The organism is Pseudomonas sp. P867, assembly GCF_019891455.1.
In the GTDB taxonomy this organism is placed as follows: domain Bacteria; phylum Pseudomonadota; class Gammaproteobacteria; order Pseudomonadales; family Pseudomonadaceae; genus Aquipseudomonas; species Aquipseudomonas synxantha_A.
Genome location: NZ_JAFLXB010000002.1, coordinates 509,743 through 566,096, shown reverse-complemented (window position 1 = coordinate 566,096; position 56,354 = coordinate 509,743). Strand labels below are relative to the sequence as shown.

The following is a 56,354-nucleotide window of genomic DNA, read 5'->3' as shown; positions in this document are numbered from 1 at the left end:
TTCACCGCCATCTTCTTCAGTTTACAACAATGTCATCTGTCTGCCCGGTGGGCAGAATGCGGTGCAATCCAGGTTGAATCCTTCGCGTCGGTTCAGCCCCAAACGCTTGATCGCCTTGCTGAAGCGTTGAGCCAGCAAATCGGCAAAGGGCCCTTCACCCCGCATGCGCACACCGAAGCGGCTGTCATACACCTCACCCCCGCGTACCTGACGCACCAGGCTCATCACATGAGCCGCACGCTGCGGGTAGTGTGCCGCCAGCCACTCCTCGAACAGCGGCGCCACTTCCAACGGCAGGCGCAGCATCATGTACGCCGCGCTTTGCGCACCGGCCGCATGAGCCTCGGTCAGCAGGTTTTCCAGCTCACTGTCGTTGATCATCGGAATCATCGGCGAGCACAACACACCCACCGCAATACCCGCGTCGCGCATCACCCGAATGGCCCGCAACCGCGCCTTCGGCGCCGCCGTGCGTGGCTCCAGGATGCGCTTGAGCTCGTCATCCAGGCTGGTCAGGCTGATCATCACCGCCACCAGGCGCTGACGGGCCAACTCGGTGAGCAGGTCCAGATCACGCAGGATCAGCGAGCCCTTGGTGATGATCGTCACCGGGTGACGGTAGCGTAGCAGCACTTCAAGGATTTGCCGCGTGATCCTGTATTCGCGTTCGATAGGCTGGTACGGATCGGTGTTAGAGCCCAGGTTGATCGGCGCGCACACATAGCCAGGCTTGGACAGCTGCTGCTCCAGCACATCGGCCGCATTGCTCTTGGCAATCAGCCGGGTCTCGAAGTCGAGCCCCGGGGACATGTCCCAATAGGCATGGCTGGGCCGTGCATAACAATAGATGCACCCATGCTCACAGCCGCGGTAAGGGTTGATCGAGCGATCGAACGGCAAGTCCGGCGAGTTGTTGCGGGTGATGATGGTCTTGGCCGTTTCGATACGCACTTCGGTGCCTTGAGTGGGCGGCACCTCCTGGTACCAGCCATCGTCCTCGGCCACGCTGACCGTAGGTGCAAACCGGTTGTGCAGGTTGGTGGCCGTGCCCCGACCCCGGGGCGGCAGCGCAGTAGTCATGAAAACGCCTCGATACTGTTTTTATATACAGTATCGAGGCGCGGGGTTGCTGACCAGTGCCGTTGGGCGGCTAGAGTGGGATCAGTGCTTTTGCGTCACCTGCCCCAGATCATCGCCCGACGTGGTGCGCATATCGCTTTTGCGCAGACCTGCCACATCGCTGGCGTTTACCGGCGCACCTTGGTTGCCCCAGCTGCCACGGATAAAACTGACCACATCGGCCACTTCCTGGTCCGACAGCCGCCAGGCGAATGCCGGCATGGTGAAGGTGGACGGCGCGGTATGCGTCGCCGGCAAGGTACCGCCGTTCAACACAATGTTGATCAACGACGTGGCGTCCGCCGTCTGCACTACAGGGTTACCCGCCAGCGCCGGGAACACCCGCGTATAGCCATGGCCATCGGTGCGGTGGCAGGCCGCGCAGTTGTCGATATACACCGAGGCGCCCGGCTTGCTGTCATCACCTTTCCAAAGCGCCTCGGCCACCTGCTTGTCGTACTGGTGCGGCTGATCCTTAGGGTCCACCGCCGGCAGGCTCTTGAGGTAACGGGCGATAGCGGTCAAGTCATCTTCTGACATGTACTGCATGCTGTGGACGACAACATCGCTCATACCACCGAACACCGCACTGCGGTCACTGCGACCGGTCTTGAGAAACTGCACCAGTTGCTCTTCGCTCCAGCTGCCGAGGCCGTCCTTGTGGTCGCCACGCAGGCTTTTCGCAATCCAGCCCTCCAACGGCGCGCTGCCGGACAGGAAGTCGTTGCCGTCAGTGGCGCTCAGGGCTTTTTCCTGCATGGTCAGGGCACGCGGCGTATGGCAGGCGCCGCAGTGTCCCAGGCCTTCCACCAAGTACGCGCCACGGCTGATCACCGGATCCGCTGCGGCTGGTGACGGTTGCGTCTCGACCGCCGGCGCAAACATCCAGCGCCACGCGGCCAGCGGCCAACGCATACTCAAAGGCCAGGGGATATCGCTGTCCTTGTTCTCTTGGGCGACCGGCTCGACGCCCTTCATGAAATACGCATACAGCGCTTGCATATCGCTATCGCTGACACGCGCGTAGGACGGATAGGGCATCGCCGGGTAAAGCGTACTGCCGTTCTTGGCGACGCCATGGCGCACGGCCTTGTCGAAGTCTTCGAAGCTGTAGTCGCCCAGGCCGGTCTTGTCCGGGGTGATGTTGGTGGAATAGATCACGCCGATGGGCGTTTCCATCGGCAGGCCACCGGCGAAGGGTTTGCCGCCTTTGGCGGTGTGGCAAGCCACGCAGTCGCCGGCACGTGCCAGGTATTCACCCTGTTTGATCAAGTCAGATTCCGCAGCGCTCACCGAGCAGCTGCTGAAGAGCGCCAGGGAGGCGATAACGAGTGCTTTCATGGTCATCGCTCCTTATGCCTGAACCAGTGGGCCGGGGTTTTTCAGGTACTGCTCGCGGATTGCTCGAGCTGACCAATAGGTCAAAGCTGCCACCAGGCCGGTAGGGTTATAGCCCAAGCCCTGTGGGAAAGCAGACGCGCCCGGGACGAACACGTTGTGCACATCCCAACACTGCAGGTAGCGGTTCAACGCACTGGTTTTCGGGTCGGTGCCCATGATGGCGCCGCCGTTGAGGTGGGTGGTCTGGTAAGAGGCGGTATTGAAGTGATCACCGACTTTTTTACCCAACACGGCGATGGCCTTGGGGTTCATCGCCTGTGCGACCTTGCCCATTTTCTCGACCATGAAGCGGTTCATCTTGATGTCGTTTTCCTGCCAGTCGAACGTCATGCGCAGCAGCGGCAGGCCGTAGGCATCGCGGTAAACCGGATCCAGATCCAGATAGTTACTCCGGTAGGATTGATGGGCACCGTGGGCATCCATCGACACCTGGTGGGTGTAGTAATCGGCGGTGGCACGCTTCCAGGCGCTGCCCCAGGCCGGCGTGCCCGGCGGGTTGGAAGTACCGGCAATCGGCCGGCTGCCCGCCTGGTTGACCCACATCGGCGAGCCCCCCACGAAGCCGTGGGGGCCGTGGTCGAAGTTGTCGGCGTTGAAGTCGTCGATGGCCACGCCATTGCCGCCCGCGCCAATGAAGTTGTTGGTGTGGGTGTCCTTATCAAAGAACGCCTTGATGGTGCCCATGTTCTGGTAAGCGAAGTTGCGGCCTACCACGCCCTCATTGGTAATCGGGTCGTAGGGTTTGCCGATGCCCGACAGCAACATCAGGCGCACGTTATGGAACTGGAACGCGCCCAGAATCACCAGGTCTGCCGGCTGTTCGCATTCGCGGCCCTGGGCATCGATATAGGTCACGCCAGTGGCTTTTTTCTTGGTGCTGTCGAGGTTGACCTTGAGTACGTGGGAATTGGGCCGCAACTCGAAGTTGGGCACCTGGCGCAGGGCCGGCAGGATGTTCACGTTCGGCGACGCCTTGGAATACATGTAGCACACGTAGCCACTGCAAAAGCCGCAGAAATTGCACGGTCCCATCTGCGCGCCGTAGGGGTTGGTGTATGGCCCCGACGTATTGGCCGACGGCAGGTTGTAAGGCTTGTAACCCACCTCCGTAGCTGCTTTCTGAAACAGTTGTGCGGAGACCGTATTCTTCTGCGCCTCCAACGGGAACGGGTTGGAACGATCCGGCGCGTAAGGGTTGCCCCCACGGCCTTCGCCTACCAACTGACCTTTGACCGTCCAGGCCTGCCCGGAGGTACCGAAGACTTTTTCCGCATAGTCGAAAAACGGCTCCAGCTCTTCATAGCTGACGCCGAAATCCTGGATGGTCATGTCCTTGGGAATGAAGTTCTTCCCGTAACGTTCCTCGTAATGGCTGCGCATACGCAACTCGATCGGATCGACACGAAAATGCACGCCCGACCAGTGCAGCCCCGCGCCGCCCACGCCATTACCCGGCAGGAACGCACCGAGTTGACGGTTGGGCAAGGCCACATCATTCACACTATGGCGAATGGTTACTGTCTCTTTGGAAATGTCCTGGAACAGCTTCTTACGCACGCTGTAGGTCAATTCGTCGATGACTTGGGGATAGTTGCCGTCCGGATAAGTGTCCTGCATCGGGCCGCGCTCCAGCGCTACCACGTTGAGGCCTGCTTCCGTCAGCTCCTTGGCCATGATCGCGCCGGTCCAGCCAAAGCCTACAATCACCGCATCCACTTTCTTCATGATGGTCGCCACGTTTATGCCCTCTCGCCGCGAATGGAAACAGCCGGGAAGGGGTATTGCTCGTTGCGTTCCACCCAATCCATGAAGTCGGCGCGGGCGCCGGGGAAGCCGATCATGGTCCAGCCGACCATGCCTTTATTGCCGCCATGGATCGGGTCGCAGAAGAAACCTTCCTTGGTGTTTTGCAGCAACAGGTTAAAGAACATCTTTGGCGGCACGGCGTCGAAGTGCGCGGCAACTTCGCTGCCGCCGGCCTCCAGACGGCGTAGCATATCGTCTCGGGTAGCGCTGTCTTGCGCAGCAAAAGCCTTGCCGTTGAACGCTTTCGACCAAGCGTCCGTTGCGGCGATACCCAGGCGATAGATTTCCTTGGGTACCAATTTGCTCTGCCAGCCCATTTCCGGCGGCGCATCGGCGTTGAAGGGACCTTGCATGAACCACAGGGCGCCGCTGGCGTAAGGGGTGTTCATCTGGCGGTCGATATATTCCGGCGCGCCAGCTTCCAGTGCGCCAGGGCCTTGGGCATCAGCCGGAATCAAGCGCTCGACGGCGGCGTTGATGAACGCCCATTCCTCGGCCGTAAAATAGCTCGGCTCATAGGCTTTATCGCTCGTCGCAGGTTTGGCCGGCGCCGCTTGGGCAGGCTCCGGCGTGGCCATCAGCATCGAACCACCCAGGCCGGTGCTGGCAACCGTGACCACCGGGATCAAGGTCAAGGATTTGCGTAGAAAGTCACGCCGGGGGTTGTCTTGATCTTGATCAGACATGGATACACCTCATCATGTGGTCACGGGTTTATCCGCCGCTTCTGGGAGCAGCGTGAAGGCTTGCCAAGCAATGGGATCCAAAAACATAGAACACATTGGCAAACAATAGTTACAAATGATAGCAGGCTAAGAATTGAGAAGAGTCGATTCAGCGAGAAAAACACCGGATCAGATCGGATGAATCACAATTCTTTGACGAAGACCTCACGCGACATTGACCGCCCCTAAGCGAATCTACGGCCCATCAGCCACTTCCTTATTCGGTCACACTGTCCATGTTCAACACACGATTACTGCCTATCCTCGGCTTGGCGGTCATGGCCCTGTTCAACACGCTTCAAGCCCAGGCCGATGACGCGATCTCGATCCGCTCGCCGGAATGGGCCCAACCAGTGGGTGACCAGTACAACCTGCATCAAATGACGCCCACGCTCTATCGCAGCGCATTGCCAGACGGTGATGCACTGCCCATTTTGGAAGAACTCAAGATCGCTACCGTCATCAACTTTTTGCCGGAATCTGATGCGCAGTGGCTTAAATCATCTGATATCAAACAGGTGCAGTTGAGCTATCGCACCAACCATGTCGACGATTCCGACGTGTTGGCGGCGATCAGAGCGATTCAGACAGCAGAAGCAGATGGCCCGGTGTTGATGCACTGCAAGCACGGCGCCGACCGGACTGGCCTGATGGCAGCGATGTATCGGGTGGTGGTTCAGGGATGGAGCAAGGAGGACGCGCTGAACGAGATGACCTTGGGCGGCTTCGGCAGCAGCAATGGCTTCAAGGACGGGGTTCGCTACATGATGAAAGCCGATGTCGACAAGTTGCGTACAGCTTTGGCGAATGGCGATTGCAGCACCAGCGCGTTCGCGTTGTGCTCAATGAAAGACTGGATCACCACAACGGGCCAGGAAGAGAAAAAATTGTAGGCGTGAGCTTACTTGCGAATAACTGAATGACACCGCGTTTACTTAGGGAAACCGCGTTATCGTTAACGTTTTTCGCGAGCAAGCTCGCTCCTACAGTGAGTCCGGTTTAGTCTTTTTTGAGCTTGGGATTGGGGAAGAACTGCACCGCCTGCACTTTTGGATCCGCCGGCGCTTTCAATGCCGATGTATTGACCCGCGTGCCCAACTCCTTGGGCACCGAAAGCCCCTGATCATTCAACGTATCGGTATACCCGCAGGCCACGCATTCGCGGTGCGGCACGCTGTCTTCGGTCCACATTTTCAACTTGTCCGGCTCACTGCACGCCGGGCAGACCGCCCCGGCGATAAATTGCTTTTTGGTAATCACAGGCGCTTCACTCATGCTGCCGCGTCCTCACTCAGGCCGCTGTGGCGCAAGAGTGCGTCAATCGACGGCGCCCGTCCGCGGAAGTCGACGAACAGCACCATCGGCGCCTGGGAACCGCCACGCGCCAGGATCGCTTCGCGAAACGCACGCCCGGTCTGGGCATTGAGCACACCGTCTTCTTCGAACTTGGAGAAGGCATCGGCCGAAAGCACTTCGGCCCATTTGTAGCTGTAGTAACCCGCCGCATAACCACCGGCGAAGATGTGCGCGAAGCTGTTGGGGAAGCGGTTGTAGGCCGGCGGACGCATCACCGAGACTTCATCACGTACACCTTCAAGCACCTGCGCCACGCTGCGGCCATCGCCATGAGTGGCGTGCAGCTCAAAGTCGAACAACGAGAACTCCAGCTGACGCACCATCATCAGGCCGGACTGGAAATTCTTCGCCGCGAGCATTTTTTCCAGCAGATCCTGGGGCAGGGGCTCGCCGGTTTCATAGTGGCCGGAGATCAGCGCCAGGCCCTCGGGCTCCCAGCACCAGTTCTCCATGAATTGGCTCGGCAATTCCACCGCATCCCACGCCACGCCGTTGATCCCGGATACACCGGCGTGCTCGACGCGAGTCAGCAGGTGATGCAGGCCGTGGCCGAATTCGTGGAACAGGGTGGTGACTTCATCGTGGGTCAGCAGCGCAGGCTTGCCGCTGTCGGCTGGCGTGAAGTTGCACACCAGGTTGGCGACCGGGCTTTGCAGCACGCCGTCGACCGTGCGACGACGATCGCGGGCACCGTCCATCCAGGCACCGCCACGCTTGTTGGCGCGGGCATACAGGTCGAAGAAGAAGCGCCCGACGTGCTCGCCATTTTCTTTGATTTCAAACAGGCGAACGTCCGGGTGCCAGGTGTCGAAGCCCTTCTGTTCGGCAATCTCGATGCCGTACAGGCGTTGCACAATGGCAAACAGGCCGCCCAGCACCTTGTCGATCGGGAAGTAAGCACGCAGGGCTTCCTGGGACACGCTGTAGCGCTGCTCACGCAATTTTTCGCCATAGAAACCGCTGTCCCAGCTTTGCAGGTCGGCGCAGCCTTGTTCGGCGGCGTAAGCCTTGAGCTGTTGCAGATCCTGTGTGGCGAACGGCTTGCTGCGTTTGGCCAGGTCCCGCAGGAAGCTCAGCACCTGGTCGCTGGAGTCGGCCATCTTGGTCGCCAGGCTCAGCTCGGCGAAGGACGCGTAACCCAACAATTGGGCCAGTTCCTGACGCAGGTCGAGAATCTGTTCCATCACCGGGCCGTTATCGTTCTGACCGGCATTCGGGCCCTGGTCCGACGCACGGGTGCAGTAGGCCGCGTAGACCTCTTCACGCAGGGCGCGGTCCTGGGCATAGGTCATCACGGCGTAATAGCTGGGGAATTCCAGGGTGATCAGCCAGCCGTCGAGGCCCTTGGCCTGGGCGGCGGCAGCCATTTGCGCCTTGGCCGAGTCGGTCAGGCCGGCGAGGGTGGCTTCATCGGTGACGTGCTTGGTCCAGGCCTGGGTAGCGTCCAGCAACTGGTTGGAGAATTTGCTGCCCAGCTCGGAAAGCTTGCTTTGCACTTCGGCGTAGCGCTTTTGCTGCTCCGGCGGCAGGTCGATACCCGACAGGCGGAAATCGCGCAGGGAGTGTTCCAGAATGGTTTTTTGCGCCACGTCGAAACCGGCGGCCTCGGGGCTGTTGGCCAAGGCGTCGAAAGCCTGGAACAGTTCACGGTTCTGGCCCATCTCGGTGGAGTAGGCACTCAAGGCGGGCAGGCAAGCCTCGTAGGCTTCACGCAACTCGGCGCTGTTGCACACTGCATTGAGGTGGCTGACCGGGCTCCAGGCAGCGCCAAGGCGGTCGTTCAGTTCATCCATGGCCAGGACCAGACCGGCCCATGTCGGATTTTTGCCCTGGCTTTGCAGGATGTCTGCGATAGCCACACGGTTGTCGGCGAGGATCTGTTCGATGGCCGGCTGGACGTGCTCGGCACGGATCGCCGAGAACGGCGGCAGGTCGTAGGACTGCAAAAGAGGGTTGTTCGCGCTCACGGTTGGCACCTTGGCTGAAGAAACATGTAAGAACAAAGATGGGGCCATCTTAATTACAATCAACACCCACCGCAGCTATCAGCAGAAGAGAGAGAGGCTATCGTGACCCTTCGCACCTATCAGAACCACACGCCAACCCTGGGCGCCGGGGCTTTTGTCGATATTTCGGCGGTGGTGATCGGCGATGTCGAAATCGGCCCCGACAGCTCGGTTTGGCCGCTGACCGTGATTCGCGGCGACATGCACCGCATCCGCATCGGCGCACGCACCAGTGTGCAGGACGGCTGCGTGTTGCACATTACCCATGCAGGGCCGTTCAATCCTGATGGTTTCCCGCTGCTGATCGGCGACGACGTGACCATCGCCCACAAGGTCATGCTGCATGGTTGCACGGTGGGCAACCGCGTCTTGATTGGCATGAGCAGCATCGTGATGGACGGCGCAGTGGTCGAGGACGACGTGATCATCGGCGCCGGCAGCCTGGTGCCACCCGGCAAGAAACTCGACAGTGGTTTTTTGTATGTGGGCAGCCCGGTTAAACAGGTCCGCGCGCTGACTGACAAGGAGCGCGCCTTTTTCACCTACAGCGCTGCGAACTACGTGAAGCTCAAGGACCTGCACCTGGCAGAAGGATTCGATCAATGACCCTCAACCACCCAACGGTCCTCTTCGACCTGGACGGCACGCTCACCGATCCGCGTGAGGGCATCACCCGTTCGATCCAGTACGCCCTTGGCAAATTGGGCATCGACGAACCTGACCTGACCAAGCTTGAACACTTCATCGGCCCGCCTCTGCTGCAAGCGTTCATGCAGTTCTACGGTTTCGACGAGGCCAAGGCCTGGGAAGCGGTGAATTTCTACCGCGAGCGCTTCAAGGTCACCGGGCTGTATGAAAACCGCGTGTTCGACGGCGTGATGCCATTGCTGGAGGAACTCAACAGCCAAGGGCGCCAACTGTACGTGGCCACCTCCAAGCCATGGGAATTTGCCCGCGAGATTGCGCGGCATTTCGACTTTGCCAAGCACTTCAAGGTGATTTACGGCAGCGAACTGGACGGCACGCGTACCAACAAGGTCGAGTTGATCGCCCACTTGATCCGTGAGGAAGGGCTGGACCCGGCCACAACCTTGATGATCGGTGATCGCAAGCATGACCTGATCGGCGCACGCAGCAATGGGTTGGATTCGGCGGCGGTAGGGTATGGGTTCGGCAGTTTTGAAGAGTTGAGTGCCGAAGCGCCGACCTGGCACTTCGAGACGTTGGCACAGATGCACCAGGCATTTTTGCAGCGCTCTTGAAACCGCTTTCGCGAGCAAGCCCGCTCCCACACTTGAATGTGTTCACATATCAAAATGTGGGAGGGGGCTTGCCCCCGATGAGGCCCTAACGGCCAACCCCTTCCAACTGCCTCAACGCTGCTTTACGCTGCGCCACCGTCAACCCGCCCAACCTCTCCACCGCCTTATAAAACCTCACCCAATCCCCACCCTCCTGCGCAAACAACGCCGCAAACGCCGGCACCCACCGGTCATACAGCCCGAATGGCAACAGTCGCGCATTGTTCATCGGCTGGTTGATCCAAGCGTCATAGGGCTTTTCGCCACCCCATTGGCTATCACGCATCTGCCGGTATTCAGTGCGCAAGCGCTCGAACTGCGCGGCCTTGGCCTGCCGCATCACCTGCGCCGCCAACGGCTGCGCATACAACGCCTCCAGGCGTTTGCGGGTATCGAGAATCAGCCGGATGAATTGATCACGTTGCTTCAACGCCGCATCGCTGACAGGCGCCAGGCCCCGTGCCGCCCGCCACTGACGGGTGCCTTCCTGCTCGACGAACGTGGCGAATGACTCGTTGAACTCGGTGTCATCCTTCACGTAGAAACGCTGGTGGGCCAGTTCGTGGAAGATCAGAGTCGCGAGGCGCTCATCACCCCAACTCATCATCGAACTCATGATCGGGTCGTTGAACCACCCCAGGGTGGAATAGGCTTCGACGCCACCGATCGACACGTCCATGCCTTGTTGCCGCAACAGCGCCGCCTCGCCACGCGCCGCGCCTTGGTTGTAGTAGCCGCGATAGGCAACGCAACCGGCGATGGGAAAGCAGTGGTTTTCAGGAGCCAGAGAAAATTCCTGCGTGGCGAAGACATTCCAGACCACATAGGGCCGGCCGATATCGGCGTATAACCGGTAGCTTTGATTATCAGGCAGATGCAAGTGCTCACTGGCAAAGGTGCGAGCTTTTTGCGATTGCACGAGATGCTCGCGCAATAGTTGAGGGCGAGTCTGGTCGGCGATAACTTCGGCAACCGGCTCCCGGGCCCGCAATAACTGCCACTGACCGCTCGCCAACTGACTGTAATAACTGACGCTGGAACAACCGCTGAGTAGCACAACCATCAACCCTGGAAGAAAACACCTGATCATGCACCGACTGCTCCTGGGTGATTTATTCGCCAGACTATCGCGCTTGAACGGGATTTTTCCATGGCGCGGCATGTTTATACTCAAGGCTCTTCTCGCGTTGAGTACCTGCCATGCGTCAGTTTCCATTGCCCGTTGCCGCCCTCCTGCTCAGCGCTTGCACTTCGGCCCCCATCCCGCCTGTCGACCCGCAACAGGCCTGGGTGGATTTCACCACGCCGACGCCGGGCTCCAAATTGGTCATGGCTCAGCGCCTGGACGGGAAAAACCTCAACGACGGGCGCTTCTTCCAAATGCCTCCCGGCCCTCACGAGCTGATGGTGCGCTTTGACTTTGAAGTGCCCGCCGGCGGCGGTTTGGGGGGCCTTAGCCAGATGATGTATCGCACCTGTTTCATGACCCTGCAGTACGACCATTTCCAGGCCGGCCAACGCTATGTGCTCGAAGGTCGCTCGCTCGCGTTCACGCCCAACATCCGGCTGTATGACTCAGCGCGCCAGTTGCTGGCCGAAGAACGCAGCGTCAACTGCATCTGAGTCAGTCATTGTTTTTCTGATAGATGATGCGCTTGGTACCGTTTTCGCACGAACCGACGATCATGGCGCTGTCATGGTTCTCGGCTTCTTCGGCAGTGATGATTTCCAGGGTGTAGGACGGAATCGCCTTGGCCTGGATCTTCACTTCGATTTCTTTCCTGAGCTCTTCACAATCTTTTGGCGCGGCCACGGCCGAAGTGGCCAATACACCGCAGATGATTGCCAAGGCAAAACGTTTCATGTGTGTAGCTCCCTGAATGCGCTGCGCACGAGTGTGCGCCTAGGCTGCATGGGCTATTCGACCACATTTTACAAACACGAGTTCTGATTTAACGCACAACTGAAAATGTGGGAGCGGGCTTGCTCGCGAATACGGAGTGTCAGTCCCCGAGATATCGGCTGATCCACCGCATTCGCGAGCAAGCCCGCTCCCACACAAGAGTACTGCTGTGTCAGTTGACCAGCGTGGCATCCAAGGTGATGGTTGCATTCAGCACTTTGGACACCGGGCACCCTTCCTTGGCCTTTTTGCTCAGTTCATCGAACTGCGCCTGGCTCGCGCCCGGGATCTTGGCTTTAAGGATCAGGTGCACGGCAGTGATCGCGAATCCGCCCTCGACCTGGTCCAGGGTCACTTCGGCCTGGGTATCAATGCTGTCAGCCTTGAGCCCGGCATCGCCGAGAATCATGGAAAACGCCATGGAGAAACAGCCGGCGTGAGCTGCGCCGATAAGCTCTTCAGGGTTGGTGCCCTTGCCGCCTTCGAAACGGGCCTTGAAGCCGTAGGGCGCTTCGCGCAGCACGCCGGTTTCAGTGGATATGGAACCCAGGCCTGTCTTCAGATCACCTTCCCAATGCGCGGATGCCTTTTTAACGATACTCATAGCTTTCTCCTCGAACGGTGGTTTTGCGTCAGTAAGGGTTCTGAGGATAGACCCGTGGGCAAAGTTCACCTTGTCGGAGAAACCTAGCAATACAGTAGGAAATTTCGGAGCCACCTATTGAATCTCGGGTATATGCCCTCATTGCATAGAGTATGCACATGCAGCGGCAGGTTTTAGCTCGTTTAAAAAAGCCTGTACGCCCTATTGGAGAAGCAGGCTGATGAAATCGCTGTCCGACGTAAAGTTTTCGACCCTCGACCTGGTGCCCGTGCGTGCCAATGGCAGCCCGGCGCAATCGCTGCGCAATTCCCTGGACTTGGCCCAACACGTGGAAAAGTTCGGCTACAACCGCTTCTGGGTGGCTGAGCACCACAATATGGACGGCATCGCCAGTTCTGCCACTTCAGTATTGCTCGGCTATCTGGCTGGCGGCACCTCGACCATTCGTGTCGGTTCTGGCGGCGTCATGCTGCCTAACCACGCGCCCTTGGTGATTGCCGAACAGTTCGGAACTCTGGAAAGCCTCTACCCCGGCCGTATCGACCTGGGCCTGGGCCGCGCGCCCGGTTCTGACCAGATGACCGCTCGCGCCCTGCGCCGTGAACGTTCCGGCAGTGCCGATGACTTCCCCGAAGACGTAGCCGAACTCATGGCCTACCTGGGCCCGCGCACGCCCGACCAACGGGTGATCGCCGTACCGGGCACGGGCACCAATGTGCCAGTGTGGCTGTTGGGTTCGAGCCTGTTCAGCGCGCAATTGGCCGGTGAGCGTGGCTTGCCCTACGCCTTCGCCTCCCACTTCGCACCGCGCCTGATGCATGAGGCGATTCGTGTGTACCGCAATCACTTCAAGCCTTCGGCGGTACTGGACAAGCCCTACGTGATGCTCGGCATTCCACTGGTGGCAGCCGATACCGACGAACAGGCCGATTACCTGGCCACCTCGGTGTACCAACGCATCCTCGCGCTGATGCGCGGCCAGAGCCTGGTGCAGCGCCCACCGGTAAAAACCATGGACGGCTTGTGGCTGCCCCATGAAAAAGACGCGGTGGGTAGCTTCCTTGGCCTGGCCATGGTGGGTAGCCCGGCGAAGATTCGCGCCAAGCTGGAGGTGTTGATCGAGCAGACCGGCGCCGATGAGCTGATTTTTACCAGTGACCTTTATGAGCACGCCGACCGGATTCATTCCTACGAGCTGCTGGCACAGGTGATGAAGGACTGAAATCCAAGCGAAAAAAACCGACGCACTTGCGTCGGTTTTTATGTCTGGAGCACGGAATCAACCGCGCTTGTAGACAATTTCCTTGGTGTCGCCGCCGCACGTCCCTACGACGTCACCACCCGCTGCGGCACCTTTATCTACGATTTCCAAAGAGTAATGCGGTACGCCCTTGGCATCGATTTTCGCTGCGATCTCGCTTTTCAGCTCCTCACAGTCCTTGGCTGCCATCGCCGTACCCGCAATGCTCAACAAACCCACCGCCAACAGAAACTTCTTCATCCGTTACTTTCCTTGCGCTGATCAAAAAGAGCGTGCCAACGCTCATCGCATCGGCACGCATTCGTTGTAGCGCAGGTTATGGCAATCGGCCAGCGGGCAAAGTTCAACTGAGCGGATTAACTACTCGCAATTCGGAACCCCACTTTCAGCGTGACCTGGAAGTGCGCGGCCTTGCCATCCTTGATGTGACCACGGGTTTCAGTCACCTCGAACCACTCCAGGTGCTTGATGCTTTTGTTGGCTTCAGCCAGAGCATTGTTGATTGCGTCTTCGATGCTGGTGGTGGAAGAGCCCACCAGTTCGACTTTCTTGTAGGTGTGATGATCACTCATGGCGTTTCTCCTATAGGTCGTCAATCAAGACTAGCAGCGAATGTGCTTACTGCTTCTGGCGACCGCTGGGAGGTGAAAGTTCAGAATTACTGCACTTTCTGAAACCGGCGCAGTCGGTATCTACACACGCCACTCAATCACTTCAGGAGATGTCCACATGGCCAACACTTCTTTACGCAAAGCGTCGCTGGAAAGCATGGAAGCCGAGATTTCGAGCCTGCTCAAATCTTTGGAGAGCCTCAAGGACGACGCGTCCGATGAGTCGCGCAAAACGCTGAAGGCCCTGAAAAGCAATGCCGAGAACGCCCTCAAGCACTCTCGCCACCTGATCAGCGACGCCTATGAAGAAAGCAAAGTCAAAATTCGTGAAACCAGTGCTGCCACCCGTGACTACGCACAAGAGCACCCATGGACGACCGCCGGCGTTGCCGTAGGTGCACTGGGCTTGCTGGCAGCCTACCTGCTGTGCAAGCGCGGTGACTGATTGACCGGTTACACCGGTTGACGCAACAGCTCAGCCTTGAGCCATTGCGCCAACTGCCCGGCGCGCCCGTCTGCGGCGCGCTTGGGTAGCCACAACGCCAGGTGCGCCGGGGTTTCGCTGAAGCCCCACGGCGCCACCAGGCGACCCGCTCGCAGGTCCTCTGCCACCAGTGGTTCTGGCGCAATCGCCACTCCCAATCCTGCTACTGCCGCTTCCAGCAAATAATACAAGTGCTCAAACCCCTGGCCGAGTTTCAACGCGCCGGGCTCGATGCCGTGTTGCCGCGCCCAGCTGGGCCAGGCTTGGGGTCGTGAGGTGGTGTGCAACAACGCTTCGCTTAGCAATGCCGTTGCTGGAGCCTGACGCAACTGTTCAAAACCTGCGAAACGAGGGCTCAACACCGGGCCGATTCGCTCGCTGGCCAGCTCATACACTTGCATATCGGCCGGCCACGGCGGCTCGGCGAATACCAGTAAGGCGTCCAGGCCAGGCCGCCGGGGGTCCAGATCGCCTTCGCCCGCCGACAGGTGCAGGCGCAAATCGGGCAAGTCGGCATTCAAGCGCCCCAGCCGGGGGATAAACCAGCGCGCCAGCAAGCTACCCGAACAGCCGAGCACAAAGGGTGCGTCGGCGCTGCTTTGGGTAAGTTCGGCGCACGCGTCCCGCAACCGCTCGAAAGCCTCCACGCTGGCATCCCGAAGCCGAACGCCTGCATCTGTGAGTTTAAGGCCACGTCCATCCTTGACGAACAGGCTCACACCCAAATGTTCTTCCAGGACTTTCAACTGCCGGCTGACCGCACCGTGGGTCACGTGCAGTTGCTCAGCGGCTTGGCTGACGCTACTGAAGCGGGCGGTGGCTTCAAAAGCACGCAAGGCATTGAGGGGTGGAAGGTCGCGGCTCATCTGTGAGTTTTCCTGACAGGTTACGGCGATCTTATCGGTTTTCAGGCCAAAGCGTCAGGGGTAGAGTGGCCGTCATTGCCTCTCAACACACATTCATTCCTGGAGCGCCCCATGACCCAGTCCCAGACCGATCTACGCAACGGCCCTGACGCCAACGGCCTGTTTGGTGCGTTCGGCGGCCGCTACGTGGCTGAAACGCTGATGCCGTTGATCCTCGACCTGGCCCGTGAATACGAAGCGGCCAAAGTGGATCCAGCGTTCAATGAAGAATTGGCCTACTTCCAGCGCGATTACGTCGGACGCCCAAGCCCGCTGTACTTCGCCGAACGCCTGACGGAGTTCTGTGGCGGCGCCAAGATCTATCTCAAGCGCGAAGAGCTGAACCACACCGGCGCGCACAAGATCAACAACTGCATCGGCCAGATCCTGCTGGCACGGCGCATGGGCAAGAAACGCATCATCGCCGAGACCGGTGCCGGTATGCACGGCGTAGCCACCGCTACGGTTGCCGCACGCTTCGGCCTGCAATGCGTGATCTACATGGGCACCACCGATATCGAGCGCCAGCAGGCCAACGTGTTTCGCATGAAGCTGCTGGGTGCCGAAGTGATCCCGGTGGTCGCCGGCACCGGCACCCTCAAAGACGCCATGAACGAAGCCCTGCGTGACTGGGTGACCAACGTCGACAGCACCTTCTACCTGATCGGCACCGTGGCCGGCCCGCATCCTTACCCGGCCATGGTGCGCGACTTTCAGGCCGTGATCGGCAAGGAAACCCGCACCCAACTGCAAGCCCAGGAAGGCCGCCTGCCGGACAGCCTGGTGGCGTGCATCGGCGGTGGCTCCAACGCCATGGGCTTATTCCACCCGTTCCTGGATGACACCAGCGTCGAAATCATCGGCGTCGAAGCAGCGGGCCATGGCATCGAAACCGGCAAGCACGCCGCCAGCCTCAACGGCGGCGTACCCGGCGTGCTGCACGGCAACCGCACCTTCCTGCTGCAGGACGACGACGGCCAGATCATCGACGCCCATTCGATTTCCGCCGGCCTCGACTACCCCGGCATCGGCCCTGAGCACGCCTGGTTGCATGACATCGGCCGCGTCCAGTACACCTCGGTAACTGATGACGAAGCCCTGGATGCATTCCACAAATGCTGCCGCCTGGAAGGGATAATTCCTGCGCTGGAAAGCGCCCACGCCCTGGCTGAAGTGTTCAAGCGCGCACCCACCCTGCCCAAGGATCATCTGATGGTGGTCAATCTCTCGGGCCGTGGCGACAAAGATATGCAGACCGTGATGCATCACATGGAACAGTCCAAGCAGGAGAAACACTAAATGAGCCGCCTGCAAACCCGCTTTGCGCAACTCAAGGAACAAAACCGCGCCGCCCTGGTGACCTTCGTCACCGCTGGCGACCCGGGTTATGACGCCTCGCTGGCGATCCTCAAGGGCTTGCCGGCCGCCGGCGCCGACGTGATCGAGCTGGGCATGCCCTTCACCGATCCGATGGCAGACGGCCCGGCGATTCAACTGGCTAATATCCGTGCGCTGGACGCCAAGCAAAACCTGGCGAAAACCCTGCAAATGGTCCGCGAGTTCCGCACCGACGACAGCGACACCCCCCTGGTGTTGATGGGCTACTTCAACCCCATTCACAAATACGGTGTGCCGCAGTTTATCGCCGATGCGAAGGCAGCCGGCGTCGACGGCCTGATCGTGGTCGACATGCCACCTGAGCACAACGGCGAGTTGTGCGACCCGGCTCAGGCCGCGGGCATCGACTTCATCCGCCTGACCACGCCGACCACCGATGACGTGCGCCTGCCGACGGTGCTCAACGGCAGTTCCGGGTTTGTGTATTACGTGTCGGTAGCAGGCGTGACCGGTGCCGGCGCCGCCACGCTGGAACACGTCGAAGAAGCGGTCACGCGTCTGCGTCGCCACACCGACCTGCCGATCAGCATCGGTTTCGGTATTCGTACACCGGAACAAGCTGCGGCCATTGCGCGCCTGGCCGACGGTGTGGTGGTGGGTTCGGCACTGATCGATCACATCGCCAATGCCGGCAGCGACCAGCAAGCGATCGATGGCGTGCTGAGTCATTGCGCGGCGCTGTCGGCAGGTGTGCGCAACGCACGCAAGTAAGCACCTGCGTTTTGATACTTTGCGCTACGCTGAGGGGTGACACCACGTCACCCCAACGCACTTCCATGCCTATTGCCGTCTAACCACCCTCGCAAGCCCCCCCGCATTTCTTGCTTCCCGGTCGTTAAGTTAGTTGCATCAGAAGTCATCCCTGGCTCTCAGGAGTACATCATGGCCTTTGATCTCATTACCTCTTCAGACTCCCGTCACTCAACCTTGCAAAAGGGCTTCAACCTGCGCTGGCCGTTGGGCAATGTGCAGGGTCAGTCTTCGCAAAATGGCGCCAACCTGATCTACCTCTGCCGCAACCCACAAGACATCATTGACGCCGCCGCGCAGGCATTGGCCCTTCCCGAGGGGCGCATCACCGTACGCAGTGGTGGTCATTGCTACGAAGGCTTTGTCGCCAACAAGATGCCCGACAGTCCACTTGAGGTACTGTCGATTCTGGATATCAGTGCGTTGAACCAGGTGGTCTACGACGCCAGCGGGCAAATCGGCTCCGAGCTGGACCCCAGCGCTGCTGAACGCTATAGCTTTCGCCTGGAAGCCGGCGGACAAAACTGGGATGCCTATGTCGCGTTATACAAGCTTGCCAACAAAACCCTGCCCGGTGGCTCGTGTTATTCAGTGGGCCTTGGCGGACATATTTGCGGAGGCGGCTATGGGCTGCTGTCGCGCAAATATGGACTGGTATGTGACTGGCTCAGCGGTGTGGATATCCTGGTGCCCGACAGCCTTGGCAAAGGCCTCGAACCGCGCCACGTTTCTCGCGACAGCACCAATCAGGACGAACTGGACCTGTTCGCCGCGTGTTGCGGTGCCGGTGGCGGACAGTTCGGCATCATCACCAGCTATTACTTCAAAGACCTGCCACCGGCACCGAAAGAGGTACTGTGGCTGGTGTTGGAATGGGACTGGTCCGTACTGACCAAACCTGCACTCGATAACCTGCTGGTGGCCTATCAATCATGGTTCGCCAGCAATCAAAGCAACACGGACACTTGGGGCCTGGCGACCAAGCTGGAGATGCGCCACCAGCACACAGGCAATGTGACCCTGGGTATTCACTATGTGGACAAGGATGGCGAACTGAACGAACGGGCGCCCTTCGATGACTTCGTCGACAAGATGCTCACAGCCATTGGCCTGCCCGCTACAGAGTCCCTGGTCCCATTTCACGTCATCCATCTGCCGCGCAGCACTACCAACGGGCGCACCATCGACTCAGTGTCATCCGCCCGAGCAGCCTCTCAACGCTTGGACTGGCTGGTGTGCCAACAGACATTGAACGGTTCGGGGGACAACCAGCGTGGGCGCTATAAATCGGCCTACCAGAAGGGCCCTTTCAGCCCTCAAGTGCTGGACGCCATCTGGACCACATTGACCTGGCCAGACCCTGATAACCACCTGACACAAAGCCTCATTCAGATTCAGTCTTTCGGTGGCCAGATCAATGCCGCCAGCGAGCCAGTGCGCAGGGAGTCGTCAGCCGCTCAGCGCTCGTCATACCTCAAGTGGCAACCGCAATGTTACTGGCGCGGCGATAGCGCCGCCTCGGATCAAGCCCATGCCGACTGGATCCGAGGGTTGTACTTCAACGCGTTCGCCGATGATCAGGGCGTACCGGTCAACGACGAGTTTGAAGGTTGTTACATCAATTACCCCGACCTCGATATGACCTACATCGGTGGCAATCCGGCCAATGGCAAAAACCCACAGTGGTACAAGATCTTCTTTCCCGACCTGATCATCGAAAGCCGCCTGCGGCGTACCAAAAAGCGCTGGGACCCACACAACATTTTCCATAACGAAATGTCGGTGCCGTAATCGCGAAAGAAGGGCGACTCCAAGGTCGCCCTTTTTTACAGCTCGATCCGCTCGACTTTACCTACAAGCAATATGTAGGAAAATGCTCCCAGCAACGCCAGCACCGCGATGTAAGTAATCGCCGGCGCAAACGACGAACCACTGGCCAGAAAGCCAATCACGATGGGCGTAGCGATTGCCGACAGGTTACCGATGAAGTTGAACACGCCTCCGGTCAGCCCCAGCAACCGCGCAGGCGCCAAGGTCGAAACCAGCGACCAGGTGATCGACGCCAGGCCATTGCCGAAAAATGCCACCGCCAGAAACGCGATGACCCACGCCGTGGAGTCCACGTAGTTGGCACCGATGATCGCCGTGGAAATCAGCAGACCACTGATGATCGGCAACTTGCGGGCAAAGCCTACCGAGGCACCACGACGGATCAACCAATCGGAAAACACCCCCGAACACAGCACGCCCACAAAAGCGGCCAGGAACGGCAACGACGCCAACAAACCTGACTGGATAAAGTCCATGCCGCGATATTTCACCAGGTACGTCGGGAACCAGGTCAGGAAGAACCATAGCGTAGAGTTCAGGCAGAACTGCCCCAGGTAGATGCCCCAGAGTTTGCGCTTGCTCAGCACGATACCGAGGTCGACCCAACTGAAGGGTGCCTTGGCCGTTTGCGCCTGCATGTCCACCAGCCCACCACCGTCACGGATCAACTGGATTTCAGCCTCATTGGCGCCTTTGAAATCTTTGGGCTCGCGATACACCGCGTACCAGATCGCGGCCCACAGGATGCCGACGCCACCGGTAACGACAAACACCATGTGCCAGCCGTACTGGTGTTGCAGCCAAGCCAGTACCGGCGTGAGGAACGCCAGGCCGACAAATTGCCCGGAGGTGTAGACGCCGATAGCCGTGGCGCGCTCGCGCTCGGGAAACCAGGTGGTGACCACACGGCTGTTGATGGGATAGGCCGGCGCCTCCAACGCGCCAACGGCCATGCGCAACACGAACAACGCGATAAAGCTGGCGGCGAAACCGAGCATCACGGTGGCAATCGACCACAGCAGCAGGGCGGCTGTGTAGAGAATGCGCGGCGGCACCCGGTCTACCAGCCAGCCGCCGGGGATTTGCATGGCCGCGTAAGTCCAGCCGAAAGCGGAAAAAATAAGCCCGACCTGCACCGGGTCGATACCCAGCTCGCTGGTCAGCGCAGGCGCGGCAATCGACAGGTTGCTGCGGTCCAGGTAGTTGATCACCACGGTGATGAACAGCAGCACCATGATGAAGAAGCGCTTTCGGCTAGGCGTGACTAAAGAAGCCTGCCCGGTGTGGGATTCAGGGTGCATGGGGTGCCTCTTTTTATGTTTGTTGAGGACAAAACGTGCTGAAGGAACGCGGTCAATGTGGGAGCGCATTCCTTCAGATAAAAATCACCACTCGGCAAAACTGCCGTCGGCGTGGCGCCAGATCGGATTGCGCCAGCGATGGCCGATAGCCGCGCGCTCAATCACGTATTCCTCGTTGATCTCGATGCCCAGGCCCGGGCCGTTGGGGATCTTCACAAAGCCCTGGTCATAGTCGAACACGCCCGGGTCGCGCACGTAGTCGAGCAGGTCGTTGCTTTCGTTATAGTGGATACCCAGGCTTTGCTCCTGGATAAATGCGTTGTAGCAAGCCGCATCCAGCTGCAGGCACGCTGCCAGGGCAATCGGGCCCAGCGGACAGTGCAGGGCCAGGGCCACGTCGTAGGCTTCGGCCATGTTGGCGATCTTGCGGGTTTCGGTAATCCCGCCTGCGTGGGAGGCGTCCGGCTGGATGATGTCGACGTAGCCTTCGCTGAGCACACGCTTGAAATCCCAACGCGAAAACAGGCGCTCGCCCAGGGCAATCGGCGTACTGGTCAGCGGCGCCAGTTCTTTCAATGCTTCGTAGTTTTCGCTGAGCACCGGTTCTTCAATGAACATCAGTTTGTAAGGATCAAGCTCTTTCATCAGCACCTTGGCCATGGGCTTGTGCACGCGGCCATGGAAGTCGACGCCGATACCGACGTTAGGGCCCACCGCATCGCGCACGGCAGCGACATTGGCCAGTGCCAGGTCGACTTTGTCGAAGCTGTCGAGGAACTGCAGTTCTTCGGTGCCGTTCATTTTCACCGCAGTGAAGCCACGAGCCACGGCCTCTTTGGCTGCACGGGCAGTGTCGGCGGGGCGGTCGCCACCGATCCACGAGTACACGCGAATCTTGTCACGCACCTGGCCGCCCAGCAGATCGCTGACCGAGACGCCCAGCGCCTTGCCCTTGATGTCCCACAACGCCTGGTCGATACCGGCGAGGGCGCTCATGTGCACGGCACCGCCGCGATAGAACCCGCCGCGATAGAGCACCGTCCAGATATCTTCGATATTGCGTGGGTCTTTGCCGATCAGGTAGTCGGACAGTTCTTCGACGGCGGCGGCCACTGTGTGAGCGCGGCCTTCGACCACGGGCTCACCCCAGCCAGTCACGCCCTGGTCGGTTTCGACCTTGAGGAAGCACCAGCGCGGCGGGACGATAAAGGTCGTCAATTTGGTGATTTTCATCTCTTGTCTCTCTTATGGATGCAGCGCCTGCGGGCGCGGAACTTGCTATCAGCTCAGGGCTTTCCAGGCGGCGACATAAGCCTGGGCACGGCTCGCGACCTGATCCACTGTCATTCCCGGCTTGAACAAGCCGGAGCCCAACCCGAACCCTTTCGCGCCGGCGTCGATAAACACCTGCATGTTGTCCGGCGTAACACCGCCTACCGGCAGCAGCAGCGTGCCCGCCGGCAATACCGCCAGCCACGCCTTGATCACCGAAGGACCGATCTGCTCGGCCGGGAACAGCTTCAATACGTCGGCGCCTTCGGCCAGTGCGGCAAACGCCTCGGTTGGCGTCGCCACGCCAGGCGACAAGTACAGGCCTGCGGCCTTGGCGGCGCGCAGTACTTTGGCATCGCTATGGGGCATGACAATCACTTGGCCACCAGCCGCCTTCACCTGCTCGACCTGTTCAGGCGTCAACACCGTGCCGGCGCCGATCAGGCAATCGGCGGGCAGGCTGTCGCGCAGGGTGCGAATGCTGGTGTACGGCTCCGGCGAATTGAGCGGGACTTCGATCACACGAAAACCCGCGTCGTACAACACCTGGCCGATGGCCTGGGCTTCGTCCGGGCGTATGCCACGCAGGATTGCGATCAAACCGTTTTGCGCGAGTGCTTGCTTGAGCATGTCAGGCCTCCGTTACAGGTTGAGTGAGCCCAGCCGCCACGGCCAATTGCCACAGGCCGCGCTCGGTGGCTTCCTGCGCCAGGCTGACGTGGGCGAAGCCGCAAAGGGCCAGAGCGCGTTGATAGCGGGCGCAGAGTGGGGCGGCGCCAACCAGGATGATCGGCTTGGTTTTGGCGCTGTCTGGCAAACCGGCGAGTTCGTGGCCGATCAACAGGCCGGACAGGTAGTCGGGCTGCTGGTTGGGTGCAAGCTCAGCCGTCAGGCCCAGGGTACGGGCACTGAACAAGGTCGACAGCACGCCACGCCTGCCATCCTTTGAAAGCGCCACGTGCACGCCACGATCAAAGGCCTCGGCCTGGAATTGTTCGCTCGGCTGCTGAGTGCGGCCCAGGATGCTGTGCTTGCTCAATACCGCGAACAGTTCGCCGGTCATGAAGGTGTCGAAATGCGTAATGCGGCCTTCACTCACCTCGACCCATTTGGAGTGGCTGCCGGGCAACCCGATCAGCACTTGGGCCCCAAGCCCCTGCAGCACGCCGAGTACCTGGGTTTCTTCGCCGCGCATCACATTGGGTAAACCCGCTTGCTCAATCACCCCCGGCACAATATGCACATCCACCCCACGCAGGCTGCGCACGCGGTGCAACGCCAAGCCCAGGCTGGCGACATCCACAGGCGTGGCGCAATAAGCCGCCTCGCTCCAACCCTGCGCGCTGCCAACCATACCGCAGGCAATCACTGGCAATTCAGGCTGGGCGTCGAGCCAATCGCCGCAGGCGCTATCGAATGCCAACTCGAAGCCGTCAGTGCAATGAATACCGTTGATGTCCCGTGGCTCGCAGGGCAAATGCATGATGCCCCAGGCTTGCGCGCGCTGTTCCAGCACAACGCCCGCCGAGCCGAGTTTGTAAGCACGAAGGGAGCTGGTCCCCCAATCGAGCGCGATCAATTGCGCCTGCATCGCTTCACCTGAAATGAGTGGGTGCTGAAAAAAGCAGATGGGCGAATATAAACCTACGCGCCGGAATATCTCAATATATAAATATCGATCCCACATAATGAGACGAAGCAAGATTAATCCTACACCGTTCCCTGTTTTTACTTAGGGAAAGGCAAGGCGTTATCTGATAAGGAAAGTTAAAAAACCGACAGATTTAGCTCGCGCATCGCACCCATCCAGATCGCGTAGTCGGTGTGGTCCTTCAGGTCATCGCCGGTTTCAGGATGCAGGAAGACCACCAGGCCATCGCGGTGCAGCGCCAGCCACGGCAACACCACGCCGATGTATTCCGGCTCGAATGCCAGCTGGCAGCTCCAATCCGGATGCGGGCCCACCGGCCGCTCATGCACACGGCCCATGCGCAACGGGAACAGCCTGGCGGCGTCCTCACACAGCGTGCGCGCCTGGTCGATGGTGCTGGCGTCGAAGTAGATATGGGCGTGATAGCCCTTGATACGTTGCATGACGGACTCCGGATCCACGATGTGCCGATCCTAGACCGCAATCGAAGGCAGGGCCAGCCCGGTCAACGACTGCGCACTGCTGGCCTGTTCCGCCATCAGCCATTGGACAAAACGCTCAACCAACTGCCCGCGGCGTTTGCGCTGGGGTTGCACCACGTAATAACCGAAACGCGAGGTCACCGTGGGGCTGATCGGTCGGCACAGCCAGTTCTGTTCCAGCAGGTTATCCACCAAATGGCGCCAGCCGATGGCAACGCCCTGGCCGGCAATCGCAGCCTGAATCAGCAAGGTGTAGTTGTCGAAGCGCAATTGCCCGGGAGTTGGCGCAGCGGATATACCCAATTGGCGGAACACCCCGCTCCAGTCGAACCATTGGCTGTTGTTTTCCTGACGCAGGTGCAGCAACGGGTACTCAGGCAAGGATTGCACCGTCATCGGCGCGGCCTGAGCCTTGAGCCACTGCGGGCTGCATACCGGGAACACTTCCTCATTGAACAACCACAGGCTGTCGCCCTGCTTGAAACGGCCATCGCCGAACAGCACCGCCACATCGATATCGCTGCGCAGGCTGGCGTGGTTGCGCTCACTGGTAACCAGGCTCACATCCACCTGCGGGTTGGCCTGGTGAAAGCGATGCAGGCGCGGCATCAGCCAATAGGCGGCGAAGGCAAAGTCGGTAGCCACTTGCAGTACTTCGTGCTGGTCCTGTTGGGTGATGGTGCTGAGCCCTTGATTGATGCTTTGCAGGGCGCCCTGTACGTGCTCGAACAACAGCACGCCGGCGTCGGTCAGTTCGATACCGCGATAGATGCGGTCAAACAGGCGGATTGCCAGTTGTTCTTCAAGACGCTTGATCTGCTGGCTGACCGCCGGCTGGGTGGTGCCAAGCTCCATCGCCGCGGCGGTAAAACTGCGGTGGCGCGCCGCCGCTTCGAAGGCTCGCAGCAGATCGAGAGAGAGGTTACCCAGCGCTTCATACATAAGCTGTCGTTATCCTAGGCATTGCTTGTCATGGGCTTTACCCTGATTTCCATGGGCCGCATTCTCATTGGCATAAACACTTACTATGGAATGCCGAGAAACCATGAAGCGCAAGAACATTCTTTTCATCATGGCCGATCAAATGGCCGCTCCCATGCTGCCGTTCTACGGGCCTTCCTCGATCAAGCTGCCCAACCTCAGCCGCCTCGCCGCCCAAGGCGTGGTATTCGAGGCCGCCTATTGCAACAGTCCGTTGTGTGCGCCTTCGCGCTTCACTCTGGTCAGCGGCCAGTTGCCGAGCAAGATCGGCGCCTACGACAACGCTGCCGATTTCCCCGCCGATGTGCCGACCTATGCCCACTACCTGCGTCGCCTCGGCTACCGCACCGCGTTGTCGGGCAAGATGCATTTCTGTGGCCCCGACCAGTTGCACGGCTATGAAGAACGCCTGACCAGCGATATCTACCCCGCGGATTATGGCTGGGCGGTGAATTGGGATGAGCCCGACGTACGCCCCACCTGGTACCACAACATGTCTTCGGTGCTGCAAGCGGGCCCGTGCGTGCGCACCAACCAGCTGGACTTCGACGAGGAGGTGGTGTTCAAGGCGCAGCAATACCTGTTCGATCATATCCGCGAGGACGGTGATCGGCCCTTCTGCCTGACCGTATCGATGACCCATCCCCACGACCCTTACACTATTCCCAAGCCGTTCTGGGACCTGTACGACGACGCCGACATCCCTTTGCCTGCAACGCCGGCGCAAGCAGAGCTGGACCCACACTCCCAGCGTCTGCTCAAGGTCTATGACTTGTGGGATAAACCGCTGCCTGTGGACAAGATCCGCGATGCCCGTCGCGCCTACTTCGGTGCGTGCAGTTACATCGACAGCAATGTCGGCAAACTCCTGCAAACCCTGGAAGACACCGGCCTGGCTGACGACACCCTGATCATCTTCTCCGGCGACCACGGTGACATGCTCGGCGAGCGTGGCCTCTGGTACAAAATGCACTGGTTTGAAATGGCCGCCCGCGTGCCGCTGCTGATCAGCGCGCCGGGCCAATTTGCGGCTGGGCGGGTCACTCAGGCCGTGTCCACCGCCGACCTGCTGCCGACCCTGGTGGAGCTGGCCGGCGGCGAGCTGGACCCACACTTGCCGCTGGACGGTCGCTCTCTGGTCCCGCACCTGCAAGGGCAGGGCGGGCATGACGAAGTGTTTGGCGAATACATGGCCGAAGGCACCATCAGCCCATTGATGATGATTCGCCGGGGCGCCTACAAATTTATCTACAGCGAGGACGACCCTTGCCTACTGTTTGATGTGCGCAACGACCCGCACGAGCGGGAAAACCTCAGCCTGTCAGCAGAACATCGCTCGCTGTTCGAGGCCTTTTTGTGTGAAGCGCGGGCCAAATGGGACATCCCGGCGATCCATCAGCAAGTGCTTGCCAGCCAGCGTCGGCGCCGTCTGGTGTTTGAGGCACTGACTCAAGGCACGCTCAAGAGCTGGGACCACCAGCCACAGGTGGATGCCAGTCAGCAGTACATGCGCAACCATATCGACCTCGACGACCTGGAGCGCAAGGCACGTTATCCACAACCCTGCCAAAACCAATAAACAGACAGAGGGAAGGCCATGCAAAAGTTGACCGTGGTACTGAGCATATTGGCGCTGGGCAGCGCCAACGTGTACGCAGACGCTCGCTGTGAAACGGTAAAGATGGCCGATCCAGGCTGGAGCGACATTGCCGCCACCAATGCCATTACCGGTTTTTTGCTGACGGGGATGGGCTACAAAGCCAAGGTCGATACCCTGGCGGTGCCGATCACTTTTGGCGGGCTCAAGGACGGTCAGGTGGATGTGTTTCTCGGCAACTGGATGCCGGCGCAACAAGGTTTTTATGACAAGTTCGTGGCCAACGGCGATGTGGTGCAACTGGCGAAGAACCTCGACGGCACCGAGTTCACCCTCGCGGTGCCGGACTACGTATGGGACGCCGGCGTACGTGACTTTGCCGACCTGAACAAGTTTGCCGACAAGTTCGACAAGAAGATCTACGGCATCGGCTCCGGCGCGCCGGCAAATATCTCGTTGCAGGAGATCATCAAAAAGAATGACTTCGACCTGGGCCAGTGGAAGCTGATCGAATCCAGCGAGCAGGCGATGCTCGCCGAGGTGTCGCGAGCGGTGAAGAAACAGCGCTTCGTCACCTTCCTCGGCTGGACGCCGCACCCGATGAACGTGCAGTTGAAGATGCATTACCTCAAGGGCGGCGAGCAGTATTTTGGCGCCACCGGTAGCGTGTATACCTTGACCCGCAAGGGTTACGCCCAAGCCTGCCCGAATGTCGCCAAACTGCTGACCAACCTGAGTTTCACCCAGGAGATGGAGAACGGCATCATGGCGCAGGTGGCCAACAACAAGGTCAGCAATGCCGAGGCGGCCAAAGCGTGGATCAAGGCCAACCCCGCGGTGCTGGACAAGTGGCTCGACGGCGTGAAAACCCTGGATGGCCAGGATGCGTTGCCCGCGGTCAAAGCCCAACTCTAAGATGCGCCTGGATCCAAATGTGGGAGGGGGCTTGCCCCCGATGACGGCCTATCAGCTATGAATGTATTGGCTGAAACACCGCTATCGGGAGCAAGCCCCCTCCCACAGGGAGCCGGTGTGTACTGATACTCTAAGCCAAACCTTCTACCCGAGCCTGCGATGCCCCGGCCCAACCGCCACACACTCTTCCCCTTCCTCAGCTGGCTCCCGCGCCAAACCCGCGCCAGCGTCGGCCGGGATGCGATCGTCGGCCTCAGTGGCGCCGTACTGGCCCTGCCACAGTCGATTGCCTACGCACTGATCGCCGGCCTGCCACCGGAATACGGGCTCTACGCGGCGATCATCCCGGTCTTGATCGCTTGCCTGTGGGGCTCTTCCTGGCACCTGATCTGTGGGCCCACGGCGGCGATTTCCATCGTGCTTTACGCCAGTATCAGCCCATTGGCCGTGCCAGGTTCCCAGGACTACATCACCCTCATCCTGTTGCTGACCTTCCTCGCCGGGGTGTTCCAGTGGTTGCTCGGCCTTCTGCGCTTTGGCGCGCTGGTGAATTTTGTCTCCCATTCGGTGGTGCTGGGTTTCACCCTGGGCGCCGCGGTGGTGATTGCCCTGGGGCAGTTGCCGAACCTGCTGGGGCTGGACTTGCCGAGCCAGGCCACCGCCCTCAACAGCCTGCTGGCGCTGGTCGACCATGGCGGTGAGTGGGATCGTGCGTCCCTGATCCTCGGGCTCGGCACTTTGCTGGTGGGCGCGCTGCTCAAGTCTCTGGTGCCACGCTGGCCGACGCTGTTGATCGCTTTAGTCCTGGGTAGCCTGACGGCATGGCTGTGGCCGACGATGTTCGGGCATGTGGCGCTGGTCAGTTCGTTTATCGGCCAGTTGCCGCCGTTCAGTCCATTGCCGATGGACCTGGACCTGGTACTGCGCCTGTTGCCCAGCGCGGTGGCGGTGGGGATGCTGGGGTTGGTGACCAGCCTGTCGATTGCGCGCTCACTGTCGGCTCGCTCGCAACAATTACTCGACGCCAACCAGGAAGTGCGCGCCCAGGGTTTATCCAACATCGTTGGCGGATTTTTCTCCGGCTACCTGTCAGCGGGTTCGTTCACCCGTTCGGGCCTCAGTTACGAGGCGGGTGCTTGTTCGCCCCTGGCTGGGGTGTTTTCGGCGCTGTGGGTGGCGTTATTTGCGTTGTTCGGCGCGACGTTGATCGCGCATATTCCCATCCCCAGCATGGCCGCCAGCATCCTGCTGATTTGCTGGGGTTTGGTGGATCATCGAGGGATTCGTGCTTTGTTTCGTGTCAGCCGCGCCGAATTCGTGGTGATGGGCCTGACGTGTGTCGCCACCTTGCTGCTGGAGCTACAAACGGCGATTTATGCCGGGGTGTTGGCATCGCTGTTTTTCTACCTCAAGCGCACTTCGCAACCACGGGTTCAGCAATGGCGCGATGGGGACGAGGATGTATTACGCGTGGGTGGCTCGATCTTTTTTGGCGCCAGCCATTACCTGCAAGTACGCCTGCAAAGTCTGCAGGGCACGCGGGTGGTGATCGAAGCGCAGCAGATCAATTTTATCGACTACTCCGGGGTGGAGATGCTGCATCAGGAGGCGCGACGGTTGGCGCGGTTGGGGCGTAGCCTGACCTTGCGTGGGGCCAGGCCGCAAGTAATCGAAGAGTTAAGAAAACTGGAAGGGGCCAAGAGTTGCCCCCTCCATTTCCAAGATTGAACACGATCAGGCCAATTGACGGCGTAGTTCGGCTAACACCGGCGCTGAATCAGGGCGCACACCACGCCACAGGAAGAAGGCTTCCGCTGCCTGCTCCACCAGCATCCCCAAACCATCCATCGCCACCACAGCGCCGTGTTCCGCAGCCCAGCGGCAGAACGCGGTAGGTTCCTTGGCGTACATCATGTCGTAGCAGAACGTCTTGCCCGGCTCGATCAGGCTGCCGGCAATCGGCGGTACATCGCCTGACAGGCTGGCGGACGTGGCATTGATGATCACGTCAACCGGCTCACGTAGCCAGTCGAAACCACTGGCAGACACCGGGCCCAGGTCGTCGAACAGCTCAGCCAGCAGCTCGGCCTTTTCCACGGTGCGGTTGGCAATGATCAACGAAGAGGGTTGCTGTGCCAGCAACGGCTCAAGTGCACCGCGCACCGCGCCACCGGCTCCCAACAACAGGATGCGTTTGCCTTGCAGGTTCAGCCCGGCGTTGACCGTCAGGTCGCGCACCAGGCCGGCGCCGTCGGTGTTGTCTCCCAACAACGTACCGTCCGCCAGTTTGCTCAGGGTGTTCACAGCTCCAGCGCGCTGGGCGCGTTCGGTCAAGGTATCGGCCAAACGATAGGCGTCTTCCTTGAACGGCACGGTCACGTTGGCGCCACGGCCCTGGCGAAAAAACTCACGGGCGCAGAGGGTGAAATCCTCCAACGGCGCGAGCAACGTGCTGTAGTCCAGTTGTTCGCCGGTCTGCTCGGCGAACATACGGTGGATCAGCGGCGATTTACTGTGGCCGATGGGGTTGCCGAACACGACATAACGGTCCATCACACCGCCGCCTTGGCTGCAACGACGCCGAGCCAGTCGCGGTCTTGCAGGAAATAATCGGTGAGGCGCGCCTCTTCGCTACCGGCCTCGGCCTTCCAGTCGTAGCTCCAACGGACCTGGGGCGGCAGCGACATCAGGATCGACTCTGTACGCCCGCCCGACTGCAAACCGAACAGGGTGCCACGGTCATAGACCAGGTTGAATTCGACGTAGCGGCCCCGGCGGAACTCCTGGAACTGACGCTGCTGCTCGGTATACGCCATGGCCTTGCGACGTTGCACAATCGGCAGGTAGGCATCGATATAGGCATCGCCGATGGCACGGATAAAGGCGAAACAGGTGTCGAAGCCCCATTCGTTCAAGTCATCGAAGAACAGGCCACCGATACCGCGAGGTTCATTGCGATGCTTGATGTGGAAATAGGCGTCGCACCAGGCTTTATAGCGTGCGTACACGTCCGGGCCAAAGGGCGCACAAGCTTGCTCGGCCACACGGTGCCAGTGGACGCAGTCTTCTTCGTTGCCGTAATACGGGGTCAAGTCAAAGCCGCCACCGAACCACCACACCGGCTCTTCGCCTTCTTTTTCAGCGATGAAAAAGCGCACATTGGCGTGGGATGTCGGCACATGGGGATTATGCGGATGAATCACCAGTGACACGCCCAAGGCTTCAAACCCCCGACCAGCCAGCTCAGGCCGATGGGCACTGGCGGACGGTGGCAAACCGCTGCCAAACACGTGGGAAAAGTTAACGCCGCCTTTTTCGATCACCGAACCGTTCTCGATCACACGGGTGCGACCGCCACCACCGGCAGGCCGGGTCCAGGCGTCTTCGATAAAGCGAGTATCCGTCTCGAAGGTTTCCAGGGCGTTGCAAATGCGATCTTGCAGGTCAAGCAGGTAGGCTTTAACGGCCTCGGTGCGGGTAGTCATGGCATCACCTTGAATCGGGCAAAGCTACGCGAGGCCATCGGGCGTCGGCGGCAAATGGGCGCACAGGATACCACTGCGCCCACATGCCACTGCACTTAGGTGCGCGGCAGTTGACGAAGATCAAGCTTAGGAGTCCGATAGGGGGCTACGCAGATTCGAACCCAAGGAAAAGTGCAGATGGCCAAACGTATCCAGTTCAGCGCCCACGGCGGCCCCGAAGTACTTGAGTATGTGGACTACACGCCAGCGGAGCCTGGCCCACAACAGGTGCGGGTGCGTAACGAGGCCATCGGTCTGAACTTCATCGACACCTATTTTCGCAGTGGCCTCTACGCACCGCCCGCGCTGCCATCCGGCCTGGGCGCTGAAGGCGCTGGTGTCGTCGATGCCGTGGGCAGTGAAGTCACCCAGTTCAAAGTCGGCGACCGCGTGGCCTACGGCAGCGGCCCGCTGGGTGCCTACAGCGAGTTGCATGTGTTGCCCGCCGCCAACCTGGTGCACCTGCCGGATGACATCAGTTTCGAGCAGGCCGCCGGGGCCATGCTCAAGGGCCTGACCGTGCAATATCTGCTGCGCCAGACCTACGAATTGAAAGGCGGCGAAACCATCCTGTTCCACGCCGCTGCCGGTGGCGTCGGCTCCCTGGCCTGCCAATGGGCCAAGGCCCTGGGCGTGAAGCTGATCGGCACCGTGAGTTCGCCGGAAAAGGCCGCCCTGGCCAAATCCCTCGGCGCCTGGGAAACCATCGACTACAGCAAGGAGAATGTCGCACAACGTGTGCTGGAATTGACTGACGGTAAAAAGGTGCCGGTGGTGTACGACGGCGTCGGCAAGGACACCTGGCTGACCTCTCTGGACAGCGTGGCGCCACGGGGTTTGGTCGTAAGCTTTGGCAACGCGTCGGGCGCGGTGGACGGGGTGAACCTGGGCATTCTGTCGGCCAAGGGCTCGCTGTACGTGACCCGCCCGACGCTGGCGACCTACGCCAACAATCCGGCGAACTTGCAGGCGATGGCGGACGATCTGTTTTCGATGATCAAGAGCGGCAAGGTGCGCATTGATATCAACCAGCGCTACCCGCTGGCGGATGCGGCCAAAGCGCAGACCGAGTTGTCGGCGCGACGCACGACTGGCTCAACCATTCTGTTGCCTTGAGTGCGTCATCGCAGGCAAACCAGCTCCCACATTTGACCGCGATGACTGATCAAATGTGGGAGCCGGGCTTGCCCGCGATGGCCGTGCCTCGATCTCAGGAGGGGCGCACGACCTCACCTGTCACCAGGTCCCGAATCAGGCTTGGGTTCTTGCGCCCACCCAGCGCGCCACCCAACACCAAGTCCACTTGCCCGCGGAAATACTGCTCCACGCGAATACGCGTGCGTGCCGCCGGGCGCCCCTGAGGGTTGGCCGACGTGGAGATCAACGGCCCGACCTGAGCGCACAAATCCCTCACCAACGGGTGATCAGTGACCCGCAACGCCACGGTGTCATGCATACCCGTGACCCATTCGGGCAACAAGTCCTGGTGGGGCACCAGCCAGGTATTCGGCCCGGGCCAGGTGCTGGCCATGCGATCGATCCAGGTGTCCGGGAAGTCTTCGAACAGGAAGTCGAATTGACGAATGTTGTCCGCTACCAGAATCAGGCCCTTGTCCACCGAGCGGTTCTTGATCGCCAATAGCCGATCCACCGCTTCTTCATTCCACGGGTCGCAACCCAGGCCCCAGACCGCCTCGGTCGGATAGGCAATCACCGCGCCTGCGCGAATTTCCCGTGCGGCTTGCAGCACACGCCACCTGTTGACCATTATTTAATCTCCGGACTAAAGCTCTGGGCAGTTTACCGATCTTCGTTACAAAACCCAGCGCCAAAAACCGGCAGCACCTAAACCTGGCAACGCGCCAGCCAGCGCCCGCTTTCGCAGATGACCTGGCCTTCCAGCTCCAGCTCCGTAAGAGTCGCCAGCACCTGGGACAACGGCCGACCACTGGCAATCGCCAGGGCTTCACTGGTATGCGGCGCAGCATGCAGCAGTGCCACCAGTGGGTGGGTGATCGGCACCGGCGCAGGGCGCGATAACGCCTGCCAACCGCGCAGCGCCTCAAGGATGTGTTCGATGGTTTCCACCAGCACCGCGCCATCACGGATCAGTTGATGGCAACCCTTGGCACCGGGATGGTGAATGGAGCCCGGGATCGCATACACCTCGCGCCCTTGCTCTGCGGCCAGCCGTGCGGTGATCAGCGAACCGCTGGCCATGCTGGCTTCCACCACCAGAACCCCCAGCGAGAGCCCGCTGATAATCCGATTGCGCCGTGGAAAATTACCGGCCTGGGGCCCCGCGTCCAACGGAAACTCAGAAACCACCGCGCTGCCTTGGGCAATCATCGCGGCAGCGAGCTTGCGGTGGCGCTGTGGATAAAAATTTTCCAGCCCGGTGCCAAGCACCCCGACTGTACGACCGCCCACCTCCAGCGCTGCCTGATGTGCTGCGCCGTCAATGCCCAGCGCCAAACCACTGGTGATGACAAAACCGGCGCTCGCCAGGCTGCGGGAAAACGCGGCGGCCGTGTCCATGCCGGGGCGGGAAGCACGCCGGCTACCGACCATGGCCAACTGTGGTTTTTCCAGAATGCCCGGGTCGCCCGCAACGAATAACAGCGGCGGTGCGTCGTCGATCTGAGCGAGCAAGGCCGGGTACTCAGGTTGGTCCCACATCAGCAAATGCTGGGCCGGACGCTCTAACCAGGCCAATGCCGTACTGGCGCCATCACGGATTTGCGGGCTACGCCGGGCATCGGCGCTGATGGCGGGCAACCCGAGGGAACGCCAGGCACTGGCGGGGGCACTGAGGGCCTTGGAGGCGCAGCCGAACGCTTGGATCAATACGTGAAAACGCTTGGGACCCAGTTCTGGCAGCCTGTGCAAGCGTAGTCGGGCTTCCAGCTCTGCCGGAGAAATTTCGCTACTGTTTATCGGATTCATTTGATCATCCTTGACCGGAACAAGCTGTGGATAACTCTGTTGGTAACTTATTTAGCAGGCTATTTATTGCGCTTGTTGACGGGTCTCGAAACGATCCTTTACAGCCAGCGCGCGTGAAGCACTGAGCACCAAGGCGTAACTGAGTTTTTCATAGGTGCGAAACACCAGAAGAGTGCCGGCCCGTTCTTCCGGGAGTTGTGTTGGCGTGCCGGTAAGGACGTCTCGCACCGTGGCACCCGCCTTGATCACCGTCAGTAACTGGCCTTCGATCAATCCGTCGCGGCGGCCCTTGTTCAGGGTCACGGCGTCCAGCACACCAATCTGAGTGACGCCCCTGGGGATGTCGATGATGTGCCCTGCGATGAAAGCCGTGGATTTGGCTGACTCCAGGGTGTTCAGCGCGACCGGACGTTGGGCACCAAGCAAGCGGTCACCTGGACGGATTTCCTGGGTAACCCGCTGCACCGCCAGGGTGGTGAGGTCGTCGGCGAGTACAAAGCATGCGGTGCCGATATCGTCGGCATTGATGCCCAGTAGCTCCTGGGTGCCTGGGTCGGTGTAGACCTTGCCTCGACGAAAGATTCCGTAGCTTGGCTGGGCCGGGTCCAGCTGACCGCGAGCATGCACGCGCTCACCGTTGGCCCCCAGCACGCGACCGCCTTGCGCTGCGACGATATAAGGCGCGTTGTCCAGGTCCTGGGGCGTATCGACAATCCGGTTATGCAGTAAAAAGTGCTGGATGGCCTGTTGCGTCGCGTGATCCAGGCGTTCAGTGGGCTTGGGAATCAACGCCATGGCGACGGGGGCCCACAGCAGCAAGACGAGTAGCGATTTCCTCATGGGGTGAATCTCCTTTATTATGTGCGTTCGCGTGAAATGCCTTGGCCCTCGTGGCTTCTGAGCGTTTCACACCGGCCGTGTGGGTCCATCCCACCGCCGATTGGTCTTTACCTCACATGTGCAGCAATTACGCTTATGGCTATTTTGAACATCCTCGAATTTCCCGACTCGCGCCTGCGCACGATCGCCAAGCCGGTGGCCGTAGTGGACGACAAGGTTCGTCAGTTGGTCGATGACATGTTTGAAACAATGTATGAAGCTCCGGGCATTGGCCTCGCCGCTACCCAGGTCAACGTGCATCTGCGTGTCGTGGTCATGGACCTGTCGGAAGATCGCAGCGAACCCCGGGTGTACATCAACCCCGAGTTCGAACCACTGACCGATGAGATGGGCGAATACCAGGAAGGCTGCCTGTCGGTGCCGGAGTTCTACGAGAACGTCGAACGCCCGTTGCGCGTGAAGATCAAGGCCCTGGACCGTGATGGCAAACCGTTTGAGCTGATTGCCGAAGGTCTGTTGGCAGTGTGCATCCAACATGAATGCGACCACCTTAACGGCAAGCTGTTTGTCGATTACCTGTCCACGCTCAAGCGGGACCGGATCAAGAAGAAGCTGGAAAAAAAGCATCGCCAGCAAGCTTGATGCCCTTCTTCCAAAGGCTTGCTGCGGCAAGCCTTTTTCTTTTGTGACTGTTTTTAACCGAGAACTCCCATGACCGAGCCATTGCGCATTGTTTTTGCCGGCACCCCTGAATTCGCCGCCGAACACCTCAAGGCGCTGCTTGCCAGCCCTTATGACATCGTCGCGGTGTACACCCAGCCGGATCGCCCGGCCGGTCGCGGGCAAAAACTGATGCCGAGCCCGGTCAAGCAACTGGCGCTTGAACACACTATTCCCGTGCTGCAACCGCCGACCCTGCGTAATGCCGAGGCCCAGGCCGAAATGGCCGCGCTGAAACCGGACCTGCTGGTGGTGGTGGCCTACGGTTTGATCCTGCCCCAGGCGGTGCTGGATATCCCGCGCCTGGGTTGCATCAACAGCCATGCTTCGCTACTGCCTCGCTGGCGTGGTGCGGCGCCGATCCAGCGCGCCGTGGAGGCGGGCGACAGCGAAAGCGGCGTGACCGTGATGCGCATGGAGGCGGGCCTGGACACCGGACCGATGCTGCTCAAGGTCACCACCCCGATCACCGCGCAAGACACCGGTGGCAGCCTGCACGACCGCCTTGCCGAAATGGGCCCACCTGCCGTAATCCAGGCCATCGCCGGCCTCGCAGCAGGCACCCTGGAAGGCGAGGTACAGGACGACAGCCTGGCCACCTACGCGCACAAATTGAACAAAGACGAAGCGCGCATCGACTGGAGCCGCCCGGCCGTGGAGCTGGAGCGCCTGGTACGTGCCTTCAACCCATGGCCAATTTGCCATAGCACCCTGAACGGCGAAGCCTTGAAGGTGTTGAACGCGACCCTGGCCGACGGCAAAGGCGCCCCCGGCGAGATTATCGGCGCCAGCAAAGACGGGCTGTTCGTCGCTTGCGGTGATCAGGCGCTGTGCCTGACACGTCTGCAATTGCCCGGCGGCAAAGCGCTGAACTTCAGCGATTTGTTCAATAGCCGCCGTGAGAAATTTGCCTTGGGCACGATCCTCGGGGTGGCCACTCAATGAACCCACGTCTGGCCGCCGCCAAGGCTCTCGCTGCCGTGCTCAACGGCAAGGCTTCGCTGAACAGTTCATTGCCCACGCAATTGGACAAGGTCGAAGACCGGGATCGCGGTTTCACCCAGGACCTGGCCTTTGGCACCGCCCGCTGGCAGCCAAGGTTGTCGGCACTGGCAGCCAAGCTGCTGCAAAAACCGTTCAAGGCGGCAGACGCTGATGTCGAGGCGCTGTTGCTGGTGGGCCTCTATCAACTGCTCTACACCCGCGTACCGGCCCACGCCGCCATCGGTGAAACCGTCGGTTGCGCCGACAAGCTGAAAAAGCCCTGGGCCAAGGCCCTGCTCAATGCCGTACTGCGCCGGGCCCAGCGTGAAAGCGAAGCACTGCTGGCCGAGCTGGAACATGATCCGGTGGTGCGCACCGCCCACCCGCGCTGGCTGCAAAAATCCCTGAAAGCCTTCTGGCCCGAGCAATGGGAGGCTATCTGCGCGGCCAACAACGCGCACCCGCCGATGATCCTGCGGGTCAACCGTCGCCACCATAGTCGTGATGCGTATCTGCAATTACTGGCCGACGCCGCCATCAACGCCACCCCGTGCGTGTACAGCACCGACGGCATCGTGCTCGAAGCCGCCACTGATGTGCGCAGCCTGCCGGGCTTTGCCGAAGGCTGGATCAGCGTGCAGGACGAGGCCGCGCAATTGGCGGCCGACCTGCTCGATTTGGCCCCCGGCCAGCGCGTACTCGACGCCTGCTGCGCGCCAGGCGGCAAGACCTGTCACATCCTTGAGGTTGAAAAAGACCTGGCCGGTGTAGTGGCTGTGGATCTTGAAGCCAAACGCCTGGTGCGCGTGCGGGAAAACCTTGCACGCCTGGGCCTCAGCGCCGACCTGATCGCCGCCGACGGCCGCGACACAGCGACCTGGTGGGACGGCAAGCCATTCCAGCGCATCCTGCTGGACGCACCTTGCTCTGCCACCGGCGTGATCCGTCGGCACCCGGACATCAAGCTGACCCGCCAGCCCGACGACATCGCCGCCCTCGCGGTGCTGCAAGGCGAATTGCTTGACGCCCTGTGGCCAACCCTGGAAGTCGGCGGCATCCTGCTGTACGCCACCTGCTCCACGCTACCCACCGAAAATACCGAGGTCATCCAAGCCTTCCTCGCCCGCACCAGCGGCGCGCGCGAACTGGACCTCGCTACCAGCGCCGGCATCAAGCAGCCCCACGGCCGCCAACTGCTCGCGCAGGAAGGCGGGCACGATGGCTTCTACTACGCCAAACTGATCAAGATCGCCGCCGCACGCGGCTGAATGGGTTTAAGGGAGTGACCGGATGAAAATCATCATCCTTGGGGCAGGGCAGGTCGGAGGCACGCTGGCCGAACACTTGGCCGGCGAAGCCAACGACATCACCGTGGTCGACACCGATGCCGAGCGCCTGCGCAACCTGGGCGACCGCCTGGACATCCGCACGGTACAAGGCCGGGCGTCGTTTCCAACGGTGCTGCGTCAGGCGGGTGCCGACGATGCCGACATGCTTGTGGCGGTGACCAACAGCGACGAGACCAACATGGTCGCGTGCCAGGTCGCTCATACGTTATTCCACACCCCAACCAAGATCGCCCGGGTGCGCGAAGCGGCCTACCTGACTCGCGCCGGCCTGTTCGATAATGACGCTATTCCGGTGGACGTATTGATCAGCCCGGAACAGGTGGTCACCCACTACATCAAGCGCCTGATCGAAATCCCTGGCGCCTTGCAGGTGATCGACTTCGCCGAGGGCAAGGCGCAACTGGTGGCGGTAAAGGCGTACTACGGCGGGCCGTTGGTTGGCCAACAACTGCGCCAGCTGCGTGAGCACATGCCAAACGTGGAAACCCGCGTGGCCGCGATTTTCCGTCGTGACCGGCCGATCCTGCCCCAAGGCGAAACGGTGATCGAGGCCGACGACGAAGTGTTTTTCATCGCCGCCAAGGCGAATATTCGTGCGGTCATGAGCGAAATGCGCAGGCTCGACGAGAGCTACAAACGCATCGTCATCGCGGGCGGCGGGCAGATCGGCGAGCGGTTGGCCGAGGCCATCGAAAGCCGCTACCAGGTGAAGATCATCGAGATGAGCCCGACGCGTTGCCGGCATTTGTCCGACACCCTCGACAGCACTGTCGTACTGCAAGGCAGCGCCTCGGACCGCGACCTGCTGATGGAAGAAAACATCGCCGACGCCGATATCTTCCTCGCCCTGACCAACGATGACGAAGCCAACATCATGTCGTCGTTGCTGGCCAAGCGGCTGGGGGCGAAGAAGGTGATGACCATCATCAACAACCCGGCCTATGTGGACCTGATCCAGGGCGGCGATATCGACATCGCCATCAGCCCCCAACTGGCGACCATCGGTACCTTGCTCGCCCACGTGCGGCGTGGCGATATTGTCAGCGTGCACTCCCTGCGCCGGGGTGCGGCGGAAGCCATCGAGGCGATTGCCCACGGTGATTCGAAGTCGAGCAAGGTGATTGGCAAGGCCATCCGCGATATCGGCCTGCCGCCGGGTACCACCATTGGTGCAATCATCCGCGATGAAGAAGTGATCATCGCCCACGACGACACGGTGATCGCCACTGGAGACCATGTGATTTTGTTCCTTGTGGATAAAAAACATATCCGCGATGTAGAGAAGCTGTTCCACGTGGGCTTGAGCTTTTTCTGATCAAACGGAGTGACCGACATGCTCGAATCCCTGGAAAAAATGCTCGCCAAGGGTGTGGATAATTCGCTGCTGCGCTTCGGCTTGGGCAAGGGTTATCTGGACTTGAAAGACAACGCCAAAGCCGCCGAGCATCTGGGCAAGTGTGTCGAGTTCGATCCGAAGTATTCGGCGGCGTGGAAGCTGTTGGGCAAGGCGCACCAGGCGCAGGGTGACAGTGCCTCAGCACGACAGGCGTGGGAAAAAGGCATTGAAGCGGCCCAGGCCCACGGCGACAAGCAGGCCGAAAAAGAGATGACCGTGTTCCTGAAGAAACTCGATCGCCAGGCTTGATACAGGACTAAATGTGGGAGGGGGCTTGCTCCCGATGGCAGTGTGTCAGCCAATGCATATTTGACTGAACCACCGCTATCGGGAGCAAGCCCCCTCCCACATTGTTTCTATATCGGTCTTGAGTCAGGTGTGAATCAGTACCACCGCGCCTCACCCGGCGGGCGCTTCTTGAAGCGCTTCATGCTCCACATGTACTGGCTCGGGTAGGCGCCCACATAGCGCTCCACCACTTTGCTCATCGCCGCGCAGGAGGTGGCGGTGTCGGTGCTGTACATGTCTTCCGGCGCCGCTTCCAGGATCACTTTGTAGCCTGAGCCGTCCGGCAGGCGCAACGCGTGCAGGAATACGCCAACAGCCTTGTGGCCCGCGAGCATGTTCGGCACGAATTTGCTGGTGAGGGCCTGGGTGGCGAAAAACGGTACGAAGATGCCGGCGGACTCGGCTGGTTCCGGGTCGGCAGGAATGCCTACCTGGCCGCCTTTGCGCACTTCCTTGATCACGCTGAGAATGCCTTCCTTGGTCGACGCCGCCACGCGGTTGCCCAATTGCACGCGTTGTTTGCGCAGCAGTTCGTCCACCGCCTTAAGCTTGGGCGGGCGATAGAAAATGATCGGTTTGCACTGGCTGCAATAGAAGTGGTTCAGCACTTCCCAGTTGCCCAGGTGACTGGTGATACCCACCACGCCTTTGCCCGAGGCCAGGGCTTGGTGCAACACTTCCAGGCCCTCGACTTCCCGCACCAGGTCGATGGAGCGCTGGGCTGGCCAGATCCACGCGCAAGCACTTTCGGTCAGGGACTTGCCGATGTCCATCAGGCTGCGGCCCACCAGGCGCTCGCGCTCGGCCGGGTCCATATCCGGGAAGCACTTGGAGAGGTTGATCCGCACGGTGTCGCGGGAGCGGTTGGGGGTTTTCCACATGATCCAGCCGATGCCCGTGCCGACGGCTTGTACGGCGCGCCAGGGCAGCAGGGCAAACAACCGGAGAGCGCCTACCAGCAAGGCGCCTTTAAACTTTTCCACAGGTCACTCCTGATCGTGTGTGGTGCGCAAAACCGGCATTCTAACCGGCGTTGACCAAGTCCGCGTAACGGTCACAGTCCTGAGTGTGGTCCATGACCATGCCCGAGGCCTGCATGAAGGCGTAGCAGATGGTGGGCCCGACGAAGGTGAAACCGGCTTTCTTCAAGGCGCGGCTCATGGCTTCAGCCTCGGGTGTAATGGCCGGGACGTCGCTGCGATCCTTGAAGTGATTGACCTTGGGTTTACCGCCGACAAATGACCACAGCAACCCCACCGGGTCTTCCAGCGCCAGCCAGGCCGCGGCGTTGCGCCGGGTAGCATTGAGCTTCAAGCGATTGCGCACGATGCCCGGATCCTGCATCAGCGCCTCGATTTCTTCATCGCTTAACCGCGCCAGACGCTGCGCATCAAAGCCGAACAAGACCTTTCGATAATGCTCGCGTTTGCGTAAAACGGTGATCCAGGACAGGCCCGCCTGGAACCCTTCGAGCAAAAGCAACTCGAACAAACCCTGCGCATCGCGCAGCGGCGTTCCCCACTCTTGATCGTGATAAGCCATGTACAGCGGATCTTCAGAACACCAAAAGCAGCGTGGCATAAGGCTCCAGGGAGTGGTGGCGGGGCCGAATCGGGTATACTCCCGCTCTTTAAATCGCAGCCCAAGTAACAGGTGAATTTCGTGAGCCAGCCTACGCCAGCCGTGCGTACCTTCCAAGACTTGATCCTCGCCCTCCAGCAATACTGGGCCGAGCAAGGTTGTGTGGTACTTCAGCCCTACGATATGGAAGTAGGCGCCGGCACTTTCCACACCGCTACATTCCTGCGGGCCATCGGCCCGGAAACCTGGAACGCCGCTTATGTGCAGCCCAGTCGTCGCCCGACTGACGGCCGCTACGGCGAAAACCCGAACCGTCTGCAGCACTACTACCAGTTCCAGGTGGTATTGAAGCCCAACCCGGATAATTTCCAGGAGCTGTACCTGGGCTCGCTGAAACACGTCGGCCTCGACCCACTGGTGCACGACATCCGTTTTGTCGAAGACAACTGGGAATCGCCAACCCTGGGCGCCTGGGGCCTGGGCTGGGAAGTCTGGCTCAATGGCATGGAAGTGACGCAGTTCACTTACTTCCAGCAAGCCGGCGGCATCGAGTGCTACCCGGTGACCGGCGAGATCACCTACGGCCTCGAGCGCCTGGCCATGTACCTGCAGGGCGTGGACTCGGTCTACGACCTGGTATGGGCTGACGGCCCGTTCGGCAAAGTGACCTACGGCGATGTGTTCCACCAGAACGAAGTGGAGCAGTCCACCTACAACTTCGAACACGCCAACGTCGAGAAGCTGTTCGAACTGTTCGACTTCTATGAAAGCGAAGCCAAGCGCCTGATCGAACTCGACCAGCCGCTGCCGTTGCCAAGCTATGAAATGGTGTTGAAGGCGTCCCATACCTTCAACCTGCTGGACGCCCGCCGTGCCATCTCGGTAACTGCGCGCCAGCAATACATCCTGCGTGTGCGCACGCTGGCACGTTCCGTCGCCCAAGCCTATTTGCTGGCTCGCGCCAAGCTGGGCTTCCCGATGGCAACCCCTGACCTGCGTGATGAAGTGTTGGCTAAGCTGGAGGCTGCACAATGAGTGCTCAAGATTTCCTGGTTGAACTGGGCACCGAAGAGCTGCCACCCAAGGCACTCAATACCCTGGCCGATGCATTCCTGGCCGGTATCGAAAAAGGCCTGCAGACTGCCGGCCTGAAGTTTGAAGCCAAAAAAGTCTACGCCGCGCCGCGCCGCCTGGCTGTGCTGCTGACCGCGCTGGAAACCCAGCAGCCGGACCGCAACATCAACCTGGACGGCCCACCGCGCCAGGCAGCTTTCGATGCCGAAGGCAACCCGACACAAGCCGCCCTTGGCTTTGCCAAGAAATGTGGCGTAGAGCTGAGCGAGATCGACCAGAGCGGCCCGAAACTGCGTTTCAGCCAGGTCATCACCGGCAAGCCGACCGCCAGCCTGCTGCCGACCATCGTTGAAGACTCCCTGAACGACCTGCCTATCCCCAAGCGCATGCGCTGGGGTGCGCGCAAGGAAGAGTTCGTACGTCCGACCCAATGGCTGGTAATGCTGCTCGGTGACCAGGTCATCGATTGCACCATCCTCGCCCAGAAGGCTGGTCGTGATTCCCGTGGTCACCGCTTCCATCATCCCGAAAGCGTGCGCATCACTTCGCCGGCCAACTACCTCAACGACCTGCGCGCCGCTTACGTATTGGCCGATGCCAATGAGCGTCGCGAGCTGATCAGCAAGCGCACCGAAGAATTGGCCCGCCTGCAGGAAGGCACCGCCATCGTGCCGCCAAGCCTGCTGGACGAAGTGACCGCTCTGGTGGAGTGGCCGGTGCCGCTGGTGTGCTCGTTCGAAGAGCGTTTCCTCGACGTGCCACAAGAAGCGTTGATCACCACCATGCAGGACAACCAGAAGTATTTCTGCCTGCTGGACGCAGACGGTAAGTTGCTCCCGCGCTTTATCACCGTGGCCAACATCGAAAGCAAGGACCCGCAGCAGATCATCGCCGGTAACGAGAAAGTCGTTCGCCCGCGCCTGACCGATGCCGAGTTCTTCTTCAAGCAAGATAAGAAACAGAAGCTCGAAGACTTCAACCTGCGCCTGCAAAACGTGGTGTTCCAGGAAAAACTCGGCAGTGTCTACGACAAGGCCGTGCGGGTTTCCAAGCTGGCGGCCTACATTGCGCCACGCATCGGCGGCGACGCAGCCTGGGCCGCCCGTGCCGGCTTGCTGTCCAAGTGCGACCTGGCCACCGAGATGGTTGGCGAGTTCCCTGAGATGCAAGGTGTCGCCGGTTACTACTACGCCCTCAACGACGGCGAGCCGGACGACGTCGCCCTGGCCCTGAACGAGCAGTACATGCCACGCGGTGCCGGTGCAGAATTGCCGACCACCCTGACGGGTGCGGCCGTGGCCATCGCCGACAAGCTCGATACGCTGGTGGGTATCTTCGGTATCGGTATGTTGCCCACCGGTAGCAAAGACCCGTATGCCCTGCGCCGTGCGGCATTGGGCGTGCTGCGGATCCTGATCGACAAGAAGCTGGATCTCGACCTGACCCAGGCCGTGGTGTTCGCGGTCGGCCAGTTCGGGACCAAGGTCAAGCAAGCCGGCCTGGCCGAGCAAGTGCTGGAGTTCGTGTTCGACCGCCTGCGTGCGCGTTACGAAGACGAAGGCGTGGACGTTTCCGTCTACCTGTCGGTACGTGCCCTGCAACCGGGTTCGGCACTGGACTTCGACCAGCGCGTACAAGCCGTACAAGCGTTCCGCAAGCTGCCGGAAGCCGATGCCCTGGCGGCCGTGAACAAGCGTGTGTCGAACCTGCTGAGCAAGGCCGACAACCTCGGCAATGCCGACGTTGACCCAAGCCTGTTTGCCGATGCCAAGGAGTTCTCGCTGAACTCCGCCATCGCCAAGGCCGAGAACGCTGTGAAACCGCTGATAGCGGAGCGTAACTACGCTGAAGCGTTGGCGCGCCTGGCGTCTCTGCGTGAGCCGGTAGACGCGTTCTTCGAAGCGGTGATGATCAATGCCGACGATGCCGGCGTGCGGAAAAACCGTTACGCCATGCTCGCGCGTTTGCGTGGCCTGTTCATCAATATCGCTGACATTTCCGTATTGGGTTGATCATGTTGAAACTGCTGATTCTCGATCGGGACGGGGTGATCAACTACGACTCCGACGCTTACATCAAGTCGGTACAGGAGTGGATCCCCTTGCCCGGCTCGATCGAGGCCATCGCGCAGTTGAGCAAAGCCGGCTGGACGGTGGCCATCGCCACCAACCAGTCCGGCATCGCCCGCGGTTACTACGACATCGCCACCCTGGACGCCATGCACGCGCGCTTGCGCACGTTGGTGGCCGAACAGGGAGGTGAGGTGGGGCTGGTGGTTTACTGCCCTCACGGGCCGGATGAGGGCTGCGATTGCCGCAAGCCCAAGCCTGGCATGTTGAAAACTATTGCAGAACATTACAAGGTGCCCTTGGCTGGGATATGGTTCGTCGGGGACAGCCTCGGTGACCTGGAGGCGGCCAAAGCCGTCGACTCTCAGCCAGTTTTGGTAAAGACCGGAAAAGGCGAAAAGACCCAGGCGAAAAACCTGCCGGTAGGCACTTTGATTTTTGACGATCTGGCGGCGGTTGCCGCAGAACTTATTAACAACTAGCCGCCCTCGACTTCCTGACCAAGGATTGTTCGGGAGTGCGCTTTTAACAGGCGGGCCGTGTCCCGCAACGGTAAATGCCGCCATGTCGATCTTGCAGGCCATCAGAACCTTTTTCTTTTACCTGCTGCTGGGCACCAGTTCGTTTCTCTGGTGCACCCTGAGCTTTTTTATTGCCCCCTTCCTGCCGTTCAAGGCGCGCTATCGCTTCATCAACGTTTATTGGTGCCGTTGCGCGTTGTGGCTGAGCAAAGTGTTCCTGAACATCCGTTTTGAGGTCAAGGGCGCAGAAAACGTCCCGGACCAACCCTGCGTGATTTTGTCGAACCACCAAAGCACTTGGGAAACCTTCTTTCTTTCCGCGTACTTCTCGCCCCTGAGCCAGGTGCTTAAGCGTGAACTGTTGTACGTACCGTTCTTTGGCTGGGCCATGGCCATGTTGCGCCCGATCGCCATTGACCGTGACAACCCCAAGGCGGCGCTCAAGCACGTGGCCAAGAAGGGCGACGAGTTGCTCAAGGACGGCGTCTGGGTACTGATCTTCCCCGAAGGTACGCGTGTGCCCTACGGCACCGTAGGTAAGTTCTCACGGGGCGGTACGGCATTGGCGGTCAACGCCAACCTGCCGGTGCTGCCCATTGCCCACAATGCCGGCAAGTTCTGGCCGAAGACCGGCTGGGCCAAACGCGCTGGCACCATCACCGTGGTTATAGGCGAGCCGATGTACGCAGAAGGCGAGGGGCCGCGTGCGATTGCTGCACTGAACGACCGCGCCGCTGCATGGAATGAAGCACAGCAGCGAGCCATGGGTTCTCTGCCTCCTGAGCCCTTGGTAGTCGAGACCCCGGCGATTTGAGGATCTGTGGATAACCTGTGCACGCTTTGTTGGCGAATTGGCTTTTTTGATTCATAACCTTCTGATTTAGCTGCATATTTCTGAAGGTCATAAAATCTCGAAAAACGTGCATAAGTTTTTTCTTCATAATAAAACCGGTCCTTGTGACCGGTTTTTTATGCACAGCAGAAAAGTCGGTTTTTAGTCTTCCAACTGCGGCAATAACAGAATGAATGTCGAGCCCTTGCCCAGCTCACTTTCACAAACGATGCGTCCACCGTGCCGTTCCACCACGGCCTTAACCATCGTCAGCCCCAGTCCAAGACCATCACTGCCCTGGGCCGAATCGAAACGCCGGTATTGGCTGAACAGTTCCGGTAAATCCTCGGGGGCAATCCCCGGCCCCTGATCGCTGATGCGGCATTCCAACCAACCCTGTGCACTGCCGTGCCTCAACCTGACGGTAGTGCCGGATGGGGAATATTTGATCGCATTCTCCAGCACGTTGAACAACGCACGGGTAAGCAATGATTGATCGGCATGGATCATGGCTTCATCCGCCTCATCCAGGTCGTTGACCAGATGGATGCCCTTGAGCTGCGCAATCACCGCAACCTGATCAAAGGCGTCCATCACCAGCATGGCGAACAAGGTAGGCTGGAACTGGTAACCGTCAGCCTCGGCCTTGGCCAATTGCACAAAGGATTCGGTAAGGCTCAATGCCCGTCGGACCTGTAGTTCGACCTGGGCAAAGACTGGCGATTCGCCGTTATGCACATCCAGCAGGGCGAGGATCGCCGAATGGGGTGCGCGTAGGTCGTGGGAGAGGAAACGCAGCATGGTCTCGCGATGCTGCTGGGCTTCTCGCTCCTTGCTCAGGTCCGTCAGGCTCAACAGCCATCCGAGGGCGAAGTCACCTTCGGCCGGAAGCAAGGGCGCAAGCTCCATCCGCAGACTGCGCTGGTGGATATCGCGGAACTCAACCAATTCCAGTGCTGACAGGGCAGGGCGTACGCCGTTATGCAGCGGGGGATAACCCAAATCGGCGAGTTGTTCGATGAGGTTTGAATTGACCAGGTCGTTACCAAACACATCACGGGCTACACGGTTGGCCAACAGAATATTGCCCTGTGGGTCGGTTATCAGCGTAGCCACCGGCAGGCACTCCAACCCGTCAGCCATAAAGCGCCGCGTATCACGCGTACGACTGACTGCCTGCTCAAGGGCAAAGATCCGCCCCTGCAACACATCACCCTTGCTGGCGGGCGCACGACGACGCTCCGGCAGCACCTTGGGCTCGTTATCCAGCCGCGCCAGTTCCCAACCAAAGTAGGCCAGGATGACGCTCAGGCGCCGCCAGTTCCAGATGAGATAGCTGAGTAACAGCCCGATCAAACACGCGGCGGGAGACCACCAATGCCCAAGGCGCAGCAATGCCCATGAGCCCACCAGCGCCGCGGTCATGCCACCCAGGGTCATCCACAGAGCGTAGCGAGGGCGATACAGCAGAAGGCCCAGCAGCAAGGTCACCAGGGATGTCGCCAACAGGGCAGCAAGCCATCCGGGCAGGTCGACAATGCTGCGTCCCTGCAACAGACCATTGAGGATATCGGCCTGGATCTCCACTCCTGCGGTCGTGCCGACGGTGGAGGAGAGCGGTGTCACAAAACGATCGGCCATTCCATACGCCGTGGCACCTATCAGAATCAGCCGGCCGCGAAGCGTCTCGGGAGGTACCTCGCCGCGTAATACGCTGAGGTAGGACACGCTGGGAAAGTGGTCATCTTCCGAGGTGAAAGGCACGCGGATTTCATGCTCCTGATGCCACTGCTGGCTGCTGGGCTCCTGGGTCAGGCCCGGCATTACCGGTGCTTGCTCACTCAGCGCAAACGCCAACCATGCCAATTGAGGGAGCGTGCTTCCCGGCGGGCCTTCACGCAGATACACGCTGCGTACGATGCCGTCGCTATCCGCTTCGACGTTGATATGCCCCACGCCCTTGGCGCACTTGAGCAACGGTGACAGCGGCTCTCCTGGCAGGCTGGGACTTACGCTGCTATCACCGACGATGGGCAGCAGTACATTGCCAGCATTGCAGACCGCATCAGCCAACCGTCGTCCATCGGCCCCCTTGCTAGGTTCGCTGAAGACTACGTCAAACAGAATGCCTGCCGGCTGGGCGGCGCTAAGGCGTTCAATCAGATCTGCATGCACACTGCGCGGCCACGGCCATGGGCCGAGTATTTCCAGGCTGGGCGCATCAATGGTGACCAGCAGAATCCGTGGATCCACCGGTAAAGGTGTCAGGCGGCGCAGGCTGTCGTAGAGAGGGTTATTCAGTGCCAGGCCCGGGCTCAAGGACAGGTAAACGGTAAAGGGCAGTAACACCAGACCGATCAGCAGCCATTCACGGACCAACCCGTGGAATAACAGCTGTGCCTGGGTGGGTTGGCGTTTCTCGGCTTTGCGCCATAGTTTCACAGGGCTACCACCGAAAGTATGCGAAGGCATTGATGGTCATCGGGTAAAGGTGCCATAGGCCCGCTCCCTCTCCATGTGGTGACGTTCAACAGTGTTCTGAAACAAGTGAAGCTTATTTCGGTCTCAGTTGAGGACTTTACCCAGAACCGTGCAACAAACCATACCTCACCTTGTTGCAGGGCAGGGTATGAGCGAGTCCTTTTCCTCACAGACAGGAGCCGGTATCTTTGCTTTGAGCATCACGGGATCTTATCAGCGTATCGAGAGATACAAGGATCGTAGAATCCGCCCATAATTGTTCAGATTCAGAGGCTGGCTTTGCACAGTCGCCTCTCATTAAAGCAGTCGTATTTTTTGTAGGAAGGACCCCCATGCGAGTCGCAATACTGGATGACGAGCCCGCCGAGTTGCGACGGGTGGAACAGACACTGCGACAGATTCCCAGCACTGCGGAACAGCCATGGTCGCTGCATTTCTTTGAGCGCGGCGAAGACCTGCTGCGCCAACTGCGGCGGGAAACCTTTGACCTGCTGATCCTGGACTGGCAACTGCCGGATATCTCGGGCATTGCCTTGTTGCGCTGGACCCGCGAACACATGGAATCGCCCCCCGCGGTCATCATGCTCACCAGTCGCGATGCCGAAAGCGATATCGTCACCGCATTGAACAGCGGCGCAGATGATTACGTCAGCAAACCCTTTCGCCCCAACGAGCTCAAAGCACGCGTCAGCGCCGTCCTGCGACGTCACGGCTTGCAGAAGTCGGATACCCAGGAAGTACAGAGCTTTAATGATCTAACCTTCGACGATGCCGAACTGACCGTCACCCGCGCCGGCAAACCCATTAACCTGACAGAGCGGGAATACCGCCTGGCCAGTTGCCTGTTTGCCAACCTGGCCCGGCCGCTGTCTCGCGAGTACCTGTATGAGCGGTTTTGGAGCCATGAGGAAATGGTCTCGTCACGGCCTTTGGATACCCATATCTACCGTCTGCGTAACAAGCTCGGGCTGACGGCGGATCGCGGCTGGCAGCTATTGACGATCTATGGATATGGGTATCGTTTGGAGAGTGTGGCGACAACGGCGCAAAGTTGAAATCTTGATGTTCCACGTGGAGCATTTTAAAACGCTTAACCATCACCCAATAAAAAAGGCCAACGCTAAGCGTTGGCCTTTTTGTTCAAGCAGGTTTACCTGATCAGAAATCCAGGTTAGACACCGCCAAGGCGTTGCTCTCGATGAAGTCACGACGAGGCTCGACCGCATCACCCATCAGGGTGTTGAAGATCTGGTCCGCGCCAATGGCGTCTTCGATGGTCACACGCAACATACGACGCTGAGCCGGGTCCATGGTGGTTTCCCACAGCTGATCCGGGTTCATCTCGCCAAGACCTTTGTATCGCTGGATGGTATGGCGCTTGGTGCTTTCAGCCATCAGCCAGTCCAGGGCTTCCTTGAACTCTTTGACCGCTTTCTTGCGCTCGCCACGCTGAATGTAAGCACCATCGTCCAGCAGGGTGCTCAGTTGCGCGCCGAGGGTAACGACCGTTTTGTAATCGTTGCTGCCGAAGAAGTCGCGGTTGAAGGTGACGTAGTTGGACAAACCGTGGGAGATCAGTTCGACCTCCGGCAGCCACACGTTACGTTCGCGGTCTTCGCGCAGGCTGGCTTTGTACACCAGGCCAGACTTCTCAACGGTACGCAGACGCACTTCGTACTGGGCCAGCCAATCCTGCATGGCGGCGTGATCGCCCAACTGCTCCAGGCTCACGGCCGGCAGGTAGATGAAGTGCTCGGTCAGCTCCTGAGGATACAGGCGCGACAAACGCTTGAGCGTCTTCATGACCATACGGAAGTCGTTGACCAGACGCTCCAGCGCCTCGCCGGAGATGCCCGGTGCTTCGTCGTTCAGGTGCAGGCTCGCATCTTCCAGGGCCGACTGCGTCATGTATTCTTCCATGGCGTCGTCGTCTTTGATGTATTGCTCTTGCTTGCCTTTTTTCACCTTGTACAACGGCGGCTGGGCAATGTAGATGTAGCCACGCTCGATCAGCTCTGGCAGCTGACGGAAGAAGAACGTCAGGAGCAGGGTACGGATGTGCGAACCGTCGACGTCAGCATCGGTCATGATGATGATGTTGTGGTAACGCAGCTTGTCGATGTTGTACTCATCACGGCCAATACCGCAGCCGAGTGCAGTGATCAAGGTGCCGACTTCCTGAGAGGAAATCATCTTGTCGAAGCGCGCCTTCTCAACGTTGAGGATCTTGCCCTTCAACGGCAGGATGGCCTGGGTGCGACGGTTACGACCCTGCTTGGCGGAACCGCCAGCAGAGTCACCTTCCACCAGGTACAGTTCGGAGAGGGCAGGGTCCTTCTCCTGGCAGTCAGCCAGTTTGCCAGGCAAGCCGGCGATATCCAGCGCGCCTTTACGACGGGTCATCTCACGGGCTTTACGCGCGGCTTCACGGGCGCGGGCAGCATCGATCATCTTGCCGACAACCAGCTTGGCCTCATTGGGGTTTTCCAACAGGAAGTCGGAGAAGTATTTGCCCATTTCCTGTTCAACCGCGGTCTTCACTTCGGAAGACACCAGCTTGTCTTTGGTCTGGGAGCTGAACTTCGGATCCGGAACCTTGACCGAGATAATAGCCGTCAGGCCTTCACGGGCATCGTCACCGGTGGTGGCGACTTTATGCTTCTTCGCCAAACCTTCGGCTTCAATGTAGGTGTTCAGGTTACGCGTCAACGCAGAACGGAAACCCACCAGGTGAGTACCGCCATCGCGCTGGGGAATGTTGTTGGTGAAGCACAACAGGTTCTCGTTGAAGCTGTCGTTCCACTGCAGGGCGATTTCCACGCCGATGCCGTCTTCACGCTGGATGTTGAAGTGGAACACCTGGTTGACCGCAGTCTTGTTGGTGTTCAGGTATTCAACAAACGCACGCAGGCCGCCTTCGTACTTGAACAACTCTTCCTTGCCGCTGCGCTCATCCTTGAGGACGATGCCAACACCGGAGTTGAGGAAGGACAGTTCACGAATCCGCTTGGCCAGGATGTCCCAGCTGAAGTGGATGTTCTTGAAGGTCTCAGCCGATGGCTTGAAGTGGATCTGGGTACCGGTGGTTTCACTGTCACCAACGATTTTCATCGGTTCCTGTGGCACACCGTGGACGTAAGTCTGTTCCCAGATCTTGCCGCTACGGCGAACGGTGAGAATCAACTCTTCGGACAGAGCGTTCACTACCGACACACCTACACCGTGCAAACCGCCGGATACTTTATAGGAGTTGTCGTCGAATTTACCGCCGGCGTGGAGCACGGTCATGATGACCTCTGCCGCCGAAACGCCTTCTTCTTTGTGCACGTCTACCGGGATGCCACGACCGTTGTCACGCACGGTAATGGACTCATCCGGGTGGATGATAATGCTGATGTCGTCGCAGTGACCGGCCAGAGCTTCGTCGATGGAGTTATCGACCACCTCGAACACCATGTGGTGCAGACCGCTACCATCATCGGTGTCGCCAATGTACATACCGGGACGTTTGCGTACGGCATCCAAACCTTTCAGCACTTTAATGCTGGTCGAGTCGTACGTGTTTTCTTCGCTCATGCCTTCACTCCCGATGGTCGTGGGTCTGGGTGATACGGCCTTGTTCCACGTGGAACAAAGCGACTGGCGTTTCCGTCTGCCAGCCTTCCCTCAATAATTCGTGGTCTACACAGGTAATGAATACCTGGCAGCGTAAGTCTTCCAACAAGCGGCATAGCGAACGGCGGTGCTGCTCGTCGAGCTCCGACGGCAAGTCATCCACCAGATAAATACACTGACCGCGCCTTGCCTGGCTAACCAAGTGCCCTTGCGCAATACGCAGCGCACACACCACCAACTTCTGCTGGCCGCGGGACAAAATATCCGCAGCATTATGTGCACCTAATCTAAGGCGCAAATCAGCGCGTTGGGGGCCGGCCTGGGTGTGTCCGATTTGCTGATCCCGCTGCAGGGACGTCGCAAGCACAGCACTGAGCTCACGGTCTTTATCCCAACCTCGGTAGTAACTCAGCGTCAGCCCCTCGAGGTCCAACAACTCGCTCAAGGTCTGCTCAAAGACTGGTTTCAAGGCTTTGATATAGGCACGACGGTATTCATCTATTTCGTCGCTGGCCAGGCACAGCTCTCGGTCCCAGGCTGCTTGCGAAGCGGCGTCAAGTGTACCATGCCGCAGCCATGAGTTCCGCTGCCGCAGGGCCTTCTGCAGGCGCTGCCAAGTAGCCATGAAGCGGGGTTCCACGTGGAACACACCCCAATCGAGAAATTGGCGGCGGATTTTAGGTGCACCTTCCAACAGGCGGAAGCTGTCGGGGTTGATCAACTGCAACGGCAGGATTTCTGCCAGTTGCGCGGCACTGCGCGCATTTTGCCCGTCGATACGAATCTGAAACTCCCCGCCGCGATCGCGGGATATCCCCAGTGCGCTCTGACCACCCTCCGCCAACTCGACTTGGCCAAACACTGTACACGCCAACTGTTCGTACTGAATCACCGGCAACAGGCGGGCACTGCGGAAGGAACGGGCCAGCCCCAACAAGTGGATAGCTTCCAGCACACTGGTTTTGCCACTGCCGTTGGCGCCATGGAGGATATTGATGCGGGGGGAAGGGGAGAAGGTCACCGGGTGCAGATTACGCACCGCGGTGACAGAGACGCGACTAAGGGACATCTAGCTTCTGCTGAGCATGATTACAGGCGCATCGGCATGACAACGTAAGCCGAGTCGTCGTTATCGGATTCTTGCACCAGAGCGCTGCTGTTGGAGTCCGACAGGATCAGGCGAACCTGTTCGGTAGTCATGACGCCCAGCACGTCCAACAGGTAGCTCACGTTAAAGCCGATTTCCAGAGAGCCGCCGTTGTAGTCGACGCCCACTTCTTCTTCTGCCTCTTCCTGCTCCGGGTTGTTGGCCTGGATTTTCAATTGGCCGTTGGCCAATTGCAGGCGAATACCACGGTACTTTTCGTTCGACAGAATCGCAGTACGGCTGAACGCTTCACGCAAGGCCTGGCGATCGCCAATCACCAGCTTGTCGCCACCTTTAGGCAACACACGCTCGTAATCCGGGAACTTGCCGTCAACCAATTTGGAGGTGAAGGTGAACTCACCAGTGGTCGCGCGGATATGGTGCTGACCCAACACGATGCTGACATTGCCGTCCGGCTCGGTGAGCAAACGCGCCAACTCAAGGATACCTTTGCGCGGAACGATCACTTGGTGACGATCAGGCTGGCCGATATCGGCACGCATCGAGCACATCGCCAGACGGTGACCGTCAGTGGCAACCGCACGAATGATGCCTTCGGATACTTCCAGCAACATGCCGTTAAGGTAGTAGCGCACGTCCTGCTGGGCCATGGCGAAGCTGGTGCGCTCGATCAAGCGACGCAGCTTGCTTTGCTCCAGGCTGCACGTCAGCGAGCCTGGCCCTTCTTCCACGGTTGGGAAGTCATTGGCCGGCAAGGTCGACAGAGTGAACCGGCTACGGCCAGCCTTGACCACCAATTTTTGCTCATCGACCTTGATGTCAATCAGCGCATCGTTGGGCAGGCTTTTGCAGATGTCCATCAGCTTGCGCGCCGGCACAGTGATTTCGCCGGGTTCGGCGGGCTCTTCAAGCTGCACACGACCAACCAGCTCGACTTCCAGGTCGGTACCGGTCAAGGACAACTGCTGGCCTTCGACCACCAGTAATACGTTGGAGAGCACCGGCAAGGTCTGTCGGCGCTCGACGACGCCTGCGACCAGTTGCAGGGGTTTCAACAGGGCTTCGCGTTGAATGGTGAAATGCATGGTCTAGTCCCTTGCCTTAATAAGCTGCGCTGGTGTCATCACGTAGTCAGTGTACGCAGCAGGTTCTTGTAGTCCTCGCGAATATCCGCGTCGGATTCCTTAAGTTCGTTGATTTTGCGGCAGGCGTGCAAGACCGTGGTGTGGTCGCGACCGCCAAACACATCGCCGATTTCCGGCAGGCTGTGGTTGGTCAGCTCCTTGGAGAGAGCCATAGCCACCTGACGCGGGCGTGCAACCGAGCGCGAACGGCGCTTGGACAGCAGGTCGGAAATCTTGATCTTGTAGTACTCGGCCACGGTGCGCTGGATGTTATCCACACTCACCAACTTGTCCTGCAGGGCCAACAAGTCTTTCAGGGATTCGCGAATCAACTCGATGGTGATATCACGGCCCATGAAGTGCGAGTGAGCGATGACCCGCTTGAGCGCGCCCTCCAGCTCACGCACGTTGGAGCGAATGCGTTGGGCAATAAAGAAGGCAGCGTCGTGAGGCAGATCAACCTTTGCCTGATCGGCCTTCTTCATCAGGATCGCAACCCGGGTTTCCAGCTCCGGCGGTTCCACCGCAACGGTCAGGCCCCAGCCGAAACGCGACTTCAGGCGCTCTTCCAAGCCTTCAATTTCTTTCGGGTAACGGTCACTGGTCAAGATGACCTGCTGGCCACCTTCGAGCAGGGCGTTGAAGGTGTGGAAAAACTCTTCCTGGGAACGTTCCTTGCGAGCGAAGAACTGAATGTCATCGATCAGCAAAGCATCAACGGAGCGGTAGAAACGCTTGAACTCGTTGATCGCATTGAGCTGCAGGGCCTTGACCATGTCAGCCACGAAGCGCTCCGAATGCAGGTACACGACCTTGGCGTTCGGGTTCTTCTTTAATAGGTGGTTACCTACGGCGTGCATCAAGTGCGTCTTACCCAAGCCAACGCCACCATAAAGGAAGAGCGGGTTGTAACCGTGCTTGGGGTTATCGGCGACTTGCCAGGCAGCTGCACGGGCCAGCTGGTTGGACTTGCCCTCGACGAAGTTCTCGAAGGTGAAGGTGCGGTTCAGATAACTGGTGTGCTTGAGCCCACCCTCAACCTGCACAGTGCGCTGTTCGGCACGAACGGGAGCCTGCTGGGAGCTGGCGCCTGCCATCGGATCGAAGCTGTCGCGAGACGGTTCTTCATGCTCTGGCGCATTTTTTTGCGCAGAGGATTTGGACGACGTTGCAGCAGGTGCAGTAGAAGCAGCAACCGGTGCCGCTGCCGCCTGGGCTTGCGATGCCGCTGCAGCCAAAGGCGCGTTTGGCGCAGCACGGGGTGCTGAGCTACGTTTGCTGCCTATTAATAAGGAGAGCACGGGCGCGAGGCCATTGCCATGTTCATCGAGCAATTCGAGAACGCGGCTCAGGTACTTCTCATTGACCCAGTCGAGAACAAAACGATTGGGTGCGTAGACACGCAACTCGTCGCCTTCGGCTTCGACCTGTAGCGGACGGATCCAGGTGTTGAATTGCTGGGCAGGCAGCTCATCGCGCAAAAGCTCCACGCACTGCTGCCAAAGTTCCACTGACACGGATATCCCCTAAGTTGAAAGCCGGTGAGGCAAAAACAGCCGCCATTGTAGCGACCAGACGCCCACTTATCCACATGTAGGTTGCTCACAGGGCACCCAAAATCAATGTGTTAACCGCAGAAAAGGCGACCAATGGTCTGTGCATAAGCTCTGTGGATAAGCCACCCTGAGCTCGTTGCACAAGTGGGGGCAAAAGTCTGTGGGTAACCGGCCTGTGGATAACAACCCATTCCACGCACAGCTTATCCGATAGCGCAGCACAGGCAGAGCACTGCTTCTCCCCCGTGTTGTCATTCTCTGTACAGCACGCAGAATAAGGGCTAAAGGCAGTTATCCACAGATGATCGCCTGGCTAGCTTTTATAAGCTTTACAGAAAAGCTTTAAATAACTTCCTTCTTTATTTTTATATCTATGGCATGGCGGATGAAAGCAGAACGGCTCGGAAGGCGGCAAAGATCTAATTGAAGGAAAAGCTGGTTGGAAATTGACCTAGAGGCTTGCTTTCTCTAGAATCGCCGGTCTCTTAAAACGGGGGCCATTCCGGCCCGTTGTGGACGAACCAGGTAACAACGCCATGAAACGTACTTTCCAACCAAGCACCATCAAACGCGCCCGTACTCACGGCTTCCGTGCTCGCATGGCTACCAAGAACGGCCGTGCTGTCCTGTCGCGTCGCCGCGCCAAAGGTCGTGCGCGTCTGGCAGTTTGATAATCCGGTACTGGTG

Annotated in this window: 54 protein-coding genes; 24 read left to right on the top strand and 30 right to left on the bottom strand. The window is 59.6% G+C overall.

Going from position 1 to position 56,354, the window contains the following annotated elements:
• Positions 1-21: 21 nt before the first annotated feature.
• The 4 genes from J1G33_RS06110 to J1G33_RS06095 form a co-directional block, all read right to left on the bottom strand.
• Positions 22-1,080: a PA0069 family radical SAM protein gene (locus tag J1G33_RS06110; protein ID WP_148854273.1), complete on the bottom strand. Its 1,059-nt coding sequence runs from the start codon at positions 1,078-1,080 to the stop codon at positions 22-24.
• Positions 1,081-1,161: 81 nt separating this feature from the next.
• On the bottom strand, positions 1,162-2,460 hold the full coding sequence (locus J1G33_RS06105; protein WP_032878572.1) for a cytochrome c: 1,299 nt from the start codon (positions 2,458-2,460) through the stop codon (positions 1,162-1,164).
• A gap of 12 nt (positions 2,461-2,472) precedes the next feature.
• On the bottom strand, positions 2,473-4,257 hold the full coding sequence (locus J1G33_RS06100; protein WP_005783418.1) for a GMC family oxidoreductase: 1,785 nt from the start codon (positions 4,255-4,257) through the stop codon (positions 2,473-2,475).
• 2 nt (positions 4,258-4,259) lie between these two features.
• A complete protein-coding gene (locus J1G33_RS06095) occupies positions 4,260-5,012 on the bottom strand; it encodes a gluconate 2-dehydrogenase subunit 3 family protein (protein WP_032878573.1) in 753 nt (250 codons plus the stop codon).
• A gap of 275 nt (positions 5,013-5,287) precedes the next feature.
• Between J1G33_RS06095 and J1G33_RS06090 the strand changes: the two genes are divergently transcribed.
• The gene (locus tag J1G33_RS06090; RefSeq protein WP_032878574.1) at positions 5,288-5,944 is read left to right on the top strand and encodes a dual specificity protein phosphatase family protein; all 657 of its coding nucleotides are present in this window, start codon (positions 5,288-5,290) and stop codon (positions 5,942-5,944) included.
• Between the two features lie 106 nt (positions 5,945-6,050).
• On the opposite strand, the gene J1G33_RS06085 is transcribed toward J1G33_RS06090, so the two are convergent.
• Entirely contained in the window at positions 6,051-6,326 is a 276-nt protein-coding gene (locus tag J1G33_RS06085) for a YheV family putative zinc ribbon protein (RefSeq protein WP_032878575.1), read from the bottom strand.
• On the bottom strand, positions 6,323-8,422 hold the full coding sequence (gene prlC, locus J1G33_RS06080; protein WP_177327405.1) for an oligopeptidase A: 2,100 nt from the start codon (positions 8,420-8,422) through the stop codon (positions 6,323-6,325). The genes J1G33_RS06085 and prlC overlap by 4 nt, the downstream gene beginning before the upstream one ends.
• A 54-nt stretch (positions 8,423-8,476) precedes the next feature.
• On the opposite strand from prlC, the gene J1G33_RS06075 reads away from it, so the two are divergent.
• Together J1G33_RS06075 and J1G33_RS06070 are read left to right on the top strand one after the other, a co-directional pair.
• On the top strand, positions 8,477-9,019 hold the full coding sequence (locus J1G33_RS06075) for a gamma carbonic anhydrase family protein (protein ID WP_005783413.1): 543 nt from the start codon (positions 8,477-8,479) through the stop codon (positions 9,017-9,019).
• The gene (locus J1G33_RS06070; protein WP_223017811.1) at positions 9,016-9,675 is read left to right on the top strand and encodes an HAD family hydrolase; all 660 of its coding nucleotides are present in this window, start codon (positions 9,016-9,018) and stop codon (positions 9,673-9,675) included. The genes J1G33_RS06075 and J1G33_RS06070 overlap by 4 nt, the downstream gene beginning before the upstream one ends.
• Before the next feature lie 85 nt (positions 9,676-9,760).
• On the opposite strand, the gene J1G33_RS06065 is transcribed toward J1G33_RS06070, so the two are convergent.
• Positions 9,761-10,804, bottom strand: a complete 1,044-nt coding sequence (locus tag J1G33_RS06065) for an aminopeptidase (protein WP_223017810.1) — start codon at positions 10,802-10,804, stop codon at positions 9,761-9,763.
• Between the two features lie 110 nt (positions 10,805-10,914).
• On the opposite strand from J1G33_RS06065, the gene J1G33_RS06060 reads away from it, so the two are divergent.
• Entirely contained in the window at positions 10,915-11,337 is a 423-nt protein-coding gene (locus tag J1G33_RS06060; RefSeq protein ID WP_005783410.1) for a hypothetical protein, read from the top strand.
• A 1-nt stretch (position 11,338) separates the two neighbouring features.
• Here the strand turns inward: J1G33_RS06060 and J1G33_RS06055 are convergent, their stop codons facing one another.
• The gene (locus J1G33_RS06055) at positions 11,339-11,578 is read right to left on the bottom strand and encodes a DUF1161 domain-containing protein (protein WP_005783409.1); all 240 of its coding nucleotides are present in this window, start codon (positions 11,576-11,578) and stop codon (positions 11,339-11,341) included.
• A 211-nt stretch (positions 11,579-11,789) separates the two neighbouring features.
• Complete coding sequence (locus tag J1G33_RS06050) at positions 11,790-12,221, bottom strand: OsmC family protein (protein ID WP_003187311.1); 432 nt, start codon at positions 12,219-12,221, stop codon at positions 11,790-11,792.
• A gap of 220 nt (positions 12,222-12,441) precedes the next feature.
• Here J1G33_RS06050 and J1G33_RS06045 point away from each other — a divergent pair, with 220 nt between their 5' ends.
• Positions 12,442-13,443 carry an LLM class flavin-dependent oxidoreductase gene (locus J1G33_RS06045; protein ID WP_148854275.1) on the top strand — a complete coding sequence of 334 codons (1,002 nt, stop codon included), beginning with the start codon at positions 12,442-12,444 and terminating at the stop codon, positions 13,441-13,443.
• A gap of 57 nt (positions 13,444-13,500) precedes the next feature.
• Here J1G33_RS06045 and J1G33_RS06040 read toward each other — a convergent pair whose 3' ends face one another.
• Together J1G33_RS06040 and J1G33_RS06035 are read right to left on the bottom strand one after the other, a co-directional pair.
• A complete protein-coding gene (locus tag J1G33_RS06040; protein WP_032878581.1) occupies positions 13,501-13,722 on the bottom strand; it encodes a DUF1161 domain-containing protein in 222 nt (73 codons plus the stop codon).
• Positions 13,723-13,838: 116 nt separating this feature from the next.
• Complete coding sequence (locus J1G33_RS06035; RefSeq protein ID WP_005783406.1) at positions 13,839-14,054, bottom strand: dodecin; 216 nt, start codon at positions 14,052-14,054, stop codon at positions 13,839-13,841.
• Between the two features lie 157 nt (positions 14,055-14,211).
• On the opposite strand from J1G33_RS06035, the gene J1G33_RS06030 reads away from it, so the two are divergent.
• Entirely contained in the window at positions 14,212-14,538 is a 327-nt protein-coding gene (locus tag J1G33_RS06030; protein WP_003187304.1) for a DUF883 family protein, read from the top strand.
• Between the two features lie 8 nt (positions 14,539-14,546).
• Here the strand turns inward: J1G33_RS06030 and J1G33_RS06025 are convergent, their stop codons facing one another.
• Positions 14,547-15,443 carry a LysR family transcriptional regulator gene (locus J1G33_RS06025; protein WP_078822706.1) on the bottom strand — a complete coding sequence of 299 codons (897 nt, stop codon included), beginning with the start codon at positions 15,441-15,443 and terminating at the stop codon, positions 14,547-14,549.
• 111 nt (positions 15,444-15,554) lie between these two features.
• Between J1G33_RS06025 and trpB the strand changes: the two genes are divergently transcribed.
• From trpB to J1G33_RS06010, 3 genes are all read left to right on the top strand, one after another.
• Positions 15,555-16,781, top strand: coding sequence for a tryptophan synthase subunit beta (trpB, locus tag J1G33_RS06020; RefSeq protein WP_005783404.1), 1,227 nt, complete (start codon positions 15,555-15,557; stop codon positions 16,779-16,781).
• Positions 16,782-17,591: a tryptophan synthase subunit alpha gene (gene trpA, locus J1G33_RS06015; protein WP_005783403.1), complete on the top strand. Its 810-nt coding sequence runs from the start codon at positions 16,782-16,784 to the stop codon at positions 17,589-17,591. It begins immediately after the preceding gene.
• Between the two features lie 171 nt (positions 17,592-17,762).
• Complete coding sequence (locus J1G33_RS06010; protein WP_223017809.1) at positions 17,763-19,421, top strand: BBE domain-containing protein; 1,659 nt, start codon at positions 17,763-17,765, stop codon at positions 19,419-19,421.
• 35 nt (positions 19,422-19,456) lie between these two features.
• Here the strand turns inward: J1G33_RS06010 and J1G33_RS06005 are convergent, their stop codons facing one another.
• The 6 genes from J1G33_RS06005 to J1G33_RS05980 all read right to left on the bottom strand — a co-directional run bounded on the left by J1G33_RS06005 (position 19,457) and on the right by J1G33_RS05980 (position 25,108).
• Entirely contained in the window at positions 19,457-20,761 is a 1,305-nt protein-coding gene (locus tag J1G33_RS06005) for an MFS transporter (protein WP_223017808.1), read from the bottom strand.
• Between the two features lie 84 nt (positions 20,762-20,845).
• Complete coding sequence (dgoD, locus tag J1G33_RS06000) at positions 20,846-21,994, bottom strand: galactonate dehydratase (protein ID WP_005783400.1); 1,149 nt, start codon at positions 21,992-21,994, stop codon at positions 20,846-20,848.
• A 48-nt stretch (positions 21,995-22,042) separates the two neighbouring features.
• Entirely contained in the window at positions 22,043-22,663 is a 621-nt protein-coding gene (locus J1G33_RS05995) for a 2-dehydro-3-deoxy-6-phosphogalactonate aldolase (protein WP_005783399.1), read from the bottom strand.
• Between the two features lies 1 nt (position 22,664).
• Complete coding sequence (locus J1G33_RS05990) at positions 22,665-23,624, bottom strand: 2-dehydro-3-deoxygalactonokinase (protein ID WP_216090513.1); 960 nt, start codon at positions 23,622-23,624, stop codon at positions 22,665-22,667.
• A gap of 176 nt (positions 23,625-23,800) precedes the next feature.
• Positions 23,801-24,127, bottom strand: coding sequence for a DOPA 4,5-dioxygenase family protein (locus tag J1G33_RS05985; protein ID WP_078822701.1), 327 nt, complete (start codon positions 24,125-24,127; stop codon positions 23,801-23,803).
• Between the two features lie 30 nt (positions 24,128-24,157).
• Positions 24,158-25,108, bottom strand: coding sequence for a LysR family transcriptional regulator (locus tag J1G33_RS05980; RefSeq protein WP_032878587.1), 951 nt, complete (start codon positions 25,106-25,108; stop codon positions 24,158-24,160).
• A gap of 103 nt (positions 25,109-25,211) precedes the next feature.
• On the opposite strand from J1G33_RS05980, the gene betC reads away from it, so the two are divergent.
• The 3 genes from betC to J1G33_RS05965 all read left to right on the top strand — a co-directional run bounded on the left by betC (position 25,212) and on the right by J1G33_RS05965 (position 29,387).
• On the top strand, positions 25,212-26,726 hold the full coding sequence (betC, locus tag J1G33_RS05975; RefSeq protein WP_032878588.1) for a choline-sulfatase: 1,515 nt from the start codon (positions 25,212-25,214) through the stop codon (positions 26,724-26,726).
• An 18-nt stretch (positions 26,727-26,744) separates the two neighbouring features.
• The gene (choX, locus tag J1G33_RS05970; RefSeq protein ID WP_032878589.1) at positions 26,745-27,659 is read left to right on the top strand and encodes a choline ABC transporter substrate-binding protein; all 915 of its coding nucleotides are present in this window, start codon (positions 26,745-26,747) and stop codon (positions 27,657-27,659) included.
• Between the two features lie 159 nt (positions 27,660-27,818).
• Positions 27,819-29,387: a SulP family inorganic anion transporter gene (locus J1G33_RS05965; protein ID WP_032878591.1), complete on the top strand. Its 1,569-nt coding sequence runs from the start codon at positions 27,819-27,821 to the stop codon at positions 29,385-29,387.
• Between the two features lie 6 nt (positions 29,388-29,393).
• On the opposite strand, the gene aroE is transcribed toward J1G33_RS05965, so the two are convergent.
• Positions 29,394-30,212: a shikimate dehydrogenase gene (gene aroE / locus J1G33_RS05960; protein WP_078822698.1), complete on the bottom strand. Its 819-nt coding sequence runs from the start codon at positions 30,210-30,212 to the stop codon at positions 29,394-29,396.
• Positions 30,212-31,144, bottom strand: coding sequence for an oxygen-dependent coproporphyrinogen oxidase (gene hemF, locus J1G33_RS05955; protein ID WP_103734096.1), 933 nt, complete (start codon positions 31,142-31,144; stop codon positions 30,212-30,214). The genes aroE and hemF overlap by 1 nt, the downstream gene beginning before the upstream one ends.
• Before the next feature lie 177 nt (positions 31,145-31,321).
• Here hemF and J1G33_RS05950 point away from each other — a divergent pair, with 177 nt between their 5' ends.
• Positions 31,322-32,299, top strand: a complete 978-nt coding sequence (locus J1G33_RS05950; RefSeq protein WP_032878594.1) for a quinone oxidoreductase — start codon at positions 31,322-31,324, stop codon at positions 32,297-32,299.
• A gap of 94 nt (positions 32,300-32,393) precedes the next feature.
• Here the strand turns inward: J1G33_RS05950 and J1G33_RS05945 are convergent, their stop codons facing one another.
• From J1G33_RS05945 to J1G33_RS05935, 3 genes are all read right to left on the bottom strand, one after another.
• Entirely contained in the window at positions 32,394-32,951 is a 558-nt protein-coding gene (locus J1G33_RS05945) for an L-threonylcarbamoyladenylate synthase (RefSeq protein WP_032878595.1), read from the bottom strand.
• 77 nt (positions 32,952-33,028) lie between these two features.
• The gene (gene dprA / locus J1G33_RS05940) at positions 33,029-34,129 is read right to left on the bottom strand and encodes a DNA-processing protein DprA (RefSeq protein WP_223017807.1); all 1,101 of its coding nucleotides are present in this window, start codon (positions 34,127-34,129) and stop codon (positions 33,029-33,031) included.
• Between the two features lie 63 nt (positions 34,130-34,192).
• Positions 34,193-34,969, bottom strand: coding sequence for a peptidoglycan-binding protein (locus J1G33_RS05935; protein WP_223017806.1), 777 nt, complete (start codon positions 34,967-34,969; stop codon positions 34,193-34,195).
• A gap of 135 nt (positions 34,970-35,104) precedes the next feature.
• Between J1G33_RS05935 and def the strand changes: the two genes are divergently transcribed.
• The 5 genes from def to J1G33_RS05910 all read left to right on the top strand — a co-directional run bounded on the left by def (position 35,105) and on the right by J1G33_RS05910 (position 39,667).
• Positions 35,105-35,611, top strand: coding sequence for a peptide deformylase (gene def, locus J1G33_RS05930; RefSeq protein WP_005783383.1), 507 nt, complete (start codon positions 35,105-35,107; stop codon positions 35,609-35,611).
• Between the two features lie 69 nt (positions 35,612-35,680).
• On the top strand, positions 35,681-36,634 hold the full coding sequence (fmt, locus tag J1G33_RS05925) for a methionyl-tRNA formyltransferase (RefSeq protein ID WP_032878599.1): 954 nt from the start codon (positions 35,681-35,683) through the stop codon (positions 36,632-36,634).
• Positions 36,631-37,941 carry a 16S rRNA (cytosine(967)-C(5))-methyltransferase RsmB gene (gene rsmB, locus J1G33_RS05920; protein WP_032878600.1) on the top strand — a complete coding sequence of 437 codons (1,311 nt, stop codon included), beginning with the start codon at positions 36,631-36,633 and terminating at the stop codon, positions 37,939-37,941. The genes fmt and rsmB overlap by 4 nt, the downstream gene beginning before the upstream one ends.
• 22 nt (positions 37,942-37,963) lie before the next feature.
• Entirely contained in the window at positions 37,964-39,337 is a 1,374-nt protein-coding gene (gene trkA / locus J1G33_RS05915; protein WP_223017805.1) for a Trk system potassium transporter TrkA, read from the top strand.
• 18 nt (positions 39,338-39,355) lie between these two features.
• Positions 39,356-39,667, top strand: a complete 312-nt coding sequence (locus J1G33_RS05910) for a tetratricopeptide repeat protein (RefSeq protein ID WP_223017804.1) — start codon at positions 39,356-39,358, stop codon at positions 39,665-39,667.
• A 134-nt stretch (positions 39,668-39,801) separates the two neighbouring features.
• On the opposite strand, the gene J1G33_RS05905 is transcribed toward J1G33_RS05910, so the two are convergent.
• Together J1G33_RS05905 and tag are read right to left on the bottom strand one after the other, a co-directional pair.
• A complete protein-coding gene (locus J1G33_RS05905; protein WP_005783378.1) occupies positions 39,802-40,689 on the bottom strand; it encodes a lysophospholipid acyltransferase in 888 nt (295 codons plus the stop codon).
• Between the two features lie 40 nt (positions 40,690-40,729).
• Positions 40,730-41,287, bottom strand: coding sequence for a DNA-3-methyladenine glycosylase I (tag, locus tag J1G33_RS05900; protein ID WP_005783377.1), 558 nt, complete (start codon positions 41,285-41,287; stop codon positions 40,730-40,732).
• 81 nt (positions 41,288-41,368) lie between these two features.
• Here tag and glyQ point away from each other — a divergent pair, with 81 nt between their 5' ends.
• The 4 genes from glyQ (at position 41,369) to J1G33_RS05880 (ending at position 45,765) form a co-directional block, all read left to right on the top strand.
• Positions 41,369-42,322, top strand: coding sequence for a glycine--tRNA ligase subunit alpha (gene glyQ / locus J1G33_RS05895; protein WP_003213601.1), 954 nt, complete (start codon positions 41,369-41,371; stop codon positions 42,320-42,322).
• On the top strand, positions 42,319-44,373 hold the full coding sequence (glyS, locus tag J1G33_RS05890; RefSeq protein ID WP_032878605.1) for a glycine--tRNA ligase subunit beta: 2,055 nt from the start codon (positions 42,319-42,321) through the stop codon (positions 44,371-44,373). Before glyQ ends, glyS begins: the two co-directional genes overlap by 4 nt.
• On the top strand, positions 44,373-44,912 hold the full coding sequence (gene gmhB / locus J1G33_RS05885; protein WP_177327431.1) for a D-glycero-beta-D-manno-heptose 1,7-bisphosphate 7-phosphatase: 540 nt from the start codon (positions 44,373-44,375) through the stop codon (positions 44,910-44,912). Before glyS ends, gmhB begins: the two co-directional genes overlap by 1 nt.
• 82 nt (positions 44,913-44,994) lie before the next feature.
• Positions 44,995-45,765 (top strand): lysophospholipid acyltransferase family protein, encoded by a 771-nt coding sequence (locus tag J1G33_RS05880; protein ID WP_005783374.1) that lies wholly within the window; start codon positions 44,995-44,997, stop codon positions 45,763-45,765.
• A 180-nt stretch (positions 45,766-45,945) separates the two neighbouring features.
• On the opposite strand, the gene J1G33_RS05875 is transcribed toward J1G33_RS05880, so the two are convergent.
• Positions 45,946-48,225, bottom strand: coding sequence for a CHASE2 domain-containing protein (locus J1G33_RS05875; protein WP_223017823.1), 2,280 nt, complete (start codon positions 48,223-48,225; stop codon positions 45,946-45,948).
• A gap of 371 nt (positions 48,226-48,596) precedes the next feature.
• Between J1G33_RS05875 and J1G33_RS05870 the strand changes: the two genes are divergently transcribed.
• The gene (locus J1G33_RS05870; protein WP_223017803.1) at positions 48,597-49,319 is read left to right on the top strand and encodes a response regulator transcription factor; all 723 of its coding nucleotides are present in this window, start codon (positions 48,597-48,599) and stop codon (positions 49,317-49,319) included.
• A gap of 103 nt (positions 49,320-49,422) precedes the next feature.
• On the opposite strand, the gene gyrB is transcribed toward J1G33_RS05870, so the two are convergent.
• The 4 genes from gyrB to dnaA are packed head-to-tail and all read right to left on the bottom strand — an operon-like array spanning position 49,423 to position 55,628.
• Positions 49,423-51,840 carry a DNA topoisomerase (ATP-hydrolyzing) subunit B gene (gene gyrB / locus J1G33_RS05865; RefSeq protein WP_005783347.1) on the bottom strand — a complete coding sequence of 806 codons (2,418 nt, stop codon included), beginning with the start codon at positions 51,838-51,840 and terminating at the stop codon, positions 49,423-49,425.
• 4 nt (positions 51,841-51,844) lie between these two features.
• Complete coding sequence (recF, locus tag J1G33_RS05860) at positions 51,845-52,948, bottom strand: DNA replication/repair protein RecF (protein WP_032878606.1); 1,104 nt, start codon at positions 52,946-52,948, stop codon at positions 51,845-51,847.
• Between the two features lie 20 nt (positions 52,949-52,968).
• Positions 52,969-54,072, bottom strand: coding sequence for a DNA polymerase III subunit beta (gene dnaN / locus J1G33_RS05855; RefSeq protein ID WP_005783345.1), 1,104 nt, complete (start codon positions 54,070-54,072; stop codon positions 52,969-52,971).
• Positions 54,073-54,110: 38 nt separating this feature from the next.
• Positions 54,111-55,628 carry a chromosomal replication initiator protein DnaA gene (gene dnaA, locus J1G33_RS05850; protein WP_032878608.1) on the bottom strand — a complete coding sequence of 506 codons (1,518 nt, stop codon included), beginning with the start codon at positions 55,626-55,628 and terminating at the stop codon, positions 54,111-54,113.
• A 575-nt stretch (positions 55,629-56,203) separates the two neighbouring features.
• Between dnaA and rpmH the strand changes: the two genes are divergently transcribed.
• Positions 56,204-56,338, top strand: a complete 135-nt coding sequence (rpmH, locus tag J1G33_RS05845) for a 50S ribosomal protein L34 (protein ID WP_003213577.1) — start codon at positions 56,204-56,206, stop codon at positions 56,336-56,338.
• Positions 56,339-56,354 lie beyond the last annotated feature (16 nt).

What these genes read in the sequence shown, in the direction of transcription:
- gyrB (WP_005783347.1), bottom strand. Translation starts at nt 51,840, where the DNA reads ATGAGCGAAGAAAACACGTACGACTCGACCAGCATTAAAGTGCTGAAA.
- J1G33_RS06090 (WP_032878574.1), top strand. Translation starts at nt 5,288, where the DNA reads ATGTTCAACACACGATTACTGCCTATCCTCGGCTTGGCGGTCATGGCC.
- J1G33_RS06110 (WP_148854273.1), bottom strand. Translation starts at nt 1,080, where the DNA reads ATGACTACTGCGCTGCCGCCCCGGGGTCGGGGCACGGCCACCAACCTG.
- aroE (WP_078822698.1), bottom strand. Translation starts at nt 30,212, where the DNA reads ATGGACCGTTATGTCGTGTTCGGCAACCCCATCGGCCACAGTAAATCG.
- J1G33_RS06035 (WP_005783406.1), bottom strand. Translation starts at nt 14,054, where the DNA reads ATGAGTGATCATCACACCTACAAGAAAGTCGAACTGGTGGGCTCTTCC.
- choX (WP_032878589.1), top strand. Translation starts at nt 26,745, where the DNA reads ATGCAAAAGTTGACCGTGGTACTGAGCATATTGGCGCTGGGCAGCGCC.
- J1G33_RS06065 (WP_223017810.1), bottom strand. Translation starts at nt 10,804, where the DNA reads ATGATCAGGTGTTTTCTTCCAGGGTTGATGGTTGTGCTACTCAGCGGT.
- dnaN (WP_005783345.1), bottom strand. Translation starts at nt 54,072, where the DNA reads ATGCATTTCACCATTCAACGCGAAGCCCTGTTGAAACCCCTGCAACTG.
- J1G33_RS05880 (WP_005783374.1), top strand. Translation starts at nt 44,995, where the DNA reads ATGTCGATCTTGCAGGCCATCAGAACCTTTTTCTTTTACCTGCTGCTG.
- J1G33_RS06040 (WP_032878581.1), bottom strand. Translation starts at nt 13,722, where the DNA reads ATGAAGAAGTTTCTGTTGGCGGTGGGTTTGTTGAGCATTGCGGGTACG.
- J1G33_RS06050 (WP_003187311.1), bottom strand. Translation starts at nt 12,221, where the DNA reads ATGAGTATCGTTAAAAAGGCATCCGCGCATTGGGAAGGTGATCTGAAG.
- J1G33_RS06025 (WP_078822706.1), bottom strand. Translation starts at nt 15,443, where the DNA reads ATGAGCCGCGACCTTCCACCCCTCAATGCCTTGCGTGCTTTTGAAGCC.
- J1G33_RS06070 (WP_223017811.1), top strand. Translation starts at nt 9,016, where the DNA reads ATGACCCTCAACCACCCAACGGTCCTCTTCGACCTGGACGGCACGCTC.
- J1G33_RS06030 (WP_003187304.1), top strand. Translation starts at nt 14,212, where the DNA reads ATGGCCAACACTTCTTTACGCAAAGCGTCGCTGGAAAGCATGGAAGCC.
- def (WP_005783383.1), top strand. Translation starts at nt 35,105, where the DNA reads ATGGCTATTTTGAACATCCTCGAATTTCCCGACTCGCGCCTGCGCACG.
- J1G33_RS06060 (WP_005783410.1), top strand. Translation starts at nt 10,915, where the DNA reads ATGCGTCAGTTTCCATTGCCCGTTGCCGCCCTCCTGCTCAGCGCTTGC.
- fmt (WP_032878599.1), top strand. Translation starts at nt 35,681, where the DNA reads ATGACCGAGCCATTGCGCATTGTTTTTGCCGGCACCCCTGAATTCGCC.
- J1G33_RS05935 (WP_223017806.1), bottom strand. Translation starts at nt 34,969, where the DNA reads ATGAGGAAATCGCTACTCGTCTTGCTGCTGTGGGCCCCCGTCGCCATG.
- J1G33_RS05965 (WP_032878591.1), top strand. Translation starts at nt 27,819, where the DNA reads ATGCCCCGGCCCAACCGCCACACACTCTTCCCCTTCCTCAGCTGGCTC.
- J1G33_RS06010 (WP_223017809.1), top strand. Translation starts at nt 17,763, where the DNA reads ATGGCCTTTGATCTCATTACCTCTTCAGACTCCCGTCACTCAACCTTG.
- tag (WP_005783377.1), bottom strand. Translation starts at nt 41,287, where the DNA reads ATGCCACGCTGCTTTTGGTGTTCTGAAGATCCGCTGTACATGGCTTAT.
- dprA (WP_223017807.1), bottom strand. Translation starts at nt 34,129, where the DNA reads ATGAATCCGATAAACAGTAGCGAAATTTCTCCGGCAGAGCTGGAAGCC.
- J1G33_RS06095 (WP_032878573.1), bottom strand. Translation starts at nt 5,012, where the DNA reads ATGTCTGATCAAGATCAAGACAACCCCCGGCGTGACTTTCTACGCAAA.
- trkA (WP_223017805.1), top strand. Translation starts at nt 37,964, where the DNA reads ATGAAAATCATCATCCTTGGGGCAGGGCAGGTCGGAGGCACGCTGGCC.
- trpB (WP_005783404.1), top strand. Translation starts at nt 15,555, where the DNA reads ATGACCCAGTCCCAGACCGATCTACGCAACGGCCCTGACGCCAACGGC.
- dgoD (WP_005783400.1), bottom strand. Translation starts at nt 21,994, where the DNA reads ATGAAAATCACCAAATTGACGACCTTTATCGTCCCGCCGCGCTGGTGC.
- J1G33_RS05980 (WP_032878587.1), bottom strand. Translation starts at nt 25,108, where the DNA reads ATGTATGAAGCGCTGGGTAACCTCTCTCTCGATCTGCTGCGAGCCTTC.
- rpmH (WP_003213577.1), top strand. Translation starts at nt 56,204, where the DNA reads ATGAAACGTACTTTCCAACCAAGCACCATCAAACGCGCCCGTACTCAC.
- J1G33_RS05945 (WP_032878595.1), bottom strand. Translation starts at nt 32,951, where the DNA reads ATGGTCAACAGGTGGCGTGTGCTGCAAGCCGCACGGGAAATTCGCGCA.
- J1G33_RS06045 (WP_148854275.1), top strand. Translation starts at nt 12,442, where the DNA reads ATGAAATCGCTGTCCGACGTAAAGTTTTCGACCCTCGACCTGGTGCCC.
- J1G33_RS06055 (WP_005783409.1), bottom strand. Translation starts at nt 11,578, where the DNA reads ATGAAACGTTTTGCCTTGGCAATCATCTGCGGTGTATTGGCCACTTCG.
- J1G33_RS06005 (WP_223017808.1), bottom strand. Translation starts at nt 20,761, where the DNA reads ATGCACCCTGAATCCCACACCGGGCAGGCTTCTTTAGTCACGCCTAGC.
- hemF (WP_103734096.1), bottom strand. Translation starts at nt 31,144, where the DNA reads ATGACTACCCGCACCGAGGCCGTTAAAGCCTACCTGCTTGACCTGCAA.
- prlC (WP_177327405.1), bottom strand. Translation starts at nt 8,422, where the DNA reads ATGGCCCCATCTTTGTTCTTACATGTTTCTTCAGCCAAGGTGCCAACC.
- J1G33_RS06105 (WP_032878572.1), bottom strand. Translation starts at nt 2,460, where the DNA reads ATGAAAGCACTCGTTATCGCCTCCCTGGCGCTCTTCAGCAGCTGCTCG.
- recF (WP_032878606.1), bottom strand. Translation starts at nt 52,948, where the DNA reads ATGTCCCTTAGTCGCGTCTCTGTCACCGCGGTGCGTAATCTGCACCCG.
- J1G33_RS05950 (WP_032878594.1), top strand. Translation starts at nt 31,322, where the DNA reads ATGGCCAAACGTATCCAGTTCAGCGCCCACGGCGGCCCCGAAGTACTT.
- rsmB (WP_032878600.1), top strand. Translation starts at nt 36,631, where the DNA reads ATGAACCCACGTCTGGCCGCCGCCAAGGCTCTCGCTGCCGTGCTCAAC.
- J1G33_RS06085 (WP_032878575.1), bottom strand. Translation starts at nt 6,326, where the DNA reads ATGAGTGAAGCGCCTGTGATTACCAAAAAGCAATTTATCGCCGGGGCG.
- J1G33_RS05995 (WP_005783399.1), bottom strand. Translation starts at nt 22,663, where the DNA reads ATGCTCAAGCAAGCACTCGCGCAAAACGGTTTGATCGCAATCCTGCGT.
- J1G33_RS05985 (WP_078822701.1), bottom strand. Translation starts at nt 24,127, where the DNA reads ATGCAACGTATCAAGGGCTATCACGCCCATATCTACTTCGACGCCAGC.
- J1G33_RS05990 (WP_216090513.1), bottom strand. Translation starts at nt 23,624, where the DNA reads ATGCAGGCGCAATTGATCGCGCTCGATTGGGGGACCAGCTCCCTTCGT.
- J1G33_RS05870 (WP_223017803.1), top strand. Translation starts at nt 48,597, where the DNA reads ATGCGAGTCGCAATACTGGATGACGAGCCCGCCGAGTTGCGACGGGTG.
- betC (WP_032878588.1), top strand. Translation starts at nt 25,212, where the DNA reads ATGAAGCGCAAGAACATTCTTTTCATCATGGCCGATCAAATGGCCGCT.
- J1G33_RS05910 (WP_223017804.1), top strand. Translation starts at nt 39,356, where the DNA reads ATGCTCGAATCCCTGGAAAAAATGCTCGCCAAGGGTGTGGATAATTCG.
- glyS (WP_032878605.1), top strand. Translation starts at nt 42,319, where the DNA reads ATGAGTGCTCAAGATTTCCTGGTTGAACTGGGCACCGAAGAGCTGCCA.
- trpA (WP_005783403.1), top strand. Translation starts at nt 16,782, where the DNA reads ATGAGCCGCCTGCAAACCCGCTTTGCGCAACTCAAGGAACAAAACCGC.